The 54,170-nt window shown below is 67.7% G+C and carries 58 protein-coding genes and 1 riboswitch (1 of these 59 cut by a window edge); of the genes, 24 read left to right on the top strand and 34 right to left on the bottom strand.

Annotated features, from left to right (window positions below):
• Positions 1–406 precede the first annotated feature (406 nt).
• Entirely contained in the window at positions 407–1,870 is a 1,464-nt protein-coding gene (locus AB0M15_RS32215; RefSeq protein WP_363826534.1) for a trypsin-like peptidase domain-containing protein, read from the top strand.
• A gap of 125 nt (positions 1,871–1,995) precedes the next feature.
• Here the strand turns inward: AB0M15_RS32215 and AB0M15_RS32220 are convergent, their stop codons facing one another.
• The 4 genes from AB0M15_RS32220 to AB0M15_RS32235 form a co-directional block, all read right to left on the bottom strand.
• On the bottom strand, positions 1,996–2,460 hold the full coding sequence (locus tag AB0M15_RS32220; protein ID WP_363826537.1) for a hypothetical protein: 465 nt from the start codon (positions 2,458–2,460) through the stop codon (positions 1,996–1,998).
• Between the two features lie 200 nt (positions 2,461–2,660).
• Complete coding sequence (locus tag AB0M15_RS32225; protein WP_363826540.1) at positions 2,661–3,362, bottom strand: pirin family protein; 702 nt, start codon at positions 3,360–3,362, stop codon at positions 2,661–2,663.
• Between the two features lie 19 nt (positions 3,363–3,381).
• A complete protein-coding gene (locus tag AB0M15_RS32230; protein ID WP_363826547.1) occupies positions 3,382–4,275 on the bottom strand; it encodes a DUF2797 domain-containing protein in 894 nt (297 codons plus the stop codon).
• Positions 4,276–4,499: 224 nt separating this feature from the next.
• The gene (locus tag AB0M15_RS32235; protein WP_363826550.1) at positions 4,500–4,829 is read right to left on the bottom strand and encodes an L-rhamnose mutarotase; all 330 of its coding nucleotides are present in this window, start codon (positions 4,827–4,829) and stop codon (positions 4,500–4,502) included.
• A gap of 129 nt (positions 4,830–4,958) precedes the next feature.
• Here AB0M15_RS32235 and AB0M15_RS32240 point away from each other — a divergent pair, with 129 nt between their 5' ends.
• The 3 genes from AB0M15_RS32240 to AB0M15_RS32250 all read left to right on the top strand — a co-directional run bounded on the left by AB0M15_RS32240 (position 4,959) and on the right by AB0M15_RS32250 (position 8,234).
• Positions 4,959–5,720 carry a VOC family protein gene (locus tag AB0M15_RS32240; RefSeq protein WP_363826553.1) on the top strand — a complete coding sequence of 254 codons (762 nt, stop codon included), beginning with the start codon at positions 4,959–4,961 and terminating at the stop codon, positions 5,718–5,720.
• A 145-nt stretch (positions 5,721–5,865) separates the two neighbouring features.
• A complete protein-coding gene (locus AB0M15_RS32245; RefSeq protein WP_363826556.1) occupies positions 5,866–7,773 on the top strand; it encodes a penicillin-binding transpeptidase domain-containing protein in 1,908 nt (635 codons plus the stop codon).
• Between the two features lie 41 nt (positions 7,774–7,814).
• Positions 7,815–8,234, top strand: a complete 420-nt coding sequence (locus AB0M15_RS32250) for a nuclear transport factor 2 family protein (protein WP_363826559.1) — start codon at positions 7,815–7,817, stop codon at positions 8,232–8,234.
• Positions 8,235–8,334: 100 nt separating this feature from the next.
• On the opposite strand, the gene AB0M15_RS32255 is transcribed toward AB0M15_RS32250, so the two are convergent.
• Complete coding sequence (locus AB0M15_RS32255; RefSeq protein ID WP_363826562.1) at positions 8,335–8,646, bottom strand: WhiB family transcriptional regulator; 312 nt, start codon at positions 8,644–8,646, stop codon at positions 8,335–8,337.
• 113 nt (positions 8,647–8,759) lie between these two features.
• Entirely contained in the window at positions 8,760–11,144 is a 2,385-nt protein-coding gene (locus tag AB0M15_RS32260; protein WP_363826565.1) for an immune inhibitor A domain-containing protein, read from the bottom strand.
• Positions 11,145–11,329: 185 nt separating this feature from the next.
• Between AB0M15_RS32260 and AB0M15_RS32265 the strand changes: the two genes are divergently transcribed.
• Positions 11,330–11,794: a GNAT family N-acetyltransferase gene (locus AB0M15_RS32265; RefSeq protein WP_363826568.1), complete on the top strand. Its 465-nt coding sequence runs from the start codon at positions 11,330–11,332 to the stop codon at positions 11,792–11,794.
• 24 nt (positions 11,795–11,818) lie between these two features.
• On the opposite strand, the gene AB0M15_RS32270 is transcribed toward AB0M15_RS32265, so the two are convergent.
• On the bottom strand, positions 11,819–12,688 hold the full coding sequence (locus tag AB0M15_RS32270) for an NAD-dependent epimerase/dehydratase family protein (protein WP_363826571.1): 870 nt from the start codon (positions 12,686–12,688) through the stop codon (positions 11,819–11,821).
• A gap of 86 nt (positions 12,689–12,774) precedes the next feature.
• Here AB0M15_RS32270 and AB0M15_RS32275 point away from each other — a divergent pair, with 86 nt between their 5' ends.
• Together AB0M15_RS32275 and AB0M15_RS32280 are read left to right on the top strand one after the other, a co-directional pair.
• Positions 12,775–13,830 carry a DNA polymerase IV gene (locus AB0M15_RS32275; protein WP_363826574.1) on the top strand — a complete coding sequence of 352 codons (1,056 nt, stop codon included), beginning with the start codon at positions 12,775–12,777 and terminating at the stop codon, positions 13,828–13,830.
• A 31-nt stretch (positions 13,831–13,861) separates the two neighbouring features.
• On the top strand, positions 13,862–14,551 hold the full coding sequence (locus AB0M15_RS32280; RefSeq protein ID WP_363826576.1) for a hypothetical protein: 690 nt from the start codon (positions 13,862–13,864) through the stop codon (positions 14,549–14,551).
• 158 nt (positions 14,552–14,709) lie between these two features.
• Here the strand turns inward: AB0M15_RS32280 and AB0M15_RS32285 are convergent, their stop codons facing one another.
• Genes AB0M15_RS32285 through AB0M15_RS32310 form a run of 6 tightly spaced genes read right to left on the bottom strand, consistent with a single transcriptional unit; the run spans position 14,710 to position 21,364 of the window.
• On the bottom strand, positions 14,710–15,555 hold the full coding sequence (locus tag AB0M15_RS32285) for an amidohydrolase family protein (RefSeq protein ID WP_363826579.1): 846 nt from the start codon (positions 15,553–15,555) through the stop codon (positions 14,710–14,712).
• Complete coding sequence (locus tag AB0M15_RS32290; protein ID WP_363826584.1) at positions 15,552–17,084, bottom strand: sugar ABC transporter ATP-binding protein; 1,533 nt, start codon at positions 17,082–17,084, stop codon at positions 15,552–15,554. Before AB0M15_RS32290 ends, AB0M15_RS32285 begins: the two co-directional genes overlap by 4 nt.
• Positions 17,081–18,085: an ABC transporter permease gene (locus AB0M15_RS32295; protein WP_363826587.1), complete on the bottom strand. Its 1,005-nt coding sequence runs from the start codon at positions 18,083–18,085 to the stop codon at positions 17,081–17,083. The genes AB0M15_RS32290 and AB0M15_RS32295 overlap by 4 nt, the downstream gene beginning before the upstream one ends.
• Complete coding sequence (locus AB0M15_RS32300) at positions 18,082–19,167, bottom strand: ABC transporter permease (protein ID WP_363826590.1); 1,086 nt, start codon at positions 19,165–19,167, stop codon at positions 18,082–18,084. The genes AB0M15_RS32295 and AB0M15_RS32300 overlap by 4 nt, the downstream gene beginning before the upstream one ends.
• A complete protein-coding gene (locus tag AB0M15_RS32305) occupies positions 19,164–20,267 on the bottom strand; it encodes a mandelate racemase/muconate lactonizing enzyme family protein (protein ID WP_363827176.1) in 1,104 nt (367 codons plus the stop codon). Before AB0M15_RS32305 ends, AB0M15_RS32300 begins: the two co-directional genes overlap by 4 nt.
• Before the next feature lie 5 nt (positions 20,268–20,272).
• A complete protein-coding gene (locus tag AB0M15_RS32310; RefSeq protein ID WP_363826594.1) occupies positions 20,273–21,364 on the bottom strand; it encodes a substrate-binding domain-containing protein in 1,092 nt (363 codons plus the stop codon).
• 137 nt (positions 21,365–21,501) lie between these two features.
• On the opposite strand from AB0M15_RS32310, the gene AB0M15_RS32315 reads away from it, so the two are divergent.
• The 5 genes from AB0M15_RS32315 to AB0M15_RS32335 all read left to right on the top strand — a co-directional run bounded on the left by AB0M15_RS32315 (position 21,502) and on the right by AB0M15_RS32335 (position 25,285).
• Positions 21,502–22,197, top strand: coding sequence for a GntR family transcriptional regulator (locus tag AB0M15_RS32315; RefSeq protein ID WP_363826597.1), 696 nt, complete (start codon positions 21,502–21,504; stop codon positions 22,195–22,197).
• Positions 22,198–22,226: 29 nt separating this feature from the next.
• Positions 22,227–23,078 carry a fumarylacetoacetate hydrolase family protein gene (locus AB0M15_RS32320; RefSeq protein ID WP_363826600.1) on the top strand — a complete coding sequence of 284 codons (852 nt, stop codon included), beginning with the start codon at positions 22,227–22,229 and terminating at the stop codon, positions 23,076–23,078.
• 394 nt (positions 23,079–23,472) lie between these two features.
• A complete protein-coding gene (locus tag AB0M15_RS32325; RefSeq protein WP_363826603.1) occupies positions 23,473–23,940 on the top strand; it encodes an NUDIX domain-containing protein in 468 nt (155 codons plus the stop codon).
• Positions 23,941–23,991: 51 nt separating this feature from the next.
• Complete coding sequence (locus tag AB0M15_RS32330; RefSeq protein WP_363826606.1) at positions 23,992–24,780, top strand: SDR family oxidoreductase; 789 nt, start codon at positions 23,992–23,994, stop codon at positions 24,778–24,780.
• Between the two features lie 13 nt (positions 24,781–24,793).
• The gene (locus AB0M15_RS32335; RefSeq protein WP_363826609.1) at positions 24,794–25,285 is read left to right on the top strand and encodes a VOC family protein; all 492 of its coding nucleotides are present in this window, start codon (positions 24,794–24,796) and stop codon (positions 25,283–25,285) included.
• On the opposite strand, the gene rox is transcribed toward AB0M15_RS32335, so the two are convergent.
• On the bottom strand, positions 25,193–26,617 hold the full coding sequence (gene rox, locus AB0M15_RS32340; protein WP_363826612.1) for a rifampin monooxygenase: 1,425 nt from the start codon (positions 26,615–26,617) through the stop codon (positions 25,193–25,195). The genes AB0M15_RS32335 and rox overlap by 93 nt on opposite strands.
• A gap of 159 nt (positions 26,618–26,776) precedes the next feature.
• On the opposite strand from rox, the gene AB0M15_RS32345 reads away from it, so the two are divergent.
• Complete coding sequence (locus tag AB0M15_RS32345) at positions 26,777–27,154, top strand: VOC family protein (RefSeq protein WP_363826615.1); 378 nt, start codon at positions 26,777–26,779, stop codon at positions 27,152–27,154.
• 279 nt (positions 27,155–27,433) lie between these two features.
• Here AB0M15_RS32345 and AB0M15_RS32350 read toward each other — a convergent pair whose 3' ends face one another.
• From AB0M15_RS32350 to AB0M15_RS32375, 6 genes are all read right to left on the bottom strand, one after another.
• Positions 27,434–30,049: an RICIN domain-containing protein gene (locus AB0M15_RS32350; RefSeq protein WP_363826618.1), complete on the bottom strand. Its 2,616-nt coding sequence runs from the start codon at positions 30,047–30,049 to the stop codon at positions 27,434–27,436.
• A gap of 472 nt (positions 30,050–30,521) precedes the next feature.
• On the bottom strand, positions 30,522–30,893 hold the full coding sequence (locus AB0M15_RS32355; protein WP_363826621.1) for a hypothetical protein: 372 nt from the start codon (positions 30,891–30,893) through the stop codon (positions 30,522–30,524).
• Positions 30,890–31,993, bottom strand: coding sequence for an alpha/beta hydrolase (locus tag AB0M15_RS32360; RefSeq protein WP_363826626.1), 1,104 nt, complete (start codon positions 31,991–31,993; stop codon positions 30,890–30,892). Before AB0M15_RS32360 ends, AB0M15_RS32355 begins: the two co-directional genes overlap by 4 nt.
• 72 nt (positions 31,994–32,065) lie before the next feature.
• A complete protein-coding gene (locus AB0M15_RS32365; protein WP_363826629.1) occupies positions 32,066–32,716 on the bottom strand; it encodes a histidine phosphatase family protein in 651 nt (216 codons plus the stop codon).
• Positions 32,713–33,483, bottom strand: coding sequence for a CbtA family protein (locus AB0M15_RS32370; protein WP_363826632.1), 771 nt, complete (start codon positions 33,481–33,483; stop codon positions 32,713–32,715). Before AB0M15_RS32370 ends, AB0M15_RS32365 begins: the two co-directional genes overlap by 4 nt.
• Before the next feature lie 40 nt (positions 33,484–33,523).
• Positions 33,524–33,727: a CbtB domain-containing protein gene (locus AB0M15_RS32375; protein ID WP_328331054.1), complete on the bottom strand. Its 204-nt coding sequence runs from the start codon at positions 33,725–33,727 to the stop codon at positions 33,524–33,526.
• A 54-nt stretch (positions 33,728–33,781) separates the two neighbouring features.
• A riboswitch (cobalamin riboswitch) is annotated at positions 33,782–33,846 on the bottom strand.
• Positions 33,847–33,973: 127 nt separating this feature from the next.
• Between AB0M15_RS32375 and AB0M15_RS32380 the strand changes: the two genes are divergently transcribed.
• Entirely contained in the window at positions 33,974–34,615 is a 642-nt protein-coding gene (locus tag AB0M15_RS32380; RefSeq protein ID WP_363826637.1) for a LysE family translocator, read from the top strand.
• Here the strand turns inward: AB0M15_RS32380 and AB0M15_RS32385 are convergent.
• The 4 genes from AB0M15_RS32385 to AB0M15_RS32400 form a co-directional block, all read right to left on the bottom strand.
• Positions 34,596–35,990, bottom strand: a complete 1,395-nt coding sequence (locus tag AB0M15_RS32385; RefSeq protein WP_363826640.1) for an MFS transporter — start codon at positions 35,988–35,990, stop codon at positions 34,596–34,598. The two genes, AB0M15_RS32380 and AB0M15_RS32385, sit on opposite strands and share 20 nt — an antisense overlap.
• A gap of 68 nt (positions 35,991–36,058) precedes the next feature.
• Positions 36,059–36,427, bottom strand: a complete 369-nt coding sequence (locus AB0M15_RS32390) for a DUF1304 domain-containing protein (protein WP_363826643.1) — start codon at positions 36,425–36,427, stop codon at positions 36,059–36,061.
• Positions 36,424–37,341 carry a hypothetical protein gene (locus tag AB0M15_RS32395; protein WP_363826646.1) on the bottom strand — a complete coding sequence of 306 codons (918 nt, stop codon included), beginning with the start codon at positions 37,339–37,341 and terminating at the stop codon, positions 36,424–36,426. The genes AB0M15_RS32390 and AB0M15_RS32395 overlap by 4 nt, the downstream gene beginning before the upstream one ends.
• Positions 37,342–37,419: 78 nt before the next feature.
• The gene (locus AB0M15_RS32400) at positions 37,420–39,099 is read right to left on the bottom strand and encodes a DEAD/DEAH box helicase (protein ID WP_363826649.1); all 1,680 of its coding nucleotides are present in this window, start codon (positions 39,097–39,099) and stop codon (positions 37,420–37,422) included.
• A 349-nt stretch (positions 39,100–39,448) separates the two neighbouring features.
• Here AB0M15_RS32400 and AB0M15_RS32405 point away from each other — a divergent pair, with 349 nt between their 5' ends.
• Positions 39,449–39,967, top strand: coding sequence for a DinB family protein (locus AB0M15_RS32405; RefSeq protein ID WP_363826652.1), 519 nt, complete (start codon positions 39,449–39,451; stop codon positions 39,965–39,967).
• Positions 39,968–39,970: 3 nt separating this feature from the next.
• Here AB0M15_RS32405 and AB0M15_RS32410 read toward each other — a convergent pair whose 3' ends face one another.
• The 4 genes from AB0M15_RS32410 to AB0M15_RS32425 all read right to left on the bottom strand — a co-directional run bounded on the left by AB0M15_RS32410 (position 39,971) and on the right by AB0M15_RS32425 (position 42,624).
• The gene (locus AB0M15_RS32410; protein ID WP_363826655.1) at positions 39,971–40,642 is read right to left on the bottom strand and encodes a TetR family transcriptional regulator; all 672 of its coding nucleotides are present in this window, start codon (positions 40,640–40,642) and stop codon (positions 39,971–39,973) included.
• Complete coding sequence (locus AB0M15_RS32415) at positions 40,614–41,036, bottom strand: DCC1-like thiol-disulfide oxidoreductase family protein (protein ID WP_363826658.1); 423 nt, start codon at positions 41,034–41,036, stop codon at positions 40,614–40,616. Before AB0M15_RS32415 ends, AB0M15_RS32410 begins: the two co-directional genes overlap by 29 nt.
• 6 nt (positions 41,037–41,042) lie before the next feature.
• Positions 41,043–41,492 carry a hypothetical protein gene (locus AB0M15_RS32420; RefSeq protein ID WP_363826661.1) on the bottom strand — a complete coding sequence of 150 codons (450 nt, stop codon included), beginning with the start codon at positions 41,490–41,492 and terminating at the stop codon, positions 41,043–41,045.
• 97 nt (positions 41,493–41,589) lie between these two features.
• Positions 41,590–42,624, bottom strand: coding sequence for an amidohydrolase family protein (locus AB0M15_RS32425; RefSeq protein WP_363826664.1), 1,035 nt, complete (start codon positions 42,622–42,624; stop codon positions 41,590–41,592).
• 49 nt (positions 42,625–42,673) lie between these two features.
• Here AB0M15_RS32425 and AB0M15_RS32430 point away from each other — a divergent pair, with 49 nt between their 5' ends.
• Positions 42,674–43,039 carry a nuclear transport factor 2 family protein gene (locus AB0M15_RS32430; protein WP_363826667.1) on the top strand — a complete coding sequence of 122 codons (366 nt, stop codon included), beginning with the start codon at positions 42,674–42,676 and terminating at the stop codon, positions 43,037–43,039.
• Positions 43,040–43,184: 145 nt separating this feature from the next.
• Positions 43,185–44,594: an ankyrin repeat domain-containing protein gene (locus AB0M15_RS32435; protein WP_363826671.1), complete on the top strand. Its 1,410-nt coding sequence runs from the start codon at positions 43,185–43,187 to the stop codon at positions 44,592–44,594.
• Here the strand turns inward: AB0M15_RS32435 and AB0M15_RS32440 are convergent.
• Positions 44,584–45,687, bottom strand: coding sequence for an ionic transporter y4hA (locus AB0M15_RS32440; protein WP_363826672.1), 1,104 nt, complete (start codon positions 45,685–45,687; stop codon positions 44,584–44,586). The two genes, AB0M15_RS32435 and AB0M15_RS32440, sit on opposite strands and share 11 nt — an antisense overlap.
• Positions 45,688–45,708: 21 nt before the next feature.
• Here AB0M15_RS32440 and AB0M15_RS32445 point away from each other — a divergent pair, with 21 nt between their 5' ends.
• A complete protein-coding gene (locus AB0M15_RS32445) occupies positions 45,709–46,200 on the top strand; it encodes a GNAT family N-acetyltransferase (RefSeq protein ID WP_363826674.1) in 492 nt (163 codons plus the stop codon).
• Here AB0M15_RS32445 and AB0M15_RS32450 read toward each other — a convergent pair.
• A complete protein-coding gene (locus tag AB0M15_RS32450; protein ID WP_363826676.1) occupies positions 46,197–46,592 on the bottom strand; it encodes a VOC family protein in 396 nt (131 codons plus the stop codon). The two genes, AB0M15_RS32445 and AB0M15_RS32450, sit on opposite strands and share 4 nt — an antisense overlap.
• Positions 46,593–46,640: 48 nt before the next feature.
• Between AB0M15_RS32450 and AB0M15_RS32455 the strand changes: the two genes are divergently transcribed.
• On the top strand, positions 46,641–47,498 hold the full coding sequence (locus AB0M15_RS32455) for a hypothetical protein (RefSeq protein ID WP_363826679.1): 858 nt from the start codon (positions 46,641–46,643) through the stop codon (positions 47,496–47,498).
• Here the strand turns inward: AB0M15_RS32455 and AB0M15_RS32460 are convergent.
• Both AB0M15_RS32460 and AB0M15_RS32465 read right to left on the bottom strand, forming a co-directional pair.
• Complete coding sequence (locus AB0M15_RS32460) at positions 47,495–47,689, bottom strand: hypothetical protein (protein ID WP_363826683.1); 195 nt, start codon at positions 47,687–47,689, stop codon at positions 47,495–47,497. The two genes, AB0M15_RS32455 and AB0M15_RS32460, sit on opposite strands and share 4 nt — an antisense overlap.
• Before the next feature lies 1 nt (position 47,690).
• Positions 47,691–48,275 (bottom strand): TetR/AcrR family transcriptional regulator, encoded by a 585-nt coding sequence (locus AB0M15_RS32465; RefSeq protein WP_363826686.1) that lies wholly within the window; start codon positions 48,273–48,275, stop codon positions 47,691–47,693.
• A gap of 94 nt (positions 48,276–48,369) precedes the next feature.
• Between AB0M15_RS32465 and AB0M15_RS32470 the strand changes: the two genes are divergently transcribed.
• Positions 48,370–49,596, top strand: a complete 1,227-nt coding sequence (locus AB0M15_RS32470; RefSeq protein WP_363826691.1) for an FAD-dependent monooxygenase — start codon at positions 48,370–48,372, stop codon at positions 49,594–49,596.
• On the opposite strand, the gene AB0M15_RS32475 is transcribed toward AB0M15_RS32470, so the two are convergent.
• A complete protein-coding gene (locus AB0M15_RS32475; protein WP_363826694.1) occupies positions 49,547–50,434 on the bottom strand; it encodes a LysR family transcriptional regulator ArgP in 888 nt (295 codons plus the stop codon). The two genes, AB0M15_RS32470 and AB0M15_RS32475, sit on opposite strands and share 50 nt — an antisense overlap.
• 79 nt (positions 50,435–50,513) lie before the next feature.
• On the opposite strand from AB0M15_RS32475, the gene AB0M15_RS32480 reads away from it, so the two are divergent.
• Genes AB0M15_RS32480 through AB0M15_RS32490 form a run of 3 tightly spaced genes read left to right on the top strand, consistent with a single transcriptional unit; the run spans position 50,514 to position 52,746 of the window.
• On the top strand, positions 50,514–51,110 hold the full coding sequence (locus AB0M15_RS32480) for a LysE/ArgO family amino acid transporter (protein WP_363826699.1): 597 nt from the start codon (positions 50,514–50,516) through the stop codon (positions 51,108–51,110).
• A 51-nt stretch (positions 51,111–51,161) separates the two neighbouring features.
• Complete coding sequence (locus AB0M15_RS32485; RefSeq protein ID WP_363826702.1) at positions 51,162–51,929, top strand: class I SAM-dependent methyltransferase; 768 nt, start codon at positions 51,162–51,164, stop codon at positions 51,927–51,929.
• Between the two features lie 10 nt (positions 51,930–51,939).
• Positions 51,940–52,746 (top strand): MBL fold metallo-hydrolase, encoded by an 807-nt coding sequence (locus AB0M15_RS32490; protein ID WP_363826705.1) that lies wholly within the window; start codon positions 51,940–51,942, stop codon positions 52,744–52,746.
• A gap of 4 nt (positions 52,747–52,750) precedes the next feature.
• Here AB0M15_RS32490 and AB0M15_RS32495 read toward each other — a convergent pair whose 3' ends face one another.
• Entirely contained in the window at positions 52,751–53,668 is a 918-nt protein-coding gene (locus AB0M15_RS32495; protein WP_363826710.1) for an SDR family oxidoreductase, read from the bottom strand.
• A 52-nt stretch (positions 53,669–53,720) separates the two neighbouring features.
• On the opposite strand from AB0M15_RS32495, the gene AB0M15_RS32500 reads away from it, so the two are divergent.
• Positions 53,721–54,170 carry the 5' portion of a TetR/AcrR family transcriptional regulator gene (locus AB0M15_RS32500; protein WP_363826713.1) on the top strand. Its footprint extends 252 nt past the window's final position, so only the first 450 of its 702 coding nucleotides appear in the window; it begins with the start codon at positions 53,721–53,723; its stop codon lies beyond the right edge, outside the window.

Below are 54,170 nucleotides of genomic sequence, written 5' to 3' on the forward strand. Positions count from 1 at the left end.
CCCTGGGTTTGGACTATTCACCAACTACCAGCTCCTGAGCCGGCCTCTGCTACCGCTGTTTCGCCGTACCGGCCGATCCCAGCGGGGATCGCTGACTGCGTAACCGAGAACCACCTCCGTACGACGATGGGACTGCGGTACCCGCCCGGCGAACTTCAGCCCCGGCGGGCGATCCTGGTGATGTCGTCCTCTCCTTCTCCTCGGTGATCTTCTGTCTTGCGACACGGGAAACACTAGCCATCTCGCCGCCGAAAGCCTACTTCCGTCACGTTAGATTTTCGTTCAGGTCGGGTGGAGCTTCACTGAGGCCGCGATGAAGGTTTCTTCAGCGGATCTTCATGGAGTTCTTCGGTAGCTCTGACGGGATCTTCAGCGGGTTCTCAGGTGCAGCCGCGAAGGTTGACCCATGACCGAGAACCAGCCGCCCCAGCCGCAGAACCAGCCCGGTGACGACACTCCGGCGCAGGGTTCGACGTTCGGAAACCAGCCTGCACAGCAAGCACAGCAGCCTGCGATGCCGGCGTACGGCTCGGGCTCACCTGAGCGCACACAGCAGCTGCCGATGGGTGGCTACGGCCAGCACCAGCAGCAGCAGTACGCGCCGCAAGGTGGGCAACAGTGGCCAGGGCAGCACCCCACGGGCGGTGGCGGTGCTGCTCACCAACAGGGCGGGCAGTTCGGGATGTCCGGGACGCATCAGGGGGCGTCACCGGGCCCGAACTGGCCGTTCGGCCCGCAACCGGCCCAGTCCGAGCCCCCGAAGCCGCCGAAGCGGCGAGGTCTGGCTCTGGTGGCAGCCACCGCGTTGCTGGTCGGTGCCGCCGGCGGTGTCGGCGCCGCGGCCGTCTACTCGGCTACCAACGACTCCAATACTTCGTCCCCGTCGGTGACGGCGCCGCTCAACGGCAGCCAGGCAGCGCCGGTCTCCGCGCCCGATGGCTCGGTGCAGAACGCGGCCTCCAAGGTGCTGCCGAGCGTGGTGAAGATCGGCGTCGCTACCTCCCAGGGCGCGGCCACCGGTTCCGGGATCGTGATCAGCAAGGACGGCCTGATCGTCACCAACAACCACGTGGTGGCGGGCGCCGGCAACGGCGGCAAGATCCAGGTGATGCTGAACGACGGCCGGACGCTGGACGCGACGATCGTGGGTACCGACCCACTGACCGACCTCGCGGTGATCCGGGCGAACGCCAACGACCTCACGCCGGCCGTGCTCGGCAAGAGCGGCACCCTCGGCGTCGGCCAGGGCGTCGTCGCGATCGGTTCGCCGTTCGGGCTGGAGGCGACCGTGACGAGTGGCATCGTCTCCGCGCTCAACCGGCCGGTCACCTCGGGCGACGAGCAGCAGGACAGTACGACGGTCTTCCCAGCAATCCAGACAGACGCCGCCATCAACCCGGGAAACTCGGGCGGCGCACTGATCGACCTCGCCGGCCAAGTGGTCGGAATCAACAGCGCGATCAAGACCGCCGGAGGATCGGGACAATCCGAAGGCGGCAACATCGGCCTGGGCTTCGCAATCCCGATCGACCAGGCCAAGCCGATCATCGACGAGCTGGTGGCCAAGGGCAAGGCCACACATGCACGGCTCGGAGTGGGCGTCGGCGACGCGCAGTCTTCCGCGGCGTTCCAGCAAGGGGCGACGATCGGCGAGGTGACGTCCGGCGGTGCGGCGGACAAGGCCGGCCTGAAGACCGGTGACGTAGTCACCGCGATCGACGGCAAGGTGATCGCGTCAGGGGACGCGTTGGTCGCCGCGGTCCGTTCGCACCGCCCGGGCGATGAGGTGACCATCACCCTCACCCGCGGCGGCAAGTCGCAACAGGTCAAAGCCACCCTCGGCTCCGACAACGGAAACCCGACCGGCTGACCCCCCGATCTCCGTCGTCCCTATCCCCCCCGGGGACGGCGGAGCACCTCCCTGATAGGGACTCCGACCGCCCACCGAGCGGCCGGAGTCCCGTTTTTTCCTGGGCTTCCGAGACCGTCCATCGCTCAGATGTACTGGTTGCGGAAGGAGGCGAGGTCGCAGTTGATGACGTCGTTGCGCTGGACGTCGCGCAGGCACAACTGGACCTCCATCCGCAGGATGTTCCTGTCCGGGTTCGAGAACCCGGAGTCGAGGAAGCCCTCGGTGTGGTCCGCGCACCCGGACGAGTCCCCTTGCCACGGCGACCACTCCGAGTACGCGCCGTTCCCCCAGATCACCCTCGACCGGACGTACACGCCGTACCCGTCACCGGAACCGTCACCGGCACAGTGGTCCTGAGCGTAGCCCTGTTGAAACGCCTTGTGTTTGCCGGTGAAAACGACTGACCCCTCGGCGCTACCCCAACCGCTCGGGTATGGCGAGATCGCCGACACCAGGTAGTAGGTGCTGTTGGCAGCGGCCGGCGTAGCACCGGCGACCAACCCAGCGGCCAGCAAGCCCAACGCGGCCAGAATCCTGACGGTCCTCACAGCAGATCACCCCTGCCTATTCTCGCCACCCCGACGGTGGCGTGGGCGGAACAAGTTGGCCGGACTGTAGCCGCCCGATCCACGAGCGGGAAGGCTCGGCGCCGTGCTTTCGATGTCTAATTGCGATGCGGAGGAAGCCACCCACTCCCTCGACGACACCGGCAAACCCGAGAACTACTCGACGGCAACAAGGGCTACTACTAGTCGGTCATCTCCCAGAGGAGGAGTTCGGTGCCCTCTGGGCCGGCGGTCAGGCGTTGGCCGTCGGCTTCCTGGATCCGGGCGGCGTCGGCCGGGCCCAGGTCCGCGTCCGCCAGGATGACGTTGCCTGCGGCAACGAAGAGATGGGCTTGCGGCGACTGCGGCAACCGGAGTGTGTCGCCGGGCGCGAGTCTGGCGACCGAGAGACCAGCTCGCGGCTGGTTGATGGTGACGGCTGTGGTGGCTTTGTGTTTCGGTAGGCCGGAGGCGATCGGCATGAACTCGGCTGTCGGGCTGACTTCTGCCTGCTGGTACGACGGGGTGAGGTCGTACTCGCCTGGCCGAACCCACATCTGCACGTAGTGGACGGGTTCTTCGGTGTCGTTGCGTTCGGAGTGCTGGATGCCGGTGCCGGCGCTCATGCGCTGGATCAGGCCGGGGTAGATGATGCCGTCGTGGCCCTCGGAGTCCTGGTGGAGCAGGGCTCCCCGTAGTACCCAGGTGACGATCTCGACATCCTGATGCGGGTGCGTGTCGAAGCCGGTGCCGGGGGCAACTACTTCGTCGTTGTGGACCATCAGCAGGCCGAAGCCGATGTTCGCGGGATCGTAGTACGGGCCGAAGGAGAACGAGTGCCGCGAGTCCAACCAGTCGCTCTGCGTCCGGAACCGGTCGTCGGCACGATGGATCTCGACACTCATACGCCCAGTCTCGCACTGCTCAGAACAACGCCTCCTGGTCGTCTCGCCGCGGCGCCGGTTCGAGTTTCTCCAGCGGGACGGTGGGTTCGGCACCGGCGGGGGCACGGCCGAGCGTCCACCCGGCCAGCAGGTGCGTGTCGAGCAAGAGCAGGCCGACGGGCGTTTCCACGTACAGGTCGCTCCCGATCGCGCAGACGATCCGTCCCGCGATCACCCCACCCCCCACCGGCTCGGTCATCGCCACCTCGGCCCGCAGCCCGTCATCGGGCAATCCGTACGTCGCAACGTGATCGCTGACGAGCGCCTCACAGCGAACCTGCCCCTCGGGCCAATCCATTGCGCCAATCTGCTCAACCACACCCAAGAGCCCGGTACTACGCTCCGCCGCACTCCCCGGCTGCACCCGCGCAGCCCGCTTCCGGCTCACGCCGACCCGATCCGGCAACCCCAGCGCCGCCCCCAGCGTCATCTCCACCCGTCTGGCGCCCACCAAACTCCCCGCCGAAATCATCACGGACGCCAACGCCCCCTGCTCCAGCAACCGAGCCTCACCCCGCTCGACCGCGGTGATCCCGACCTTGATCACGCTCCCGTGATGAGCCAGATAAACGTTGTACGGCCGAGGATCATCCAACCGGGTATCAGCCGCCACCGAGTTGGCCCGCTCCATCCCCTGACAGTCAATGCATTGCCCACTACGCCCGCCCGCCGCCAACACCGTCCTGGTCGAGCACCCCAGCCGCCGCCCGGCCCGCCAGAACCCCACGCACCGCCGCTCCCCCTCAAACCCAAACGCCAACTCGGCCCCGACCTGCAATGGGCTCCGCCGAACGACATTCCGCCCATCCCCAACCCACTCAAGCTGCGCAACCCCATCCCGCCACCCAACCCCGGTCACCCGCCACGCAGCCATCCAGCATTCCTACCACCCCCCACAGACAGCCCGCGGTCCGCCGACAGCTGGCTCTCACGAAGCGACCGATGAAGGCACACGCCAACTCGCCAGGCGGACAACGCCGGAGCCGGCACCCAAGTCAGCGCCGGAGTACAGGCCAGGGGTGGGTGGGAGCGGCCGGAGCGGGGAGCGACGAAGGAGCGAGCTGCGTAGGTCGCGTGGGCGGGTAGCTACCCGGCGTACTAGCTGGTTTGTTCGCTCATCGTCCAGACGTGGCGGAGGGATTGGCCGGCCAGGCCGTCCGGGTTCTGGGCGAAGCTTTCGACGAACTGGCTCATGTGGTCTTGCCAGCGACGGTCGATCGGGTCGTTGGAGAGTTGGGCGACGGCGGCTTCGTAGTCGTCGCATTCGACCAGGTGGAACAGGTCGCGGCCGCTGCGCCAGATGCTCCAGTCGTGGATGCCGGCCTGGTTCATGACGGTGATCAGTTCGGGCCAGACGCGGGCGTGCTCGAGCTCGTAGGCCTCTTCGGTACCGGGGATCAGCCGGCTGTGCAGTGCTAGGCGGGTCACAATCGTGCAGGATACGCCGGGGCTTGATCGAACCGTTATCCGAACACCCGGTGATCGCCTCGACGTGGCCGGTAGTCCCTGGCAGGTTAAGGGGCTGTTCTGGACACCGCATTCCCGGCAGGAGGACCCATGGTCGAGCGGAGCGTTCCGTGGCCGCCCGGTACCCCGAACTGGGTGGATCTCGCCGCCGACGACGCGTGCGCCGCCGCCCGCTTCTACGCCGGTCTCTTCGGCTGGAACTGCGAGCAGCAGAGCACCCGCGACTACCGGGTCTGCAAGCTGGACGGCTCGGACGTCGGCGGCATCGGCCCCAAGCAGCCTGGCACCGAGCACCTCCCGAGTCGCTGGACCACCTACCTGGCGACCGATCACCTCGACCGTACCCTCGACGCGGTGACGGCCCACGAGGGTACCGAGCTGCTCACCCGCGAGGTCGAGACGCACGGCCGGATGGCGATCGCCGCCGACCCGAACGGCGCGATCTTCGGGCTGTGGCAGGCCGCCGAACACATCGGGACCGAGCGCAGTACCGATCCCGGCATGCTCGTCTGGAGCGAGGCGCTCAGCGAGGACTTCGAGACGGCCAGGGCGTTCTACACTGCCGTCTTCGGCTACCGGGCGGAGGAGATCGGCGGTTACAACCGGTACGCCGCCTTGTACGCGGCCGACAAGCCCGTCGCGGGCACCGGCGAGCTCCACCCCGACTTCCCGGCCGGTACGCCGCCGCACTGGCTCCCCTACTTCGCTGCGGCCAGTACCGACCAGACGGTCGACCAGGCCGTCACAGCAGGCGGGGAAATCCTCGGCGAGCCGCTCGAAACCGACTTCGGCCGGATGGCCGTCCTGGCCGACCCGGAAGGCGCCCGCTTCGCCGTGATCCAACTCGGCTGACCCGATAGCCAACTAGCGACGGCCGCAAGGCGTCGTACGAAGGTATGGCCGGTGCCCGCGTGAGTATTTTCCCTCTCGTGGCAGGCTGGCCACACGCCGAAGACTGTTCCAGGTGTGTACCCGTCGCCGTGCGAGAGTTGAGAACGTGAAGCGAACTGCTGCCATCGTCTGTCTGAGTGCCGTCCTCGTCACCGCTGGTTGTACCGACAGCAAGTCGGACAGCGGGGGCAAGCCAGACCCCAACAACGAAAAGCAGGCCTCCGCGGAGGTGGTGAAGAACTTCGCCGCCGCCTGGGTCAAGGCGTGGGCGCCGGATGGCAAGCCCGACGAGGCGGCCGCGCTCACCGACACACCGGCCACCTTCGGCAAGCGCCTCGACGAGGTCGACTCCGCGCTCGTGGCGCAGTCCGTCACCGTGACGCCACAGGGCGACCCGAAATGCGAGGACGACAACAACTGCACCCAGGACCTCGCCGTCGAGGCCGTCCTGCGCGGCATCGGCACGATGAAGTGGACGAGCACGGCGGCCGCCGTGAAGACCGGTGACAGCTGGAAGATCAAGGCCTCCGGCGACACCATCTACCCGGGGCTGGGCGAGTCGAACTACCTGAAGCGGGTCCGCGCGCTGCCGGCCCGCGCGTCCATCCTCGACCGCAACGGCCAACCGCTGACCGCGAACCGCCAGGTCGTCATCGTCGGAGTTGCCTCCGGCAACGTGGCGACCGCGGCGACGTACGCGGCCTTCACCGCCAAGCTCGATGTCGACGGCGCCAAGCTGAAGGCCCGCGCGATCGCGGCCCCGGCCGGTCAGTTCGTGGACGCGATCACGATCCGGATGAACGAGTGGCAGGCGCTCGCGCCGACCTTCGGCAAGCTGCCCGGCGTGCTCACGATGGGCGGCACCCAGTCGCTCGCGGAGAGCCCGACCTTCGCCCGCTCGCTGCTCGGCACGATGAAGACGGCGACCGCCGAGACGCTGAAGAACGCCGGCCCGACCGCGTCGGCCGTCGACCAGGTCGGTACGACGGGCCTGCAGTACTCGTACCAGCAGCAACTCGCCGGTACGCCGGGTGGCACGGTCACGTTGCGCGACGGCAAGACCAAGCTGACCATCAAGACCGTCTTCTCCCAGCAGGGCAAGCCCGGTACGCCGGTGAAGACCACCATCGACCCGAAGCTGCAACGCTTCGCCGAGGCCGCGCTGGCGACGAGCAGGCTGCCCGCCTCGCTGGTCGCGATCCAGCCGTCGACCGGGCAGATCCTGGCCGCGGCGAACGGTCCGCAACCGACGAACTACAACCGCGCCTTCCTCGGCCGGTACGCGCCGGGCTCGACGTTCAAGATCGTCACCTCGGCCGCGCTGCTCGGCAGCGGGCTGACCGTCAACACGCCGCTGCCCTGCACCAACACGATCAACGTCTTCGGCAAGACCTTCAAGAACTACGACGGGCTCGCGGCGTACGGCAACGGCCCGATGCAGAAGGCGTTCAACCAGTCCTGCAACACCGCCTTCATCTCCCAGCACGCCCGGCTCAAGTCGGACGGGATGACGAAGGCCGCGGCGATGTTCGGCATCGGGCAGGAGCTGAAGCTCTCGGTTCCGGCGTACGGCGGCGAGGTACCGGCGCCCAAGGACGACGTCGCCGAGGCCGCCTCGATGATCGGCCAGGGCACCGTCACCGCCAGCCCGCTGGCGATGGCAGTCGTCGCGGGCGCGGTCCAGCACGGTACTGCGCTGAAGCCGGTGCTCGTCCCCGGCAAAGACCCGGCCGGCGCCGCCGCAAGCCCGTTGCCCGCAGCAACCGTCGCCGCCCTCCGCACCTTCATGCGCACCACCGTCACCGGCGGCACCGCGCACGCCCTGGCCCCCTACGGCAGCGCCGCCGCCAAGACCGGTACCGCCGAGGTCGTCGCCAACGGCAAGGTCATCACCAACGGCTGGATGGTCGGCTACCGAGGCGACGTAGCCTTCGCCGTCATCGTCGAAGGCGGCGTCTCCGGCGGCAAGGCAGCCGGCCCCATCCTCGCCAACTTCATCAGCAAGTTCAGCTAGTCCGTCGAGAACTGTCGGCGGCGGTCGCTACCGTCGCCGACATGACCGACACCGAGCAGAGCCGGGAGACAGCCCGGCGGTACTTCGACACGATGGCCGCACGTGACTGGGACGGCTTCGGCGAGGTGCTGGCCGAGGACGTCGTCTACGAGATGCCGCAAACCGCCGAGCGGATCGTCGGACGGGACCGGCTGGTCCGCTTCAACCGCGAGTACCCAGGCGACTGGCAGCTCACGCTGAGCCGGCTGATCGTCGACGGCGAGAGTGCCGCCGGGTCGATGAACTTCACCGTCGGTGAGGAGGAGATGGTCGGGCTCGTGTACCTCGAGCTGGCCGGTGGGCTCATCGTCCGGGTGACCGACTTCTGGCCGGAGGCCTACGAAGCGCCTGCGGGGCGGGAACATCTGACCGAGCAAGGAGTTGGCGGGGTCGATCGGCTCAGCCGTCCGGGTGGTTCCTAAGAAGTCCCTTAACAGGCGGTACGAGGACAAGCGGTATCAGCAGTATCGGCAGCGTAAGAAGAAGAGGTCGTTCTTCGATGAGCTGTTCGACTGAGTTGAGCTAGTGGCGGCGGCCGTGGAAGGCGGGTTCGCGTTCTTCTTCGGTGATGCCGCCCCAGACGCCGTACATCTCGCCGACGACGGCGGCGTGGTCGGCGCATTCGCGGCGGACCGGGCAGGTGCCGCACAGTGACTTGGCGACGAGTTCGCGGGCGCGTTTTCGCAGGCCGCGTTCGGACTCGGCGGCGAAGAACAGCTCGGGGTTCACGCCCTGACAGGCGGCGTGGTCCTGCCATTCCCAGTTCTCGATCATCGCGGAGGGCAAGCCCTCTGGCGCTTTGGTGACCGCCCCCGCGGGCGGTTTGCGCCTCATCGGCCTACCTGAAGATGCAACTCAGCCATCACAGACACCTCGTACCTGGTCGGGTTCCGACGGCTGTCTGCATAGCCGCCGGCCCCGACCAGGTACCCGCCCCCAAACGTGGACTACTTCGAGACCACGATCCGCATCGACGTGCCGAGCTGGCTCATCACCCGGATCTTCACCCCGGCATGCGGCACCTTCACGCCGTACGACGGGATCTTCGACGTCCAGAAACTCAACCGGTCATCGAAGGTCGGTACCGCGTCCTGGCCGCGCACGTAGTTCTTCTTACGGGCCACGGTGAGGTTGAACGAGTCCGACTTCTGCAACCCGAAGGTCGAGTCGTAGCTCTGCACCGTGCTCCGCCAGTACGCGCCGTCGAGCCGTACCCGCGGTTCCGGATTCGCATCGATCGGCAGCCACTGCCCCTCGCCGGGGTGTACGGCCGTCTCGTTGTTGTTCTGCGAGGTGTCCCAGTACGACACCAGCAGCCCGTCCTGGTACGGGTAGTGCTCGACCCAGTTCGGCCGCGGCGCCCCGACGAAGTTGTACGGGCCGTACTGCAGGTACCGGTTGAACGAGTTGTACGTGTAGTTCGACGCCAGGTAGTAGTTGTCGTAGTCGCGCGTCACCGACTCCCCGGACGGCTCGAAGCCGACCGCGGTCCACCCGTTCACGCCACTTTCGGCGCCGTCGGAGAGCAGCGTCTTGCCACCCGCCGTCAGCTTGATGTCGTCGGCGAAGAAACCCAGCTCATGCGTCGCCGCGTCCGTCGCATACCGGAATCGCAGGTCGATCGTCTTCCCCGCAAAGGCCGACAGATCGAATGACGCCGGCTGCCACCCCTTGCTGTCTCCGTCGATCCCGTTCGCCTCGGCCGCCTTGGTGATGCTGCCCGGGATCGCCTTCCAGCCCGACCCGTCGTTCACCTCGACGTACGCGTAGTCGCAGGCGTCCGCGCCACAGTCCTCGATCTTCCAGTTCGCCTGGAACGCCAGCGACGCCTTGCCTGCCGGGAGAGTGACCTTGCGGGTCAGCGTGTTCGACAGCTTGTCGCCCGTCCCGCTCCACCACGACTTGGTACCCGTGACAGGCTTGACCAGCTGCGTCGTCACCTTCTTCTTCGGCAGTACGACGACAACCCCCTGCGCCCGCTTCGAGTTGTACTCGTGCGGCCCGAGGTCGACCGTCTTGGTCTGCCCGGCCTTCACCGTCTCGTAGTCGAGCCAGCCGAGCTGCAGCTTGTCCCAGGTGCCGAGGTCCTGCGGCTTCAGCCCGATGCCGACGTCGCCCTTGGAGCCCGAGCGGGACTGCGACATCACGCTCCACCAGTTCACCGGGTTCTGACTCGGCTTGCCGGAGGTGTCGTAGTGGTCGGGCAGCCCCAGGTCGTGACCGTACTCGTGCGCGAAGACGCTGAGCCCGCCGTTCTCCGGCTGGATCGTGTAGTCGCCGATCCACAGGCCGGTGCTGCCGATCTGGGTACCGCCGAGCTTGTTCGCCGACGGCCCGCTGGTGTGGTTGCTGAAGGCGTACCAGCGGTGCGACCAGATCGCGTCCTCGCCCTGATGCGGGTCACCGTCGGCCTGGTCGCCACCGGCGTGCACGATCTGGAAGTGGTCGATGTACCCGTCCGGCTCGTTGAAGTTGCCGTCACCGTCGTAGTCGTAGCGGTCCCACTGGTCGTACGAGGCCAACGTGGACTTGATCTGCGCGTCGGTCTTGCCGGCCGCCTCCTGGCCCTTGACCCATTGGCCGACGGCGTCGCTGATCAGGTTCCAGGTGTTGCCGCAGATGTTGTCGTCGCAGGGGACGCCGTTGCTCCGCCCGTACCGCGCCTCGTTGTAGGGCACCTTCACCCAGTCCGAGACCGTCCCGTCGACGCTGTACCGGCCCGACGACTGCTTCTCGTAGTACGTCTTCACCGAGTCGCCCTTGCCGAAGTACAGCTGGCGATAGTGATCAGGCGAGTAGTCGGCCTGCCAGACGGTGGAGTTGTCGGTACTCCGGTCCGGCGCGGGGATCGCGTTGTGCAGCGGCCCGTCGTAGGTCAGCGGCCCGTCCGTGTTCGGGTCGGTGTCCTTGTCCGGGAAGTCCGGGTGCCGTTTGTTGCCGAACTCGGCCAGGATCACGAAGATCTTGTCCGTCTTCTCGCGCGCCAGCTCGACGTACTGGTCCTTGCGCTTGGCCGCGAGCTTGTCCTGGCCGCTGGTCGCCGGTACGTCGATCTGCCGGCCGACCCGGACCACCTTGCTGGCGCCGCGCTGCTCGACCTTCGCCGAACCGTTCAGCACATTGGTCAGAGCACGTTCGCGCAGGTCCCGGCGCTTGTCCTCGAGTGCGGTGGGTAGTTCGTCAGGTCCGGCCTTGACCGCGGCCGGTCCGCTGGGGGCATCACCGTCGGCCGGAGCCGGGCCGGCGACGGACTGCGGCAGCTGGCCGAGCCCGGTCAGCACCGCGAGACTCAAGACCCCGATGGCCGTCGTCCGTGCGGGTTCGAAGCGCACACATCCTCCTGGGGGTTCGCCGGCGCCGGCAGGCGCAGCGGCGGCCCCGCGCCGGACAGGAGCCGGTGGCAACTATCGAGCGCGAGGCTACCGCACCCAGGGTCACGGCCCGGTGACCTTGAGCGATGACACCAGCGGATGTCCGCTCTCCGTGCGGCGACCTGCCGCGGCGGTATCTTCACCGGATGAGCGCACCGTCCATCTCTCTCCGGCCGCCGACCGCCGACGAGTACGCCGTCTGGATGAAGCGCGGCTGCGAGGGCTACGCGGCTGATATCGGCCCGGCCCGCGACCTCGATCCCGCGACCGCGCTGGAGAGCGCGTACCAGGAGTTCGGCTCCCTGCTCACCGATGGCCTGGCGACTGAGAACCAGCTGGTTTGGCTGGCCTGCCATGACGGCGAGCCGGTCGGCAGCCTGTGGATCGGCACCCAGAAGGCGACCCCGTTCATCTACCTGGTCGAGGTGCTCGCGGACCAACGCGGCAAGGGGTGCGGCCGGGCGATCATGCTGGCCGGCGAGGAGGAGTGCCGCCGCCGCGGCTACACCCACCTCGCCTTGAACGTCTTTGGCGACAACAGCACCGCGATCGGCCTGTACGACTCGCTCGGCTACACCGTCGTCACCCAGGAGATGCGCAAAGCGCTCTAGCGCCGCCAGGCCAGCGATCGCGTCCTAGCGGCCGTTCGCCAGGTCGGCTACCGCGTCGAGGTGCTTCGGGGTCCAGCCGAGTTCGCGTTTGGCGCGGTCGCCGGTCATCCGCTGGTCGAGGGTGTAGGCCTCCGCGATCGGCCCCATCCGCTCGGCCGCCTCCGCCGCGGTCAGCTGCTCGAAGCTTCCCGGCCGACCGGCCGCTTCGGCCAGCGCCGGAGCCAGCTCCTTGAAGGGCACGCTCTGCGCCACCCCCAGATACAGCGCGCCGGCTGGCGCATCCAGCGCAAGCACGTACAGCTCGGCGATGTCCTCGACATGGACGAGCGTCGTGTGGTTCACCCCGTCATCGATCACCGGTACGGCGCCAGTGGCACGCGCCGGCTCGACGAAGAACGCCTCGATCAACCCGGCCGACCGTCCGTAGACGAGCCCGGGCATCACCAGCACCGGCCGCGATCTGCTGGTCGCCGTCGCCAGCACGCGAGCCTCGTTGTCCAGCCGCCAGGCCGTGATCGCCGGCGGCTTCATCTCCGCCGTCTCGTCGATCACGCCATCGGTGTCGCCGTACACCCAGACCCCGCCTGTATGGACGTACGCTCCACGTCCGTCGAGCCCGTCGAGCATCGCCTCGGCGGCGGCCAGGTCGATGGTGGCTGCCTCTGGACTGTTGACGGCGCCGAGGTGAATGACCCCATCCGCAGCCGCTGCGGCAGTACGGAGTACGTCGAGATCTGTCAGGTCGCCCACGACCGCCTTGGCGCCGAGCGCGGTGACCGTGTCGACGGCCTGCTCGCTGCGGGCCAGCGAGGTCACCTCGTGCCCGTGCCGGAGCAGCGCTTCGATCGTCGCGCGGCCGATGTAGCCGGAACCGCCGGTCAGAAATACCTTCATGTGTGTTCCTTTCTGTCCTCTCCAGCCTCCGTTCGTCGCGCTCCGTAGTCCAAGACCTGTTCTGCCGTCTGTGATACCTCTGGGGTATGAGCACCGCACCGGGCTGGTGGTTGCTGCACGTCGACATGGACCAGTTCATCGCCGCCGTCGAGATCCGGCGCCGGCCTGAGCTGCGCGGGCTGCCGGTCGTGGTCGGCGGATCGGGTGATCCCACCCAGGCACGCCAGGTGGTCGCCACCGCGTCGTACGAGGCGCGCGAGTTCGGCGTGCACTCGGGGATGCCGTTGCGGGCCGCCTTCAAGAAGTGTCCGGACGCGGTGTTCCTGCCGACCGATCCGGTCGCGTACGACGCTGCGTCGGCCGAGGTGATGGACACGCTGCGGTCGTTCCCCGTGATCGTGGAGGTGTGGGGCTGGGACGAGTGCTTCGTCGGCGCCTCGACCGATGATCCGGAGGCGCTGGCTCGGGAGCTGCGGGCCGCGGTACTGGAACGGACCGGGTTGGCGTGTTCGATCGGGATCGGCGACAACAAGGTGCGGGCCAAGCTGGCGACCGGCTTCGGTAAGCGGGACAGCGGGAGCGGTGCGGGGGTCTATCGGCTGACGGCGGACAACTGGGTCGAGGTGATGGCTCATCGACCGGTCCGTGAGCTGTGGGGTATCGGCAGCCGGATGTCGCAGAACCTCAACGAATTGGCGCTTTTCACCGTCGCCGACCTCGCGGCGGCCGACCTCGACGTGCTGACGAAACGGTTCGGTCCGCGGATGGGTGCGTGGTATCTGTCGCTCGGGCGTGGGCTCGGAGACACCGAGGTGACCGACGTACCGCGCGAACCGGTGTCGCGGAGTCATGAGGAGACGTTCGCGACTGATCTGGTCACGGCGGAGGAGGTCGCGCGGGAGTTGCGGCGGATCGCCGTGACCGTCACTCGTGAGGTGGTGGCGGAGGGGCGGAGCGTTCAGCGGATCGCGGTGAAGGTGCGGTTCACATCGTTCTTCACCCCGATCAAGAGCCGGAAGCTGCCCGAGATCACCCAGGATCCGGAGGTGGTCGCGGCGGCGGCTCTGGTCTTGCTGGAGAAGTTCGAACTACGCCGGCCGGTACGGCTGCTCGGCGTCCGCGTCGAGTTCCCGCGGGCCTGAACTTCTGCCGCTGCATCGGCGTCCAATGGGCATGTTCACCCGCGCAACCGTGATCGGCGCAATCCTCGCCGTGCTTGCCACCACCGGCATCGCCACAGCCGCCGTGGCTCACTCGCATTCTGCGTCGGACGGCGCTTGGACTCCGGTCGACGGGAACGCCACCCAGCCGGCGGTGAAGAAGCCGGCGACCGGGCAGTCGAAGCCTGCCGACAAGGTGCCCGCGCTGAAGGCAGCGCAGCTGCAGTACGAGCATCAGAGCTGGGGCGACCCGACGACCGAGGTCAACATGACCATCTGGGCTCCGAAGGGCTGGAAGAAGGTGAAGCTGACGCCGTTGGAGGCGAAGTTCACCAGCCCCAACGGCCTCTGGAACCTGCGGGTGAACGCCACCCAGACGGACCAGCTGCTCAAGGCCGCGACCGACAACAGGTACGCCCTGATCAAGGCGTCCGTCGAGGACTTCCACCTGATCTCCCGCACCACCGGCAGCATCCGGGCCACCAACGTGAACTACCAGAGCATGGTCTTCCACCACCAGACCCTCACCTACACCTACACGGACCCCACCCGCGGTCCTCGACTAGTCATCGACCGCTTCGTCTCACTGGGCACCAACCCGCACCCGCTCTTCGAAACCACCACCGGCGGCCGCCCCCAAGACGCCGCCGCCCTGGCGGCAGTAACCACCAAGGCAACCGAGGACTTCATCCGGCTGCCCTAGTCGAGGCGCTGACAAGACCGGCACAGGTGACAGACACCACCAACGCCCGACGCACGGACCAGCACGCACGCATAACCCCGCGAACCGGGTCCGCCACGCCGGGGATATCGCTTGCCTGGCAGGTTGTGCGTGCATGCATGGACGGGGAGGAGGCTGCCTTAGGTGAGGTTGTAGGTACGGCGGGCGGTGGCGCCGAAGATGGCGTTGCGTTCGGTGGTGGTGAGGGTGGAGGTCAGGTCTTCTGCTGCTTGGACTACTTCGGCGTAGGACGCGGCCAGGATGCAGACGGGCCAGTCTGAGCCGAACATGACGCGGTCGGGCCCGAAGGCGTCAAGTACTACATCCACGTAGGGCTGGAGGTCGGAGACCTTCCAGTCGGTCCAGGACGCCTCGGTGACCATGCCGGAGAGTTTGCAGGTGACGTTGGGTTCGGCTGCCAGGGCCCGGATGCCGCAGGCCCAGGGCTCCAGGTCGCCTCCGATGACCGGCTTGGAGATGTGGTCGACGACGAACGACAGTTGCGGAAGCGCCCGGACAGTTTTCAGAGCAGCTGGAAGGTGCGGAGTCTTCGTCAGCAAGTCGTAGACCAGACCGGCATCGGCGACCGCCGTGAGACCAGCTCGTACGTCGTCACGGCACAGCCAGCGTTCGTCGGGCTCGTCATGCACCTGGTGCCGGATGCCCTTCAGCCACTCGCCGTCCGGCCGTTGCTTCAACTCCGCCAGCGCATCGGCGACATCGGCCGCAGTCAGGTCCACCCAGCCGACCACACCGGCCACCAAGTCGTTGCTAGCAGCAACTTTCAGGAACTCCGGCGTCTCGGCTGCCACGCCGACGGTCTGCACCAGCACAGTCGACGTCACACCGGCCTCTGCGGCCAGCGGCGCAAGGTCGTCGATCGAGTAGTTGCGCCGGACCGGATCCAGCTCCGGCCCGACCATCCAGGTCTGCTCCCGGACACTCAGATCCCAGATGTGATGATGCGCATCGACCCTGCCGCTCATGCTGCTGTGGTTCCTTCCGCGTGGATGAGGCGGATGACCTGCTGGCTCATCGTGTCGTAGTCGTGGTCGTTGGCGACCTCGCCGCGGACCCGATGGTCGCGCATCACCACGACCCGGTCGGCCAGCGTGATCATCTCCGGCAGGTCCGAGGTGATCAAGAGGATCGCCAGCCCGTTGGCTGCTAGATCCCAGATCAGGGTGTGGAAGGCGTCCTTGGTCCGGACGTCGATACCGACGGTCGGCTCGTCGATGATCAGGATCTCGGTCTTCGCCGCAAGCCACTTGGCCAGCGACACCTTCTGCTGATTGCCACCCGACAGCGTGCCGGCCAGTTGCTCCGCCGAAGCGATCCGGATCCCGAGCTGCTCGACGTAGTCGGCGACCAGCGCCGATTCCGCCTTCTTCGGGACGTACGACAGCCCGGGGATCCGGCCGAGCCGCTTCAGCAGCCGATCCCAGACGGTGACCGCGATGTTGCGGCTGACCGACTGCTCGAGGAAGACGCCCTCCTCCTTGCGGTTCTCGGTGACATACCCGATCTTGTGGTTCTTCAGCGCGTCCCGCACGTTCTGGATCCGCACCAGCTCACCACGCACCCGTACTTCGCCCGCCGTGATCCGGTCCAGCCCGAGCAGCGCCTTGGCCAGCTCGCTCCGGCCGGCTCCGACGAGTCCGTAGAGCCCGACGATCTCACCCGGCCGGACGGACAGATCCACACCCACGTGGCCGGTCGCAGTACCGACTCCCGAGAGCTCCAGCAACGGCGCCGCCTCGGGGACAGTGCGCGGCGGCAGCGTGAGTGCCTCATGCACGCGACCGACCATCAGGTCGACGACCTGATCGCGCGTGAGGTCCGACAGAGCGCCCGACTCGAGCACCGACGAACCGTCCCGCAGCACGGTCACCGTGTCACAGATCTGGAAGACCTCTTCGAGCTTGTGGCTGACGAACAGCACCGATCGGCCGTCGTTCTTCAGCTTCTCGACCACCCGGAACAGCCGCTCGGCCTCGTTCGGCGTGATCGAGGCGGTCGGCTCGTCGAGCAGCAGCACCCGGCTCTCCACCGAGAGCGCCTTCGCGATCTCGACCAACTGCGCCTGCGCGACGGACAGCTCCGTCACGGGCAGGTCCGGGTCGAGGTCGAGGTCCAGCTCGGCCAGCCATCGCTTGGCCTCCGACCGGATCCGGCCGCGGTCCACCAGCCCGCGGGAGGTCGGCAGCTTCTGGAGCAGGATGTTCTCCCCGACCGTGAAGCCCGGGATCAGGTTGCGCTCCTGGTGCACCACACCGATGCCGGCCGACGCCGACTCGTGCGGCGACCCGAACGCGACCGGTTGGCCATCGAGCAGCAACCGCCCGCCGTCCGGCTTGTAGAGCCCGGTGATCACCTTGATCAGCGTCGACTTGCCCGCGCCGTTCTCACCCAGCAACGCATGCACCGAGCCCGCTTCGAGCTTCAGCGTCACGCCGTCGAGCGCCCGGACACCCGGGAACAGCTTGTCCACCTCGGAGGCTTCGAAGAGCGTCATGAGACACCTCCGGCCACGGCCGCGTCCGGCGCCTTGACGACTGTTCGTCGCTCTTGTCGACGGGTCCGCACCTGACCGAGCACGACCGAGCCGAGCACCACAGTGCCGACGACGAAGTTCACCCAGCTCGGTTCGAGTGAGAACTCGGCTCGGGCGGTGTCGACGAACCGCACGATGAAGGCGGCGAGCACCGTGCCGAGCACGACGGCCGAACCACCGGTCAGCAGGGCGCCACCGATGATCGGCGCCGCGAAGCTCGGCAGCAGCCAGTCGCCGCCGATGCTCTTGTTGACGCCGGGCGAGGACGCGATGGTCAGGATCGCCGCGACGCCGAGGATGGCGCCCGACAGGGTGTGCGCGATGATCACGGAGCGGTCGTTGGAGATCCCGGAAAGCCTTGCGGCGATGGGGTTCCCGCCCGAGGCTAGCAGTTGTCGCCCAGGCACGGTCCGGCGCAGCATCAGCGCCAGCAGCCCGGCCACCACCAACGCGACCAGGAAGATCAACGGGAGCACCCCGAACACGGCGTACGAGCCGAAGCTCTTCAGTCCTTGGGGATACGCGTCGACGGTCCGGGTGCCGACCAGTCTGTACTGGACGCCGAGCAGGACGGTCATCGTGGCCAGCGTGACGATGAAGCCGTTGATCCGGGTGAGCACGACGAGCAGCCCGTTGGCCAGGCCGGCCAGCGAGGCGAGCAGGAAGCCGATCAGCAATGCGAGCGGGACAGGCACACCGTGGTCGGCCATCAGCACGCCCATCGCGCACGCGGCGAAGCCGCCGACGGCACCGACGGCGAGGTTGAGTTGACCCACGGCTAGGACCACCATCTGAGCCAATCCGATCAGAACCGGCACCGCAAGGAACTGAAGCAGCACTCGCAGTGAATTCGCCTCGAGCAGATCGCCGTGCGAAGCGATCACCAGGAAGACGAAGAACACCACGCCGATCACCAGCAAGGTCATCTCAGTAGTCCGCGCGAATCTCAGCAGGGACTTCATCGTTCCTTCACCCCCTGCCGGTCGGACAGCACGGTTCGGAAGCGGTCGGTCGAGAGCGCGACCAGCAGGATCAGGCCGAGGTAGATGTTCAGGCTTTCGAGCCCGACGCCCAACAGATCAAGGCCCTTCCGGATCACCGTGGTGAGCGCGGTACCGAGCAACGTCCCCCAGACGGAGATGAACCCGCCGGCCAGCAAGGTCCCACCGAGGATCGGCCCGAGGAACGACGGCAGCATGAACTCCTCGCCGATCGTCGCCTTGATCGACCCGGTGCTCACCGCGAGCATGAAGCCTGCCAGGGCCGCCAGGCAGCCCGACATCGCGTGCGCGGTGATCACCCGGCGGGCGGTCGGGATGCCCGACAACTCGGCCGCCTTCACCGACGTACCGGTCATCAGCAGCTCACGGCCGAGCTTGGTCCGGCTGTAGATCCAGCCGACCACGACCATCGCGATGACGGCGAACATCGCCAGTTGCGGCACCGCGGGCGATCCGCAGACGTTGCCGATGCAGACGTCCGCCAGCGAGTAGTTGCGCAGCTCGCGCATCCCCGGCGGCTTGGTGACGAAGGCGGCGTTGTCGGTCAGCCCGGTGTAGACGAGTGGGATCAGGCCGAGCAGCAGGAAGTCGAGCGCCAGCGTGACGACGAAGGAGTTGACGCCGGTCCGGGCGATCACCCAGCCCGCGAGCGCGCCGATCGCAGTACCGGCGATCAGGCCGACCAGCAGGCCGGCGTACAGGCTGAAGTGCCACAGGTCGTACGAGATGCCGGTGATCATCATCGAGAACGCCGCCATCCGGCCGACCGCGAGGTTCATGTGGCCGATCGACAGCACGCACATCTGGGCCAGGCCGACCACGGTGAACATCGCGATGTCGCGCAGCAGCGGGAAGACGACGAGCTGCTGGTTGAAGAACGCCGGACGCAGGATCCCGAACAGCGCTGACAGCGCGACGACGAGGATCAGCAGCCCGATCCGCTGGTTCGCCCACCACGGAGTACGACCGCCGCGCGGCTGCTCGACCGGGGCATCCGGTTCCTGCAGGGCCGCGGTGGCCGTCTCCGAGACGGGTGCACTCACGAGACTCGCCGGTCGTCGATGGCGTCGCGGTCCCAGTCGATCCCGAGTCCGGGTTCGTCCGGCGCGACGGCGTGCCCGTCGGCGATCTCCATCTCGGACTTCGTGATCGCGCGCAGCTGCGGGATGTGTTCGACGTACCGGCCGTTCGGTACCGCCGCCGTCAGGCTGACGTGGAGCTCCATCAGGAAGTGCGGGCAGACCTCGAGGTTGAAGGTCTCGGCCAGGTGCGCCACCTTCAGCCACGGAGTGATGCCGCCGACCCGGGCGACGTCGACCTGGACGATGCCGGCCGCGCCCGAAGCGACGTACTCGCGGAACTGCGAGATGGAGTACACCGACTCGCCGACCGCGATCGGGATCGAGGTCGATTCGGCCAGCCGAACGTGTCCGGTCAGGTCGTCGGCGGGCAACGGCTCCTCGAACCAGCTCAGATCGAGCGGCTCGAACGCCCGGGCCCGGCGCTTCGCCTCGGCGTACGTCATCGACTGGTTGGCGTCGACCATGATGTCGAGCGCGGGCCCGACGGCATCCCGTACCGCCGACAGCCGCTCGAGGTCCTCGTGGACGCGTGGCTTGCCCACCTTGAGCTTGACCCCGGGCCAGCCGGCCTTCTGCGACTCGAGCGCGCCGGCGACGAGCTGGTCCGTTGTCAGGTGCAACCAACCGCCCTCGGTGTCGTAGAGCGGTACGCGCTGGCGGAACCCGCCCGCGAGGCGCCAGAGCGGCTCGTCGGCCCGGCGGCAGCGGAGATCCCACAGAGCGGTGTCGACGGAGGCCAGCGCGAGCGAGGTGATCGCGCCGACCGTGGTCGCCCGGGTGGAGGCGAACAGGTCGTACCAGATCGCCTCTACGTTGCGGGCGTCGGCGCCGATCAGCCGGGGCAGCAGGTGATCGCGCAGCATCGCGAGGATCGACGTACCGCCGTTGCCGATCGTGTAGGAGTAGCCGAGCCCGACGTACCCGTCAGTGGTCTCCAGCTCGACGAAGACGGTCTCCTGCTTGAGGAACGCCTGCACCGCGTCGGTCCGGACGGTCTCCACCTCGAGATCGACCAGGAACGCCTCGGCGCGACTGATGGTTGTCTTGGGCAAGGTGTGCACTCCGGTCACTTGCAGCTCAGCTGGGCTGCGAAGTCCTTCTGCAGCTCGGTCGTCTTGGCCTTGCGCTCGGCGTCGTAGGTGTCAACGTTGGCCTTGGTGACGACGAACGAACCGGAGTCGACGATCACGCCGGGGGTCTTCATCGTGCACTGCTTGGAGCCGAGCAGGGCGAGCAGCCAGCCACCGACGTACGCCTGGCCGACCGGGTTCTGGGTGACCGTCGCGGCCACGCCGCCGGACTTGATCCCGGACAGGATCTTGGCGTCGTCGTCGATCGCCACCACCTTGATCGGCAGCTTGCTGCTGGCCACCCCGTCGGCCGCGGCGACGGCCGGGTTGTAGGCGGTGGTGACGATGCCCTTGATCTCCTTGCCCTTCGAGGCAAGCAGGTCGGCGACCGCCTTCTGCGCGGTCTGCAGGTCCTTGTCGATGTCGGTGATCACCGGGAGCTCGGTCACCTTGCCGTTCGTCTCCGCGATCGCCTTCTTCACGCCGGCGATCCGGCGCTGGGTGTTCGAGTCGACGTTGTTGCCGGTCAGGTGCACGATCGTGCCGGAGCCGCCGATCGCCTCGATCGTCGCCTTGGTCGCCTTGTACGCCGCTGCCTCGACGTCCGTGGACAGGCAGAAGTCGGCCGAGTTGGTGTCACCGGCGGGGCAGGACGCCAGCGAGCCGACCGCGAAGCCCTTCGACTTCAGGTCCTCGAAGGTCGAGTTGATGTCGGTCGGCGACACCCCGAAGATGCCGAACGCGTTGTAGCCCTGGGCGGCCAGCGAGTTGATCACGTTGTTCTGCTTGCCCTGGTCCCACTCGCCGGTTTCGTTGAACGTCACACCACCGAGCTTGAAGTCGGTCTTGTCCAGGTCGGCGGTGGTCTTCCAGGGCTGGAAATAGGGGTGCGCGCCGCCGGGGATGAGGGCAAGCTTGACGCTCGAACCGTCTTTCAGTTCGACCGGGCCGCTCGAAGTACCGGTGGAAGCGTCGTCCCCGGAGGTGCCGGTGGCGTCATTCGAGCTCTTGGTGCTGCAGCCGGTTGCGGCCAGCGCAACGACGGCCAGCCCGACGGCGGTTTTCCGGTAGATCGAGTGGACGGTCATGGGGCTGACTCCTCAAAGATCCTATAGGATATTGCGTAGCTGATGCTGCCGCTTCACACTGGTGGCGTCAAGACTTGTCGTCATAACGACTGTGCACACCGCCGGTCGGGCATGATGGGGCTTCGGGAGGAGCGACTGTGACAGATGCGCATGTGGGTCTGGCGGGGCAGCTCGCCCGGCTGCCTCAACGGCAGGTGCTGAGCGACGACGTCTACGAGACCGTCAAGGGCCTGATCATGGACAGCGTGGTCGAGCCGGGCACCCGGCTGAACATCGACGCGCTGACCCGGGAGCTCGGCATCTCCCAGACCCCGATCCGCGAGTCGCTGGCCCGGCTGGAGTCCGACGGGCTGGTCATCAAGGAGCCGCTTCGGGGGTACAGGGTGTCCTCCCGGTTGACCCGGGAGGAGTTCGAGGACCTGTTCGAGTACCGGCTGCACATCGAGCCCTGGGCGGCCGGGCGAGCCGCTGAGCGGACCGGAGCGGATGACATGGCCCGGCTCAAGGACGAGATGTTGAGCTATACCGACGTACCGGATCGTCCTGACTACGACAGTTACAAGGCGATGGCCGCGCACGACCAGCGGTTCCACGACCTGGTGCTGGAGCTGTCCGGCAACGAGACGGCTCGGCAGTCCTTCGCGCGCACGCACTGTCACCTGCACCTCTTCCGGCTGTACTACGGCGGCGGGATCGCGACCAAGGCGTTGCGCGAGCACAAGACCGTCGTGGCGGCTGTTCGCAAGGGTGACCCGGTTGAGGCCGCGGCGGCGATGAAGGCACATATCGAAGCGTCCCGGGCCCGGTTGCGGCCTGTGTTCGACCAACTCTGACCCCTTTCGTCTTTCGTTTGGAGAGTTCTGTGGAACTGCTGCGCCTCGGCGCGGTCGGCTCGGAGCGCCCGTACGTGCGCGCCACCGACGGCACCGTCTACGACCTGAGCTCCGTCACCGCCGACATCGACGGCGCCTTCCTCGGCTCCGACGGGATCGCCCGGGTGCGGTCTGCTCTGTCTGATGGCTCCCTGCCGGTCGCTTCGGCTGACGGCCTCCGCGTCGGCGCTCCGATCGCCAAGCCGGGAGCGGTCGTCTGCATCGGCCTGAACTACGCGGCCCATGCGGCCGAGTCCGGCGCCGAGCCGCCGAAGAACCCGGTCGTCTTCTACAAACACCCGAACACCGTCGTCGGCCCCAACGACGACATCCTGGTCCCCCGCGGCTCGACGAAGACGGACTGGGAGGTCGAGCTCGCCGTCGTCATCGGCAAGACCGCCCGCTACCTGACCACCGACGAGGAAGCCCTCGCCTGTATCGCCGGCTACACCGTCTCCAACGACGTCTCCGAGCGGGCCCTGCAGCTCGAGGTCTCCGGCGGCCAATGGTCCAAGGGCAAGTCCTGCGAAACCTTCAACCCCCTCGGCCCTTCTCTGGTCCCGGCGGACGAAATCTCCGACCCGCAGGACCTGGGCCTGAAATCCTGGGTCAACGGCGAGATCCGCCAGGACTCCAACACCCGAGACATGATCTTCTCGGTGGCCGCTCTCATCCGAGACCTCTCCCAGTACATGACCCTCGACCCAGGCGACCTCGTCAACACCGGCACCCCAGAAGGCGTAGCCCTCTCCGGCCGCTTCCCGTACCTCTCCGCCGGCGACACCGTCGAATGCGAAATCGAAGGCCTAGGCAAACAATCCCAAACCCTCACCCAAGCCTGACCCCGGAGCTGCGTAGGGGTAATCCCCACGCAGCCTCCGCCGCTCGCTCCAACGTCGCTCCCCGCGTCGACAGCTCCCACCCACCCTGGTACGCGGGCTCCTCCGTCGCCCGCTAGGTGACTACCGATCGCGCCCCTGAAGCCTGACCGCGGGAACCGTCCATCTGCCGCCCGGCCGCGCCATCCGCGCCGACGTCACGCGAAGCTGCCCGGCCGAACCCAGGTCGACGTCGCGCTACGAATCCCCAGACATCTCCTAGACTGGCTCGATCAACACCGACCCCGCTGCTGGCCTCGTGCCACCAAGGGTCGGTTTTCGTTTCTAGGGAACGCATGGCGGCGGCCAAGTACCTGACCGGTCAGCCTTGTCGGAGGGTACTGGCATTGTCGTCTGCATGTTGATTCCGCGGGCGGTTGCTGTAGTCATCGATGGGCGTCGGGCGTTGGTGATCAAGCGGTATCTGCGGCTCGAGGTGGTTGGGGATTGCGTGATGTGTGGAGCCGCCGGGTGGGGTGGTTCGGAGTGTCCGGGGCATCACTACGCGGTGCTGCCCGGTGGGCATGTGGAGAAAGGCGAGAGCGCTGAGGCGGCCGCCTTGCGGGAGTTGGCTGAGGAGACGACGCTTACCGGGCGGATTGATCGGCTGCTGTGGACCGGCGAGCACAACGGGCGGCCGGCGTCTTACTTCTTGGTGGGCGACGTCGTCGGCGTACCGGTGCTGTCAGGCGATGAGGCAGAGGCACACGGGCCGGAGAACAGCTATGAGTTGAGGTGGGCGGGGGCTGACGAGTTCGACCTGCTTGGGCTCTACCCGGTTGATGTCAGGGTGCCGCTGGGTGAGTTGCTGAAGGTGGGCGGGTAGGAGCCTGGGTGTGGGGCACCCAGGAAGACTCGGCCTTCCGCGGTGGGTGGGGTGGGCGTTGACTCGGTGGAAACAGACCGGGGAAGGCTTACTTACTTGAAGATCGTGATTGTTACTGGGGGCAGCCGAGGGATTGGGGCTGCTACTGCTGTTGCTTGTGCGGAGCGGGGTATGGGGGTGGTGCTTACCTACAACAGGAATCCGGAGTCAGCCGAGCGAGTGGTGAAGGAGATTGTTGCGGGCGGCGGTACCGCGGTGGCGTTGAAGTTGGACGTGGCGGTGAGTTCGTCGTTTGGTGGGTTTGTCGACGACGTTCGGGTGGTTTTGCGGGAGACGTGGGGGCGGGACGGCTTCGACTGTCTGGTGAACAACGCCGGGTACGGGCTTTACAACCCGATCGCGACCGTTACGGAGGATGAGTTCGACGGGCTGTTCAATGTGCATCTCAAGGGGCCGTTCTTTCTGACGCAGGCCTTGTTGCCGTTGATGATTGATGGTGGGCAGATCGTCAACATGGTCAGCGCGACCAGCCGGACGGCGATCGTTGGAGTCGCGCCGTACGCAAGTTTCAAGGGTGGGCTGGAAGTGCTCACCCGGTATATGGCCAAGGAGTTCGGCGCGCGTGGGATCAGGGCCAACTCGATTGCGCCCGGGCCGATTCGCACGGAGCTCGGTGGTGGGCTGACTGATGAGTTCGAGGCGTTGCTCGCCTCGCAGACGGCGTTGGGGCGGGTTGGTGAGCCGGAGGAAGTCGGGCGCGTAGTCGCGAGCCTGCTTTCCGAGGAGAACCGTTGGGTCAATGCTCAGTCCATCGAGGTCTCCGGCGGCTTCCTTATCTGAGGAGTAGCAACCAATGCTCGACCACGTTTTCATCTCGGTCAGTGATCTTGATCGCTCGATCGCCTTTTATACAAAGACTTTGGCGCCGCTCGGCATCACGACTCGGGTCGACTACGACGGGGCCGACGGGCCGCCCGGGCATCCGGATCTGAAGGGCTTCGGAGCCAATGGACGGATCTTCTTCTGGCTTCGGTCCGGCGACGTGGACAGTCGTGCTGCGCATATCGGGTTTGTCGCGAACAGTGAGGCGGAGGTGGATGCGGCCTATGCGGCGGCAATCGAAGCGGGGGCCGCAGACAACGGCGTACCGGCTGCACGCGTTTACTACGACCCCCCGCTATTACGCGGCCAATGTGTTAGATCCGGACGGTTACAGTCTCGAGTTCGTCTACAAGAGCTGGCAGCACTGAGGTCAGACGGCCGCGCCGAACCACTTCGACAGTTGGGTTTCCAGGGATTGCTGGTCCTCGCCGATCCAGACGACGTGCCCGTCAGGGCGCAATAGGGCGGCGGGGAAGTCCAGTTCGTCGCTGCTGTCGATCACATGGTCGATCCGGTCGGCCCAGCCGCCGATCGAGAGTTTGCCGGCCTGGTCCAGGAGCAGGCCCCGGCCCTGGTGCATCAGGGCGTACAGGCGGTCGTGTTTGAGGGTCACATCCTTCAAACGGCGGCCGAGGAGATGCGGGCCGTCGCCGAAGTCGTAGCGGATGTCGACCGACATGATCATCTGGGTCAGGTACCGGTTGACCTCGTCGAAGTCCATCAGGTCGGACACCAGGCGGCGTACGGCCTGGCCGGCCGGGTCGTTGGACATCATCACGCCCTGGGCCACGACGTTGTCCAAGACGCTGGCAGCCACCGGGTGCCGCTCGACGTGGTAGCTGTCGAGCAGGCCCTCCGGTGCCCAGCCGTTGACCTCGGCGGCGAGCTTCCAGCCGAGGTTGAACGCGTCCTGGATGCCCAGGTTGAGGCCCTGTCCACCGATCGGCGGGTGGACGTGCGCCGCGTCGCCGGCGAGCAGGACTCGGCCGGTCCGGTACTGCTCCGCGAGCCGCGTGGCATCGGTGAACCGGGACGTCCAGCTCGGCGAGTGCACCCCGAAGTCGGTGCCTGCGGTGGCGATCATCTGCTTGCTGATCTCGTCGATGGTCGGTGGGATCCGCGGATTCTCCGACACCCCCGCGGCCGGTACTACGACGCGGTACATGCCGTCCCCGACCGGCCCCGCGCCGAACCACAGCTCGGTCTTGCGGACCTCGGTCATCACCTCGGTGACGGTCTCCTGCGGTGCAGTCAGCTGTACTTCGGCCAGCAACGCCTCCCGGGTGGCCGGCTGGCCGGGGAACGCGACGCCGAGCAGCTTCCGGACCGTACTGCGGCCGCCATCGCAACCCACGAGGTAGCGCGAGCGGAGTTCGGTACCGTCGGCCAGCTCGACTGTCACGCCGTCGTCGTCCTGGCTCAACCCGGCCAGCTCGGTGCCGCGCCGGACGTCGGCGCCGACCTCACCGGCGTACTCGGTCAGTACCCGATCTGTCACCGGCTGCAGAATGCCGAGCGTGTAGGGGTGGTTGGTGTCGAGCCGCTCGGGCGTCGGCTTGCGGATGCCGGCGAAGAAACCGCCCACCGGGTACTTCGTGCCGAGCGCGAGGAACCGCTCCAGCAAACCGCGCTGGTCCATCACCTCGACCGTGCGCGCGTGCATACCGAGCGAACGGACGACCGGCGACGGCTCCAGCAGCCGCTCCAGGACGACCACCTCCACGCCGTGCAGTCGCAGCTCGGCGGCCAGCATCATGCCGGTCGGTCCGCCACCGGCGATGATCACGTCAATCATTCAAGATCCCCCAAGGTCGCTTTTGCCCTGATTTTGTTCAGGATTCTGGCTACGGCGAGTGATTCTCCAGCACACCCCGGGCCTTGCGGCAAGCCCACCCCTGCGCTATAAATTAGTTGTGGCAAGGAGATGCACTTCTCCTTGCCTATTGTTTTGCCTATGACCTCAGTTGTGCGCACAGTCACCTTCGACGCCCGCGACCCCTACGAACTGGCCGGCTTCTGGCTGAAGGTGCTCCGCGCCGAGCGCCCCGACGACGACCTGCCCGGCGAGCAGTACGCCGCGGTGAACACGCCCGAGGTGAAGCTCCTGTTCGAACAGAACAACGACGAGAAGGCAGCCAAGAACCGCCTCCACCTCGACCTCGTCCCCGACGGCCCCCGCGACGCCGAAGTCGAATGGCTCCTCACCCTCGGCGCCACCATCGCGGCAGACTTCCGAGAGCCCGACGGTACCGGCTGGGTCGTCATGCACGACCCAGAACTCAACGAATTCTGCGTACTCCGAAGCGCTGCCGAACGCGAAGCCACCAGCTGACCGCGGACAAGCCCCCCACGCAGCCTCCGCCCGCTCGCTCCTGCGTCGCTCCCAGCGCCGACCGCTCCCACCCACCCTGGTACGCGGGCTCCTGATGGGGTTGATGCCGGTTGTCGACATACACCCGGTACTCACCTGCAGGGCGTGCTCCTGCCGGGCGGCACGGCCCTGACGGTGGTGCGCAAGCGGCGCGGGTTCCGTGCGGGCGCCTGACCCACAGCAGTCGAGCCACCGGGTCAGCCTGCTGGAGGCTGGCCCGGGGCTCGATGGGTTGTGGGGTCAGGACGGGTCGCCGTACTGCAGACCGCGTCCGTTGGTGCCGATGTAGACGCGGCCGTAAGTGTCGGGGTCACCGGTGACGACGCCGACTCCGCCGATGCTGCCCCACTGGTGGGCGTCGTCGTTGATGCGGACCCAGGTGCCGCCCGTGTCGGTGGAGCGGAAGACTCCGGTGACGTTCTTGACGGTGCCGATCAGGTACAGAGCCTGGTAGTCGGCGCCCGGCGCGGCCTTGCCGAAGCCGAGGGCGGAGGCGGACTGCACCGAGGTGAGCGCGGTGAAGCTGCGGCCCCCGTCGGTGGAGTGCAGCAGACCCTTGCCTCCGCCGGAGATCCACAGGTCTCCTGCGATGCCGGGGACGGCCGTGAGCCGGCCGGCAGGCTGGTTGCCTGCCCGGGCGGTGAAGGTCGCGCCGTCCGTGCTTGCGTAGAGCGTGCCGCCGGACAGCGAGTAGAAAGTCCTGGCCGACGAGCGGTCGGCGACGACCTCGGCGTCGGTGCCCAGGCCGCCGACCTTCGACCAGGTGGACCCCAGGTCGGTCGAGCGGTACGGGGCCTGGCCGGCCTCCGTCCAGACGATGGTGGAGCCGTCAGCCGAGAGCGCGACATGGCAGCTCTCGGAGCTGCCCACCGGCTCTGCCTTGATGCCGTTCCAGCTGCTGCCGCCGTCAGTGGAGTAGGCGCCGTCCTGCGCGCCGCCACGGCCGACACGGACCATCACCGAGGGCTTGGCCTGGGCGAAGTCGATGTCGGTACTGCTGCTCATTAGCGGGTTCGTCAGCCGCCCGGACGGGATTGTGGTCAAGGAGGGGTCGTACCGGAAGCCGCCCTGGTCGCCCATGGAGGTGATGAGGGTGGCGCCGCCGGGCGGGGCGATCGCGTCCGCCAGCGCGGTCTCCTCGAGACCGCGGGCCCCCGAGGCCCAGTGGCTGGTGCTGCCGCTGTCGTTGGCGGTGACGTCCTTGCTGCGCCAGATGCCGTTGCCGGTGCCGTACAGCACATGCCCGGAGTTGAAGGGATCGATGGCCAGGGCGGTCATCCAGTGCCCGATGCCGGTACCGACGTAAGGGGCGCCGGAGGCGTCGCGCACCGACTTGTCGGCCAGTGCCTTCCACGTCGAGCCGCCGTCGGTGGTCCGGTAGACCTCGTCCTCGGGCCACCAGCGGTCGAGGGTGGTGACCATCACCGTGGACGGCTTCTGCGGGTCGACGGCCAGACCGGAGAACCCGTAACTGCCCTGGGACGGTGAAACGTTCTTCCACGCGCCATCGGCCGGCGTGTACTTCCACACCGAGCCTCCCGTCACGCCATTGGGCCCAAGGGCATTGGTGTACGTCAGGTACAGCGAGCCGTCGCCGGAGATGACGCCGTGCTGCGGCAGCTGGCCGGTCGGCTGCCCGGAGACGGCGTACCAGGTGCTGCCGCCGTCGCTGGAGCGGTACAGGGAGGTGGCCTTGTCACCGACGCCGACGTAGACGGTGTTGCTGCCGGCCGGGCCGTACGTTACGAAAGAGATGCCGCCGCCGCTGCTCGCCCCGTCCTTGACGGGGAACGACGAGACCTGGCTCCAGGTGACGCCGTAGTCGGTGCTGCGCCACAGGCCGTTCTTACGAGTGCCGAGGAGCAGGGAGCTGGGGTGCGCAGGGTCGATCACGAGCCGCTCGCCCGCGCCGCGGCCGTCCTCGTTGCTTCCCAACTTGAAGGGCAGGCTGGTGCGCTGGAAGGTGCGGCCGCGGTCGGTGGAGCGCAGGATCTCGCCGTTGCCCGCCCAGTCGTTGGTGTACGTACCCGCCCCCAGGTAGAGCCGGTTGGGGTCTACGGGGTCGGTGGCCAGCGAATCGATGCCCAGCAGGTTCCAGTCCTTCTCGCCGACCCAGTCGGTCAGCGGGATCCACTGCTCGGCCGCGGTGTCCCAGCGGTAGGCGCCGCCCATGTCGGTGCGCGCGTACAGCAGGCCGTTCTCGCGCGGGTTGAACACCAGACCGGTGACGTAACCGCCGCCCACCACCTGGGCGTTCTTCCACACGTACGGTCCGGAACCGGGCGTCTGGGGCTGGTCCGACTTCACCAGCTTCCATTGCTGATTGGTGCCGCCCGTACCGGGAAACTGGATGACTGCCGCGCCCTGGGCGGTGGAGCTTCCGGAGACGTCCAGGAGCTGGCCGCTCTTGCGAGAGGTGAACGTGACGGCGTCGGAACCGCTCACCTCGCCGATCTTCCACTCCTGGGCCGTGGAGGAGCTGTCGGTCTGCTGCTCGGCGGCGGCCGCCTTGACGGTCGAGCTGCCCGCTATGCCAAGCACCTTGCCGCTGTTGCGGTTCACCAGCTCGTAGTAGCCGTCCCCGGTGGACCTCAGCTTCCACTGCTGGTTGGCGGTGTGCTGGTCGGTCCACTGCTGGATACGGGTGCCGTCGGCGGTGGAGAAGCCGTTGACGTCGAGCACCTTGCCACTGCGCACGGAAACCAGCTGGTAGTAGGCGCTGCCGTCGATCGTCGCGGCCTGCGAGTCGTCCTGCGCGAATAGGAGGCACGGCACGACGATGGCGGGCACGCCGACCAGCAGACCGGCGGCGGTCCAGCGGCGGCCGCGACGCCCGCGGTGCGTGGGGTTGTCCATTGAGGGGTGTACTCCTTGCAGGTCATTCACCGGAGGAAGGCGGATCCAGGCACGGAGGGGCCTGATCCGCCTCCTAGTTGTCACAGGCACCGCAAAAGGTTGCCGCGGGCCGGGATCTCTTTCAGGTCCACCAAAATCCGACACGAGCCGCGAACGTAGAGCCACCGCCACGGCCACGAAGGCGCGACGCCCGTACTGTTCCTCGATGGCGAGGAGGAGCCGCGGCAGGCGGAGCTGACGAAACTGCGCATTCAGTCGCTCAGCGGAACAGTCGTATCCGCCGAAGAGTCCGACGCCCATCGGTGGCTTCAGGCAATCACCTGCGGCCCGGCCGCTCAGTACCCCGACGAGCGAGTCCGCCTGCCGAGACCGCCTTTGCGCTGGCGACGCAGGAGCCTGCGAAGCCTGGGGTGGGCGGGAGCGCCCGCGGAGAGAGCGACGCAGGAGCGAGTGGGCGGGCGCGTGGGGATAGCTAAACCGTCGACGGGGTTTGGCCGGTGAAGGTTATTCGCCAGTCGGTGGTCCAGGCGTGGACCGTTAGGTCGAAGCCGTTGTGGTGGGCGGCTAGGCGGTGGTGGCCGTCTTCTGGTGGGGCGATTTCGGTTTGCCAGCCTCGGGCTTGGAGGGCGGCGGAGGCGGCGGCTACTGCCCAGGCTGGGTCGATTGAGGTTGGGTTGCCGGTTTCTACCGTCACGCTGGAGACGGTGGCGGGGGCGCGGCCGTCGAAGAGGGCGCCGGGGTTTACCGGCCCTGGGTCGTGGGTGATGACCGGCTGCTGGGTCGGTACGACGATTGCTGCGACCGCCAGTAGTTCTTCGCGGAGGAATTCTCGGGCATCCGTCATCGCTGCGGCCCCTCGGGTCGTCGGGACTGCACAGAGCCAGTCGGGACACGCGCGCCGTCGGCGGCCTGGCCGGAGGTAGCCCTGCGGGCAGTTTCGCGGGAGGGTTTGGTGACTGCCACGACACCGTCATACACCTTCGCGGCTGCTCCGGAGAGGCCCCGGAGACCCGGGCCCCAGGCGAGTCGCGTCTCCTGCATCGGGGTGGTGTCGGTGCGCGAGATGTGCGCCAGATCCCCGCGTACCACCCGCCCGACGTTCCGCAGCGATTCGCTGTTCGTGCGGTAGTACTCGTTGTGCCAGTGCACGGAGACCGCCTCATCAGAAGCAACAGGATCGGCTGTCGCCATCCGGATCGAGTCCGGGAAGTCGGCCGGATCAGGGCCGTGCCATTGGGTGTAGGCGACGTAGTCGCCGGGCGCGCGTTCGACGTACAGGCGCGTGGGCGGTGCGACCAGGTCCGTTGCCTGGTCGACGTGTTTGTCGATTCCGGGGCTGCCGGTCATGACGACCCGGTCCGGGTGCGCGCCGTTCAGCAGGGCCTGCCCGACGACCTCCGTACCGTAGCTGTGACCGACCATCGTGACCTTTGCCGAAGGCAACTTCACCGCATCCAGCTCGTCGACGAAGGAAGCCAGGCGAGGCGCGGCCTCCAGCGCGGGCGCTTTGCTCATCGCGGCGGGGATCCCCTGCGGCGAGTCGTAGTCGAGCCACACGATCACCGCCGTACCAGGGCCGGCCTCATGCCGGATCGCCTCACCACGATCCGCCTGCCCGCCGAAGGTCTCCAGCGAGTTGCCCATCCCAGGCACCAGCAAGGCGACGTTGCGCGCCGACTCGAGATCGCCCAGCACTTCGACAGCGCGACCCTGCCCCGATGGGTCGACCGACCAGAACCGGCGGTACCGCTGCACCGGTACGACGTTGCCCGAGGCATCGACCTCGGCGGTCAGTACCGGCCTGAGCAGATCGTTGACCGTATCTAGCCGGGTACGGTCCTGCTTGCTCGCGGTATCCGCGTCGACCGCCGCCTGCAGCCGGTCACGCGCAGCGACCAGCAGCGAATGGTTCGCCTCGAACCGTGCCTCGAGCTCGTTCGCCATCCAGCAACTCCCCGTCAGTCACCAAAGTCCCACGCAGTGTGGCACCCGCAAACCCTGACGGGAAGAGCTGACCTAACCGAAGGTAAGTGACCAGCTACCGGCGTGAGCCGACAAACGCACGACCGACAGCGGCCGTACGTCGACATGCCGCAGCGACTCAGCAGGCGCGTCGAGCACGTACAGCACGATCGCCCGCACCACCGCCGGATGCACCACCGCAGCCACCGTACGCCGATCCGCCGCACCCCGTCGGCCGTTGTCCACAGCCCCGTTCGGCCCGTCGGCGGAGCCGTCGCCAGGCGAGCGCCCGTCAACGGAGCCGTCCCAGGAGCCCTCGGCGGATCCGCCGGCCAGATCGCCGAGCCAGTCGGCCACTCGGGTGATCACGTCGTTCTCCGACTCGCCGCCGGGCGGAGCAGTGTGCGGGCGTTCAAGCCAGGTCGCCACCGCACCCGGCGAAGCCTCGAGCAACTCCTCCAGCTCGCGCCCGGTCCAGTCGCCGTACTCCCGGTCCCGCAGCGCCTGTACCACCACTGGCGACAGCCCAAGCGCCGACGCCGTAGCCAACGCGGCAATCTCCGGTCCGGCGTACACCTCATCTGCGACGATCTTCAGCTCGCGCGCCGCCTCGACCCCGGCAGGATCGGGTGCGGCGTCACCGCCGAGGACCAGGCCCCGGAGGGCGGGAGTCAGCGCGTGCGCGACCAGCGTCAGAGACGTCAAGCGGCAACCACCTCAGAGTCGACCTTCGCCGTACGACGGTCGATCGCCGCCGCGTAGCCGAGCCCGAGGAGCAGCCAGAGCGTGGTCTGGGTGCCCAGCGAGGCCAGCCGGAACTTCCAGAGCAGCGTAGCGGGGAACGTCTCCGGAACCTCGTTGATCGACGGCAGCAGCAAGTACGCGGCGACCACAGTGGCCAGGAAGGCGGCTCCGCCGACAGCCAGCCGGATCCACGGCGCCGTACCGAAGCGGGCCGACCAGCGCGACGCGGCGACGCCGGCCCAGACGGCGAGCAGGCCGATCACCAGGGTCAACAGGTAGGTGATCGTCCGCTTGGTGATCGTGTCGGGGTCACCGACCGCGGGCGGGTTCGGCGGGTACTTGAAGAACGGGATCAGCACGATCCCGACGTACCCGGCGGCGGCCAGCCCCAGGGCGGCGTACGAGTCGCTGGTGGTCCGCAGGCGGCGGCGCAGCAGCGTGAAGCCGACGGCGAAGATGCCGCCCAGCGCCACGCCGTACAGCGAGGTGGCGAGGAACAGCCCGGCTCGCTGGCCGTCGCGGCTGACGAGGGGCTTCTCCTCGGCCTCGTGGCTGTGCTCGGCGGTGGAGCCGTCGTCGTGGCTGTGCGCGGCCGCGTTGGCCTCTTCGATCGCGATCGCGGCGTCGACATGGGGCTCGCCCATCACGTACGCGAAGGTTCCGGCCAGCAGGCCGGCGAAGAGTCCGACGATCAGTCCGCGCACCAGGAGGGATCCGAAGGTGCGCATGGCAGTCCTGTCGTTCAGAAGGGTGGTACTACGGCAGGACTCAGTGGCACGGGACGCCGAGCAGGTGCCGGCCGTCGTGCATCAGCTCGTGCAGGTACATGCCGGAGCGCGACAGCGCACCCTGGTCGAAGCCGACGAGGTAGGCGAGCATCAGCGCCAGTACGACGGTGACGAGAGCGATCGCGAGCAGCCGGGGCGAGATCGCCGGGACTGCGACTGAGCGAGCAGGCGTGGTTGCCGACATCGGAGACCTCCTAGGGAAGTGCGCGTCCCTAATCGAAAGGCTGCTGGTGCCTGAGCGTCCTGACTCACGAGCAAGCTCGTTCACAGTGGCGCGGCCGTACCGGTCTCTCACCGGTTTCCCTCATGGCACCGCAGGTTGTCCCTCGAAAGGTAGTCGCCCGCTTCCACCGCGGTCAACGCACTGACCACGCCCAGGTGGGAAAGATCACCCGTACGCCGGACCCGCCCGCTCACCTACTCTCGATCCATGCCATCCGCTCATCACCTGGTCGCCTTCGCGATCACCGCGTTCATCATCATCGTCGTGCCCGGGCCGAGTGTGCTGTTCATCGTCGGCCGTGCGCTCACCGTCGGCCGGCGGGAAGCGGTGCTGACCATGCTCGGGAACACCGTCGGCGCCGCGGTGATGCTGGTTGCCGTCTCGCTCGGGCTCGGGGCGCTGATCGCCGCCAGCGCGATCGCGCTCACGATCGTGAAGCTGGCGGGAGCGGCGTACCTGGTCTATCTCGGCGTGCATGCCTTCCGCACCCGCAAGTCGCTGGCCGAGGCGCTGGCCAGCGGCGTCAAGCCGGGGAGCGCTCGCCGGGCGCTGCGCCAGGGGTTCCTGGTCGGCGTGACGAACGCCAAGACGGCGGTGTTCTTCGCGGCCGTACTACCGCAGTTCGTCGACAAGAACGCGGGCAGCCCGGCGTCGTTGCAGATCCTGCTCCTCGGCCTGATCTTCATCCTGATCGCGCTCTGCTCGGACAGCCTCTGGGCACTGGTCGCCGGCACGGCCCGCGAGTGGTTCGCCCGCTCACCCCGCCGGCTCGAACTGGTCGGCGGCACCGGCGGCCTGATGATCATCGGCCTCGGCGCCAGCATCGCAGTTACGGGAGCAAAGGATTAGCTGTACGCCGGCCAGCCACGACCCCGAGCAGAGCTAGGAGGGCGGGGAGGCCGAAGGCGGTTAGGTAGGCGGTGGTGGGTGAGTGGGGGTAGATGGCGGCGAAGAGGGTGCCGCCGATGGCGAGGACGGTGGCGGTGGCCAGGGCGTCGCTGAGTTGGAGGGCTGAGCTGTTCGAGCCTTGTTCCTCGCGGGTGGAGTACTCGAGGATCAGGACCGAGACGGTCGGGAAGACGGTGCCCATGCCGAGGCCGGTCAGGCCCCAGCCGAGGATGCCGACGATGACCGGGACGTGTGGGTTGAGTGTGAGGGTTGCGGTCACGATGCCGAGGACGATCGAGACCATGCCGGCCTGCAGGAACACCGAGTGCGAGAACGGCTGCACCGGGCGGCCCCGGTACCACGACGCCGCCGTCCAGGAGAGCGCGCTGACCGTCAGTACCAGCCCGGCGAACGCGGGCGACAACCCCCGCTCGCGGGTCAACATCAGCGGCAGGAACACCTCAGCCCCGAACCCAGCAGCCGCCACGAGACCGCGCAACGCGATGACCGCGGGCAGCCCGGACGAGATCCGGAACGTTCCCTTGGGCAACAACTTCGGCGCGAAGACCGCGACACCGGCCAGCCCCAGCGCAACCAGCACCGGCTGAAGCAGCCCACTCTGCTGACCGCCGTAGCTCAAAACCCCGACTCCGACAGCGGCCGCGACCGCCCACAGCGCCCGCCGATCCCACAGCGAGCCCGCCTTCGCGATCGACCCCGAGTTGGCGCCGGCCAGCCCAGGCCGCATCACGAGCACCGCCGGAACAGCCAGCGCCGGTACTGCGAGGAACACGATCCGCCAGCTCGCATGCTCGACAATCAGCCCGGCGATCGCCGGCCCGACCAGCGACGGTACGACCCAGCCGGTGGCGAAGGCGGCGAAGATCCGGGCCCGGAGCTCCGGCGGGTACAGGTGTCCGACGACGACGTACAGGGCGACCGTGACCAGACCGCCGCCGAAACCCTGGATGATGCGGCCGGCAACCAGTACCTCCATCGTCGGCGCGGCGCCGGCGATGATCAGCCCGAGCAGGAACCAGCCGGTGCCGTACCAGAGCGGCCGGATCGGCCCTTTCAGATCACTCCAGGTGCCCGACACGACCATCGCGACCACGCTCGACGCGAGCGGTCCGCCGAACGCGAGCGCGTACAGCGCCAGCCCGTCGAGCGCCTGCGCGACGGTCGGCATCGCGGTGGTGACGGCGAGGTTCTCGAACGCGATCAGGGTGATCAGCGCGACCATCCCGATCGTCAGCGCCCGGTACTGCGGCGCCAGCACGCCGGCGGCTCGGGGCTTGATCGCGGTGTCGGCCGGCTGGTCGGCGGTTGTCGTCATGCCGAGCAGCCTCTGATATCAAGTGCACTTGAAGTCAACGCGCCGACTTCAAGTGCACTTGACGGGGTTCAGAGAACGGCGGCGAGGACGAGCGCGATGATCGGCGGACCGGCCTGCAGCGCGGCCGAGCGAGCCATCCGGCGGTCCGAGGCGATCAGCACGATGCCGGCGCCGGCCATGCAGGCGCAGGCGAACAGCGCGATCGCGTGCCCCTTGTCGCCACCGGCGATGAGTCCGCCGATCGCGCCGAGGGCGAGGAACAGGTTGTAGAAGCCCTGGTTGAAGGCCCACGGCCTGGCGATCGTTGCCTCGGCCTCGTTCGGGATCAGGAACCGCTTGTACGTGCTCGGCTTCATGAAGAGCAGGCTCTCCATCGCGAAGACGGCAAGGTGGAAGGCACCGGCGAGGGCGACGAAGATCTGCGCGATCGTGTTCACTCGCGAACGGTACCGCGAGTCACGAAGGCGCGAGCGGGATTGTCGACGAACAATTGAGTAGCGATTTCTTCGCCGAAGGTGCGGATCAGGCGGGGGCGGAGGCCGGTCAGCAGGTAGGGGATGCCGGGGCCTTCGCCGGTGGCGGCCCGGGCTCGGGCGGTGGTCGTGTCGCCGCCGAGTAGCAGCCGGTCGGCGTATCCGGCGTCGATCAGCGCGGCGAGGCAGTCGAAGAGGCGTGGATCGGTCGCGTTGTTGGCTCGCGACGGGCCGTCGAAGGCGAGGAACGGTCCGCGGGCGGCCAGTTCGAGGTGGAAGCGGTGGTCAGGGAAGCGGTTCAGATGCCCGAGGATCACGCTCTCCGGCGCGACGCCGGACTTGTCGACGAGCAGATCCAGTACTACGTCCGCCGCGCTCCCCAACTCATGATGGATCGCGATCGGCGCCCCCGTCGCATGCTGCGCCTCGGCGGCGGCGATCATCACCACCCGCGCGTGCTCGTCGAGAACGTGGAATCCACTCGCGACCTTGATCAGCCCAGCCCTGACTCCGCTGTCGCCGATCCCCTCGGTCAACTCCCGGACGAAGATCTCCGCCAGCCGCGGCCGCACCTCGTCCACCAGCCCGGCGGGGTAGTGCTCAGCCCGGTGCAGCCCGGTCGCCGCAATGAGGTGAATCCCTGTATCAGCAGAGATCTTGGCCAGATCAGCCGCTCGGCGATTGAGCCCGTACGGCGTCCACTGCACGATCGCCTGGCCACCCGCAGCCTTGAAGTCCCTGACCTCAGCAGCCGCCCCGTCGGCATCATCCAACTCCTGCCCCGCCAGCAACGCACTCCGGAAGAACAGATGATCGTGCGAGTCGGTAACCCCAAGCTCCCCAGCCGGCAGCTCCCCCAACACCGTCCTGACCTTCACACCCGTCCTCCCCACAAACAAGCTGAGCCCGACCAGGCTATGCCTGACCGGGCTCAACTCTTCATCTAGTTCTGTTGGTCAGCGCCCACGGCGCGTGCCACCTGCGCGGGTGCCGGCCGAGAAAGCTGCTGCTCCTGCCGGACGGCTGCTCGCACCGGGAGTGGTGGTGCTGTAGCTCTTGGGAGCAGATGCGCCACCACGGCCCTGTGAGCGGGTCTTGGTCGACTGTCCACCGGAGCCATTGCCCCGACCACCACCGTTCGCGGAGCCGGAGCGCTCGGAGCGAGTGCCTCCTCCGCCCTTCGCAGAGGTGGAGCCCGCACCACGCGCTGAGCTGGAGGCCGTGCCTCGACCGGAGCCGGCGCCGCGTGCGGAGCCGGTACCTCGCGCCGAGCCGGAGCCACCTGCGCCGCGACTGCGACCGCGGCCGCTGCTGCCTGCTCGGCGGACCTCGTCGTCGGCGATCACCTTGATGGTCGGGGTGACGAAGGTGCGCTCGCCGGGGGCGAGCTCAGCGAGCAGTGGGTCGCCGACGCGGAGCTTGGTGACCGTGGCGGCGATACCGGCCTTGCGGGTGAGGTCGCGGACGTCGCGGACCTGGTCGTCCGTCATCAGCGTGACGACGGTGCCCTCGGCGCCGGCGCGGGCAGTACGGCCGGACCTGTGCAGGTACGCCTTGTGCTCGATCGGCGGGTCGGCGTGGATGACCAGCGTGACGTCGTCGACGTGGATGCCGCGCGCGGCGATGTCGGTCGCGACCAGCGTCTTGGCGGAACCGTCGGAGAAGGCCTCCAGGTTGCGCGTCCGAGCGCCCTGCGACAGGTTGCCGTGCAGCTCGACGGCCGGGACACCCTGCGCGATGAGCTTCTTGGTGAGCGACTTCGCGCCGTACTTCGTGCGCGTGAAGACCAGCGTCCGACCCGGTGCGGCGGTCAGGTCGACGAGCACGGGCAACCGGCTGTCGGACTGAACATGCAGCACATGGTGGGTCATCTTGGCCACCGGCGACTGAGCCGAGTCGACGCTGTGCGTGACCGGCGACTTCATGAACCGCTTGACCAGGACGTCGACACCGGCGTCCAGGGTGGCCGAGAAGAGCAGCCGCTGGGCGTTCGCCGGAGTCGCCTCCAGGATCCGCCGGACGGCGGGCAGGAAGCCGAGGTCGGCCATGTGGTCGGCCTCGTCCAGCACGGTGATCTCGACCTGGTCGAGCTTGGCGTGACCGGTCTTGACGTGGTCCTCGAGCCGGCCCGGGCAGGCGATCACGATGTCGACGCCACGCTTCAGCTGGGTGATCTGCGGGCCCGCGCCGACGCCACCGAAGATGGTCATCGTGCGCAGGTCGAGCGCGTCGGTCAGCGGCGTGATGGAGGCCTGGATCTGGGTCGCCAGCTCCCGCGTCGGCGCCAGGATCAGCGCGCGCGGGTGGTTCGGCCGGCGCTTGCTGCTGCTCGTGGTGAGCCGGGCCAGCACGGGCAGTACGAACGCGTAGGTCTTGCCGGAACCGGTCCGGCCGCGGCCGAGCACATCCTTGCCCGCCAGCGAGTCCGGCAGCGTGGCTGCCTGGATCGGGAACGGCTTGAGGATGCCGGCGGCCGCCAGCGCCTTGACCAGCCCGGCGGGTACGCCGAGGTCGTCGAAGGTCAGGTTCTCGTCGACGACGGTCGGCGCGACCTCGGCGTACGCGGCCTGCTTGCTCTCGGCAACCCCGCGACCGCTGTCGGCGGAACCACGGCGACCGGCCTCGGAGGCGGTCACCGGCCGGCCGGACTCGGCAGCGGGATTGTTGCCTCCCGCACCGGTACGGCGCCGGCGGCGGGGACGCGCCGGGGCCTCACCCTGGGCGCGCGGGGGTCGTGCTGAGTTGTTGGAAGGGGTGGAATTGGGCGTGGTGCTACTGGGGCGGCGTGCCGCCATGAAGTACTCCAAAAGATCGGGGGTCGTCCTGCCCGGCGCAGCTTTTGAGCCGCGGCGCGTGGTGGTCGACTGCTAGCGCAGCGTATGCACTGAGATCGGCCCGAGGCAGAACTGGGCGGGCCGTCACATTCAGTGTACGGCACCGGCCGACCTCTGGCAGAGGGTTACCTGAACTGGGTATCTTTCCGCCGTGACCGCCGCTGAGGAGTACCGAGTAGACCCGCCGACCGTTGGCACCGAGCGCGAACTGCTGCAGGCGTACCTCGACTTCCATCGGGGCACGTTGCTGTGGAAGACCTCCGGGCTGACCGGGGAGCAGCTCACCGAGAAGGCGATCGAGCCGTCCACGATGAGCCTGATCGGGCTGGTCCGGCACGCGACCGAGGTCGAGCGGTACTGGATCCAGATCTGCCTGGACGGCCGCTCCTTCGACCTGCTCAAGACCTGGAGCCAGGAGTACCCCGACGGCGACTTCGACCTGGTCGACCCGGCCCACGTCGAGGAGGACTTCACCGACTTCCGCGAGACGACCAAGCTGAACGACGAGATCCTGGCCGGCTACGACCTCGACCACACCTTCATCCGGCCGCGGGTCGGCACCGAGCACACCGTGCGCTCCCTCTACCTCCACCTGATCGAGGAAGCCGCCCGCCACAACGGCCACGCCGACCTCTTCCGCCAACGCCTCGACGGCCTCACCGGCGAGTAGTGCTCAGACGCCCTTGAGCTGGCGGATCACGCCGACCAGGTCGTTCACGACGCCCTTCACACCAGGGATGCGGGTCAGCCGGAGCAGTCTGTCCACCAGCGGCACAGTGCTGGTGATCAGCAGCCGTGTGCGGCGCAGCCCTGTGCTGTCGTCGTGCACCCAGAAGAGGACGATCCCCATCTGCATCAGCCAGAGCAGCTCCGGCAGCTCTGCTCGCAGGTCGGCGGGGAGCTTGAGGTCCGAGCCCTCCACGACCTGACGGAAGATCTCGATACTCGCCTCCCGGGCTGGCCGGGACTCCTCACTGAAAGGCGACAGTGGGCTCTTCGGCTCGGCCGCCGTCTTGAAGAAGGTGCCGGCGAACTCGTGATAGGGCTCGGACACGTCGAGCCAGGTCCGCAGTACGCCGATGAGCCGCTTGGCGAACGACTTGTCGCCGGCCAGGATCTCCTGCACTGCTTCGCGATGCAGCACCTGCAGGTGGTCGTAGTACGCCTGCATCAGGTGCTCTTTGGAGCTGTAGTAGTAGTACGCGTTCCCGACCGAGACCCCCGCCTCGGTGGCGATGGCGCGCATGGTCGTCTTGCCGTACCCCTGCTCCCGGAACAACCGCAGAGCCGTCGACAGAATCAACTCACGCGTCTGCTCACCCTTGGCGGTCGCACCGTCCGTCACATCCGTCAGCGTAGTCACCTCCGATCAACTCCGAGTTCCTGCTCCGCAACCCCGCCGCCACCTGCACCATCGCCCGCGCCACCGGCCGCATCGCCGGACTGGCCAGCCGTACTGCGGTAGCCCGGTACTCCCAGGTCGCCCACAGGCACACGATCCACGCCCGGTCGCCGACATACACGGCTCCGTCGTCGGCGACCACCGTCACGTCGCGCAGTGTCGCCAGGTGGTCCAGCTCCGGGTACCGCGCCCTAGCCTCCGTCGACCCCGCCGCGACGAATCCGAGCCGTACCACCCCACCCAGGCCGTTCGGCCCTGGCTTCTGCCCCGCCAGCCACTCCTTGAAGCGGCGGCAGAGGCCGCACTGCGCGTCGTACAGGACTACTAGCTCTTGCATGGTCCGTCAGTAGCCCGAGGGCATCGGCTGCTGGGTGCCGGTCAGCGGAGGCTGGAAGGCGCCGGTAGCGACGAAGTTGTTCGGCGGAACCGGGGGTGTGGTCATGTCCTCCAGGCGGCTGCGGCGGCGGATCGTGTTGAAGGTCCAGACGTTCAGGAGGTGCAGGACGCCCAGGACGACCATCACGATGCCCAGCTTCACGCTGAGCTGCTCGAGCACCCCGCGGGCGTCGACCACAGTGCGGCCGGTGCGCAGGAACAGCGTCACGAAGCCCAGGTTGACCAGGTAGAAGCCGACCACGAGCAGCTTGTTCACCGCGTCGGCGAAGTCCTCGTTGCCGTGGAACACGTCGACCAGGAAGACCCGTCCGTTCCGGCTCAGCGTCCGTGCCACCCAGATCGTCAGCGACACCGCGATCAACAGGTAGATCAGATAGGTGACCACCGTCATTCTCATCACGTCCTCACATTTTGAACACGTTCAATTCTCTGACACGACGAGAGTAGGCCAGCCTTTTGAACATGTTCAAGAAGCGGACGTGGTGAGCTGGGTCTCAGCGGATGCGATGGCCCCGCAGGACGACGGCCGCAGGGCTGGCCAGTACTTCGGGATGCTCCCGCGGGTCCTCTTCGTACGTGACGAGGTCGCCCTCGCTGTCGAGGCCGAGGAACTCCCGGGCCGAAGTGCTCGCCGCCTCCAGCGCCTGGGTGACCGAGAGCCCATGGCGTACGAGCTGGTCGACCTCGCCTGCGACCGTACCGACGACGTCTGAGCCGGCCAGGACGCGTACGCCGTACTGGTGGGCCAGCCGCAGCATCGCCGCCGCCTTCTCCGACCGAGCTTGCCTGCGGGCGCTTCGCTCGGGGGTGTCGTTCTCGGCGCCGTACATGGCGGCCGAGAGAGTCGGAGTCCACGCTCCGCCCCGCGCACCCAGCACCTCGAGGTCCTCGGCGGTGATGTCGTCGCCGTGCTCGACGGAGTCGATCCCCGCCCGCACCAGGTCGCTGACCAATGGAGTCTGGGTGTGTGCGGCGACTCGGGCACCGCGGGCGTGGACGGCGGCGACCATCTCGGCGACGGCGTCGAGCTCGTAATTCGGGGTGACCGCGCTGCCGCGGATCGGGCCGTCGGGGCCGACCGCGGGGAAGTCGCCGACCAGCTTGACCCAGGTGGCGCCGGCGTCGAGCTCGGCCTCGACCGCCGCGACCAGTCCTGAGGCCGGTACCGATTCGTACATCCCTGGGAAGTAGCTGTCCGCCGGAGCGAGGAACCGCCCGGCGGCGAGTACGACGGGCCGGCCGTCCTCGGGGCTCGCGGCAAGCTTCAAGGTGACGGACCTGTTGCCGCCGACGTCCCGGAGCGCGCCGACGCCGGCCTGCGCGAGGCCGTCGAGCATGGTCCGAGCCTCGGTCTCGCCGAGTAGTACCGGTCCGTGGTCGCCGACGCCGAAGGTCAGGTGGCAGTGCGAGTCGACCAGCCCGGGCAGCGCGTACCGGCCGGGCAATGCCTCCCGGTCGCCCGTACCTGCTTCGAGATGGACTTGATCGCCGGCCGGCAGGCCGATTCCGTCGAACACCCAGGTCGCCATGGCTCGATCCTCCCCGGAGATCAGCTCATGGCGCGGCAGAATGCTCGCCATGGCGCTCAAGGAGAAGCACCTGGATCGCTGGGTGCAGGCCTACCGGCGAGCCTGGGAGTCGAACGATCCCGAGCACATCGCCGCCCTGTGGACCGAGGACGCCGCCTTCTACCGCCGCCCCGACGAGGAGCCGGTGCTCGGCCGCGACGCGATCGTGAACGCCTGGCTGGAGGTCGCCGACGCGCCGGGCGAGACGCTCTTCGAGTACCAGGTGCTGGGATTCGGCGACGGCGTCGGCTTCGTCCGCGGCTGGACGACGTACCAGACCGACCCGCTCGGCGAGTACAGCAACCTGTGGGTGATCCGCCTCGACAAGGACGGCCGGGCGCACGAATTCACCGAGTGGTGGATGGAAAAGCACTGAGGTCGTACGATCGGTGGCAGGCACTCAGGGTGCCACCGGTCCGCGGGAAGGGCTCAGCCCACCTGATCTCGAGGTTGAGTTTGTGGTATCCACCTCCTTTCTCGCCTGACGACGCGGACAGCAGGCACGCAGAGAGGAGGTCGCCATGCCGACCCGTAATCTTCCGAACTCGCCGCGCCTGGATCACCTGAGGAACCAGGCCAAGACCCTGCTCAAGCAGGTCCGCGCCGAGGATCCCGCGGCCGTCGCACTGGCCGCCGAGTTCTATCCGGTGAGCACGCTCGCTGACGCGCAGGTGGCGATCGCCCGCAGCTACGGCTTCGCCAGCTGGCCGCGGCTCGTCCACCATCTCGAACTGATCGACCGCTACAGCCGCTCACCGCACGTGGTGCCGAGCAGTTCGAATCCCGTCGAGGAGTTCCTCAAGCTGGCCACGCTGCACTACGGCCAGGACGATCCGGCCCGGCAGGTCAGCGCCCGCGACCTCCTCGATGAAGTTGCTCTGAGCAACATCTACACCCAGGTCGTGGCCGGAGAGCTGGACGCCGTCCGGGCGACGCTGGCCGCAGATCCGTCGCTGGCCAGGCGAGAAGGCGGACCGTTCCGTTGGGAACCCCTTCTTTACCTGACTTATTCGCGACTGGAAGCGCCTGCACAGCTGGAGATCGCGCAGCTGTTACTGGCCAACGGAGCTGATCCCAACGCGGGTTACCTCTGGGACGGCCTGCCATCACCCTTCACTGCTCTCACCGGCGCCTTCGGACGCGGCGAGGGCGACCAGCCGCCACATCGGAACCGGCTGGAGCTGGCCCGCCTGCTGCTCGAAGCCGGCGCCGATCCGAACGACAGCCAGACGATGTACAACTGCGGCCCCGGCTGCCCACCGCCGTACGACGACGACCACCTGGAGCTACTGCTCGAATTCGGTCTGGGCAAAGGCGAGGGCGGCCCCTGGCACGAGCGGATGACGACAGCGCACCCGACGCCACGCCAGCTACTGGAGGACGAGCTGGTCTTCGCCTCCTCGCGAGGACTGCTGCACCGCGTCGAACTGATGCTTGCCCAAGGCATCGACCCCGACGCGCGCGGCACCGAGCATCCGGGCTTCTGCGGCCATCGGGCCTACGAGTTGGCATCGGTGGCCGGCTACGCCGAGGTCGCCGACCTGCTGCGGGTCGCGGGCGCGGCGCCGCTGGATGAGGTACATGAGTTGTACGCGGCCGCGCTACGGGGCGAGTCGGTCGGCGCCGATCCGGAGTTGGCTGCGCGGGCAGTACGGCGGAATCCGTTCGTACCGATCCGGGCCGCGGAGCTGGGACGGACTGAGGCGATGGCGCCGCTGCAGGAACTCGGATTCGATCTGAACGTGCAGGCGATGAACACCCCTCTGCACCAGGCGGCGTTCTCGGGTCATCTCGACACCGTCAAGAAGCTGATCGAGCTCGGTGCCGACCCATCGATCGAGGATTCCTCGTACCACAGCACGCCCCGTGGCTGGGCCGAGCACAACCACCAGCAAGAGGTCGTCGACTACCTGGACAGCCTCAAGGGCTGACGGTCAGGAACAGAAACGAGCCGAAGATCATCAGGTGGACCGCGCCCTGCAACAGGGTGGCCCGGCCGGTCGCCAGGGTGAGCATGCTGATCACCACGGTCAGCGCGAACAGCACCATCTCCTTGCCACCGAGCCCGAGGACGAGCGGCCCGTCGAGCCAGATCGACGCGATGGCGATCGCCGGGATCGTCAGTCCGATGCTGGCCAGGGCTGAACCGAGCGCGAGGTTGAGGCTGGTCTGAAGGCGGTTCCGCAGTGCGGCTCGTACTGCGGCAACCGTCTCCGGCAGCAACACCAGCAGCGCGATCACGACGCCCACCACCGCGAGCGGCGCACCGGCCGACTCGACCGCGGACTCCAGCTTCGGCGAAACCGTCTTGGCCAGGCCGACGACGGCGATCAGGCAACCGAACAACAACCCCAGACTCAGCAGCGCGGTCTTGGTGCTGGGCGCCTCTGCGTGGACTTCTTCAGAGTCTTCGTCGGTTGGCTCGGTGACAGGAAGGAAGTAGTCGCGGTGGCGGATGGTCTGGACGAAGACGAAGACTCCGTACATCACCAGCGAAGCGACACCCGCGAAGGCAAGCTGAGCCGCGCTGAACGTCGCGCCCGGAGTACTGGTCGTGAAGGTCGGCAGCACCAGGCTGAGCGTGACGAGCGCGGTCATCACGGCGAGCGCGCTGCCGGACGCGTGCACCCGGAACTCCTGCGTCTTGTGCCGCAACGAGCCGACCACGAGCGCGAGCCCCAGGATGCCGTTGCAGGTGATCATCACCGCGGCGAAGACCGTGTCGCGCGCAAGCGAAGCGGCCTTGTCACCACCCGATGCCATCAGTGTCACGATCAGTGCGACCTCGATCACCGTCACCGCGAGCGCCAGGATCAGCGTGCCGAACGGTTCGCCGACCCGGTGCGCCACGACCTCGGCGTGATGGACGGCCGCGATCACCGCCGCGCCGAGGCCGGCGCAGATGAGGATCAGCAGGATCACCCCTGGCTTGCTGCCCCAGGACACGGCAAGGACGATGAGCGCGAGTGGGGGCACGGCCAGACTCCAGCGCGGCAGCCCAGAAAGCACATGAGTCTTCGTCATCCCCTGTGATTCTATCGGCTGATGGAGATCCGAGAGGCTGTCGCAGCGGACTGGGACGCGATCTGGCCGTTCTTCCGCGAGATCGTCACCGCCAGCGAGACGTTCACCTACGACCCCGAGCTGACCTTCGAGCAGGCACGATCCCTGTGGATGTCGGCGTCGCCACTGGCCCGGACAACCGTCGCGATCGATGCCGAAGGCAAGGTTCTGGGCAGCGCGAACATGTACCCGAATCGCCCCGGCCCAGGAGCGCACGTCGCCAGCGCGAGCTTCATGGTCGACGCCGCCGCCCGCGGCCAGGGGGTCGGCCGGGCGCTCTGCCAGGACATGATCGACTGGGCCGGCCGGAGCGGGTTCCGGTCGATCCAGTTCAACGCGGTGGTCGAGTCCAACACCACCGCGGTCAAGCTCTGGCAGGCACTCGGCTTCGAGATCATCGGCACCGTGCCCGAGGCGTTCCTCAGCCCCTCACACGGTTATGTCGGCCTTCATGTGATGCACCGCCCGCTCTAGAGGGAGGCGAGCTCTTCCGGGGTGAAGGCGCGGAGGATGCAGAACTCGTTGCCCTCGGGATCCGTCATCACGACCCAGGAGACGGACTCGTCCTGGCCGACCGACGCGCGCTGGGCGCCGAGCTTCTCGACCCGGGCGATCTCGGCCTCCTGGTCGTCCGGACGCAGATCCATGTGCACCCGGTTCTTCAGCGACTTCTTCTCGTCCTCCGGTACCCGGACGAACAAGATATCGGGCACGATGCCGTCCTCCGGGCTTCCCTCCGGCGGCTCGAGCACGGACTCCTTCTCGACCTCGTGCGTGATCCGCCAGCCCAGCACCTCGGCCCAGAACCTCGCCTGCGCGGCCGGATCGATCGCGTCGTAGATCACACACTGCACCCGAATACTCATGGCGCACACCCTCTCATCGCCGGGGTTCCATCTGCTTTGATCGGGTGCATGACCGACTCGCGCGCCCGCCGGCTGTGGAAAGTCCTCGAGCCGTTTCACGCGATCACGTACTTCGCGCCGGACACCCGCAAGGCCACTGACGCGCTGGGACTGCGCGGCGGCTGGATGAGCTACTTCGCCTGCCGGGCCGCTCCACTGGGCGCCGTCAGCCCCGAACTGGTGACCGCGATCTTCTACAACTTCCACCCGTCGATGGTCGCCCGAGCCATCCCCGACGCGTGGACCTTCGCCACGCCCGACCAGCTCCTGGCGACACGCCTGCAGGCGGTCGACAGCGCAGTACGCGGCTTCCCCAACGCCGACACAGCCGGTACGCCGGTACGCCGCGCCGCCGAATTGGCCCGACACGCAGCCGAGCTGGCCCCGACGGCCGGGCGTCCTCTTGCAGCGGCCAACGCAGCACTCCCCTGGCCCGACGAGCCCCACCTCGTGTTGTGGCAAGCCACGACGATCCTGCGGGAGTCTCGCGGCGACGGACACGTCTCCGCGCTGGTCGGAGCCGGGCTGTCTCCGTGCCAGGCACTCGTCACCCTCTCCGCTGCAGGCGGCCCGTCCAAGGAGGTCTTCCAGCTCAATCGGCGCTGGAGCGACGACGAGTGGGCCGCGGCCGAGGAGGATCTCCGGGCACGCGGGTTGCTCACGGCGGACGGCGTACTGACCGATGCCGGGCACACGCTGCGGCAGTCGGTAGAGGACACGACCGATCGACTCGCCGAGCAGGGCTGGACCGCCTTCGGCGACGCCAACGCGGAGGAGCTGGACCGGCTCATCCGCCCGATCAGCGGCGCCATCATGGCGGCCGGCCTGGTACCGGACGACAACCCGATGGCGATGCGCTGGGACTAACGCTTTTGGGGGCCTCGGAAGGTGACGTAGAGCAAAGAGATCCCGAAGGCTGCGACCACCGGGCCGATGATCGCCCAGATCTGCTTGCCCGACATCGAGCTGCCGCCGATGTAGCCGAGGCCCTGCAACGCCCACACCACACCGAGAACCGTCAGCAGCAGGCCGAAGGCTGCCGGTAGCGCTTTCTTCATTTCACGACCCTAGCTGGGTTGAGATGAGTTGGATCGCCTTGGCCAGGTCTTCGCCCTTGGGTGCCTTCTCGGGGTCGAAGAGCCACAGAGCGATCACGCCGAGCATCAGTGCCTGGTAGAACGTGCCGACCTGCTGGACCGTCTCCGGATCGGTGTTCTGATCGGCCGACCCGAACAGCATCGCCAACCCCTCGCGCGCCTCGCCCTGCATCTTGGACAGCGCCTCGAGTAGCTCAGGCAGATGTGCGCCAAGGCTCAGTACCTCGTACTGCGTGACCCACAGCGCGCGCGTCTCCGGCGACTCCAGCGTCTTCACGGCCTGCCCCCAGGTGGCAGCGAACCGCTCCCGGACGTCGGCCTCACCCGGCAACTCAGCGCTCATCGCCTTGCCGACGTCGGCGCCCCACTCGTCCAGCGCCTGGCGCATCGCCTCGTTCATCAGCGCTTCCTTGGACCCGAAGTGGTAGCCGATCGCGGCCAGGCTCACCCCGGCCGCGGTCGCGATGTCGCGCGCGGTGGTCCGGCTGTAGCCCTTCTCCATCAGGCAGGTCTTCGCGCCCTCGATCAGCGCCTCGCGATTTCCCATGAAGCGATGGTAACCGATGTCTGACACAAACGTCTTGCACAATTGTCTAAGACCATCGTACAGTCGTCTCATCACCCCACCTCCAGGAGCTGAATTGACGAACAAGACCGTGCTGATCTCAGGAGCGAGCGTCGCCGGACCCGCGCTGGCGTTCTGGCTGGAGCGCTTCGGCTACACCCCGACCGTGGTGGAGCGGGCGCCGGAGCCCCGGCCGGGCGGCTACGCGGTGGACTTCCGCGGCGCCTCACTGAAGGTGCTCGAGCGGATGGGCCTGCTGGAGCAGGTCCAGGCGAAGGCGACCGACCTTGGCGAGATGACGTACGTGAACGAGGCCGGCAAGCCGGTCGCGGTGATGAAGTCGACAGTGCTCAGCGGCGAACTCGAGGTACTCCGCGGCGACCTGGTCGAGATCCTGTACGACGCCACGCGAGCCAAGGTCGAGTACCTGTTCGACGACGCGATCACGACGCTGCGGCAGGACGAGACCGGCGTCGACGTCACCTTCGAGCGCGGCGGGTCACGGCGCTTCGACCTGGTGATCGGCGCGGACGGGCTGCATTCGAACGTACGCCGGATCGCCTTCGGGCCGGAGTCGCAGTACATCCACGACCTCGGGTACTACAACGCCGTCTTCACCGTCCCGAATCACCTCGGTCTCGACCACACCGCCCGGTTCGTGAACGTGCCGGGCAAGACGGCCGGCACCTACAGCGCGCGGGACAACACCGAGGCGAAGGCGCTGTTCTACTTCGCGTCGGAGCCGTTGAAGTACGACCGGCACGACGTGGCCGCACAGCAGCGGATCCTCACCGACGCGTTCTCGGGGGTCGGCTGGGAGGTACCTCGACTGCTGTCCGGCATCGCGGAGTCACCGGACTGGTACTTCGATTCCGTCAGCCAGATCAAGATGCCGAGCTACTCGATCGGGCGGATCTCACTGGTGGGCGACGCGGGGTACTGCGCTTCGCCGTTGTCGGGGATGGGGACGAGTCTCGCGATCGTCGGGGCGTATGTGCTGGCGGGCGAGTTGGCGGCTACTGGTGGCGATCACGTGCTGGGCTTCGCGGCGTACGAGGAGCGGATGCGGGGTTTCGTCAAGGCTTGCCAGAAGCAGGGAAAGGATGGGGGCCAGTGGTTTGTTCCTGGTAGCAAGGCGTTTCTGAAGCTCCGCAACCTGAACTTCAAGCTGCTGCCGTACCTGCCGTGGCGCAAGCTGATCGACGAGCTGCCGCTGAAGGTGGGCAACTCGATCGACCTGCCCGACTACGCGCCTAACGCGTCCGCAGGCCTGCCTCAGCAGCCTGGAGCACGGCAGCGGTGAGCGCGTCCAGGACGGCAGAGTCGAGCTTCCAGTGCTGCCAGTACAGCGGTACGTCGACGTACTTGCCCTGGGCAACTTCCACCAGGCGTCCGTCGGCGAGCTCTTCCTCGACCATCTCCTCCTCGATCATCCCCCAGCCGAGACCGAGCCGGATCGCCCGCACGAACGGCCCCGGCGCGGGGATCGAGTGGGTCGGCGGGTCGAGCCGGCGCCGGGTGACCTTGCGGAGCAGCCGGTGCTGAAGCATGTCCTTGGCGTTGAAGACGATCATCGGCGCCGTCTCGAGTGCCTCAAGCAACGGTTTGCCGGCCAGCCAGCGGTCCGCGAACTCGGGGGTGGCGACGGACAGGTATCGCATCTTGCCGAGCGGCTGGACCCGGCAGCCCTGGACCGGGCGGGGATCGCCGGTCACTGCGGCCAGTACGGTGCCGTTGCGCAGCAGCTCGGCTGAGTGGTCCTGGTCCTCTTGATGCAGGTCGAATGCGGTCACCAGCTCGGGTGGCACGGCGAAGAGTACGGGCAGGAACCAGTTGTTGAGCGAGTCGGCGTTGACCGCGATGGGGAGGCGAAGGCCTTCGAGCCTGCCCTTGACGGCGGCGATCGTCTCGACTTCCAGCAAGGAGACCTGGCGGGCGTGGCGTAGTACGGCCTCGCCTGCCTCGGTGGCGCCGGCGGGTTTGGTTCGCCGGACCAGGACGTGGCCGAGGCGGCTCTCCATCGCCTTGATCCGCTGACTGACCGCCGACGGCGTGATCCGCAGCTTCCGCGCGGCCGCGTCGAAGCTGCCCTCGTCGATGACCGCTGCGAAGGTGTCCAGCTGAGCTGAGTCGAGCGGCATATTCGCCTCTTAAGAGCTGCTAATGGTGGTGCAGGAAGTTTAGCTGGTTTGTTCCCCCGGTGGCTTCTACGGTCGAGGTATGCCCTTGCTTGCCGGCTTTGCCACCACGCTGTCGCTGATCGTCGCGATCGGCGCGCAGAACGCCTTCGTACTCCGCCAGGGCCTGCGCCGCGAACACGTGCTGCCGGTGGTACTGATCTGCGCGCTCTCCGACGCCCTGCTCATCTCGAGCGGCATCGCCGGCCTCGGCGCGCTGATCACCGGCAGCCAGGCTGCCCTGCACATCGCGCGCTACGGAGGTGCTCTCTTCCTTCTCACGTACGCCGTGATCGCAGCGCGACGAGCCCTGAACCCGTCGGCGCTCAGCCCTGCCGATCACGCCCCGAGCGCGTTGCGCAGCGTCGTACTGACCTGCCTCGGGTTCACCTACCTCAACCCGCACGTCTACCTGGACACCGTCGTCCTGCTCGGCTCGCTGGCCAACCAGCGCGGTACCGACGGCCGTTGGATCTACGGCCTCGGCTCGGTCTCCGCCAGCTTCGCCTGGTTCTTCACCCTCGGCTTCTTCGCCCGGAAACTCGGCCCGATCTTCGCCCGGCCCCGCGCCTGGCAATACCTGGACGGCACCATCGCCGTCCTGATGGCCACGCTGGCGGCCTGGATGCTGGTGGGCTAGCGGTGGAAAATGGCAGGCGCCCGGGGCGTGGAAGGTGCCAGGATGCCGGGCATGGTTGAGCGCGCTTTGAGCTTCGGGTCGGTGGCAGAGGCGTACGACCGGTTTCGGCCTGGGTATCCGGTCGAGCTCCTCGAGTTGGTGATGGAGTACGCCGGTGAGTCGCCGATCCGGACCGCGCTCGAGATCGGCACCGGGACGGGCAAGGCGACCCGTCTGTTCGCGGAGGGAGGTATCGCGGTCACTGCGACCGAGCCTGACGCGGCGATGCTCGCGGAGTTGCGCAAACGGCTGCCGGCAAACGTCACCACCGTGCAAGCCGCTTTCGAGGACTTGCCACTGGTTACGTCGTACGGGCTGGTGTATTCGGCTGCCGCACTGCACTGGACCAACCCTGAAGGGCGGTGGGAGCGGATGGCCGCACTCGTCCGGCCGGGTGGGGTGTTCGCCAACTTCGGGGTGCCGATCCAGCTGGCCGACCCGGCTCTTCAGAAGGCCGCGCGGGCGGCCCGCTTGCCGTACTTGGACGATGACGGCGTGCCATCGCCCGACGGCACAGCTGCGGATCGCCCGATGCAATGGCCGGGCACGGAGCTCGAGCAGTCCGAGTGGTTCACCGATGTGCGGCAGGTGGTGATCGAACGCCGGCTGCCGATGAGCGCTGTCGACTACGTCGGGCAGCTCTCGACGGTTTCGGCGTATGTGCTCCTCTCGCCCGCCGACCGGGACGAGGTCTTCCGCCGAACTCTCGAGGCCCTTCCCGAAACTGTGGAACTCGACGCCCAGGTCCATGTCCACCTCGCCCGTCGCTTGGGAGACTAGGTTCTGCCGCGTGGACGTGACGGTCTTGTGTGATGCGGTGGCGGTGTTTCCGGAGCGGGTGGAGGCGGCGTTGCCCGGGTGGTCTGCTTCGGAGGCCGAGTGGACGGTTGGCTTTGCGCCCGGGAACGTGGCCGCTGGGGGCGGGTGGTGGCTGCACTTTCATAGCTACCTGGTGACTTCGGCGGCCGGTGTTCTGCTGGTTGATACGGGGATCGGGCCGGCCGGCGGTGAGGCGGCTGAGTGGTTGGGGACGGTTGGGCGGTTGCCTGGCTTACTGGAGGCCGCAGGGGTGGCGGCTGGGGAGGTCGACACTGTGGTGTTGACGCATATCCATCTGGATCACGCGGGCTGGAATCTGGCCGAGGCGGTGCCGCGGTTCGGGAACGCGACGTACGTGGTGCAGCGGGCTGAGGTGGAGCATGCGCGGGGGTCGGCGACGTACGAGCGGTTGGTCAGGCCGCTTGCCGATGCAGGGCAGTTGCGGGCTGTGGATGGAGAGGTGTCGCTCGACGGTGGGGTGCGGTTGTTGCCGACGCCGGGGCATACGCCTGGGCATCAGTGCGTGGTGACTTCGCGGGCTGTGCTCGGGGGCGATGTGCTGGTGCATCCGGCGCAGGGGCGGTGGCCGGAGTTGACCTACGTCTACGAGACGGAGCCGGCGATCGCGGTGACGTCGCGGCGGGAGGTACTGGCATTGGCGGCGGCTACCGGAGTACCGATTGCTGCTGCGCATCCGCATACTGCGCTGGACAGCTCCGGGATGCCATTGCCTGCTAGGGATTCCGGCGAAGGCTTCTGCTCGCCGTACAAGCTCTAGGCGGTCAGCGGTAGCCAGTGGTGTCGGCGGGTTTGCCCTGCGATTCGACCTCGACGATGTAGCGCCAGGCGTCGGGCTGGCTGCCGTCGAGGTCGGTGAAGCCGTAGACCTTGGCCAGTTCGCCGCTGGACAGTGACTTGCCGTGGTACCGGGATACGTCGGGGTCGGCGGCCAACGCGGCCACTGCGCGTCCGACGTACGAGGGGCTCTCCGAGATCGCGAAGTGCGGGATGCGTTCGGTCGCGTCGCGCCAGTTGTCCTCGGTGACCCCGAAGCCGTCGAGCATCGCCTCCGAACGCAGCCAACCGGGAGTGAGCAGGAGCGAGGTCGTGTTGTGTGGTTTGAGCTCGTGGGCGAGCGCGAACGCCATCCGGCTGACCGCGCCCTTCGCGACGTCGTAGAAGAACGAGACGCGGTAGTTGGTCGCGTTGTACTCGTCCGTGCCGTCGGTCATCTCGACAACCAGGCCGCCGGGCGACTTGATCAGCAACGGCAACGCGAAGTGGCTGGTGATCGCGTGCGTCTCGACCCCGAGCCGCAACAGCTTGAGCCCGTCGTCGAGCGGCGACTCCCAGACGGTCTTGTCCCAGCTCGGTTCGCCGGTCTGGCCCCAGATGTCGTTCACCAGAATGTGCAACGCGCCCTGCTCGGCCTCGATCCGCTCGACGAGCGCCTTCACCTGCTCTGGATCGGTGTGATCGACCCGTACTGCGATCCCGCGACCGCCCGCCGCGTCGACGAGCTCGGCCGTCTCCTCGATCGTCTCGGGACGATCCATCTCCGAGCGCTGTGCTCTGGTGGACCGGCCCGTCACGTAGACGGTCGCGCCGGCCGCGCCGAGCTGGACCGCGATCCCGCGCCCGGCCGCGCGCGTCCCGCCGGCCACCAACGCCACCTTGCCCGCCAGGGTCTTCTCGCTCATCTGCCGCCTCCCGCCGTAGCCATACGCTGTATGATTTCGTACCATACGATGTATGGTTAATGCTGGCAAGCCACTTCCGGGCCGCTCGGGACGGCCACGGGCAGGGGAAGAGCGACTCAGCCGGCACGCCATCCTCGAAGCGGCCCTGCGAATCGTCGACACCGAGGGCCTGGACGCGATGACGATGCGCCGGCTCGCGTCGACGCTCGGCGTGAACCCGATGTCGATCTACCACCACCTACCGAACAAGGCCGCCGTCTTCGCCGGCCTCGCCGAACTAGTCTTCGCCCAACTGGAATCCACCCCGCCAGGCGACACCGTGCCCTGGCAGGACGAACTGAAGGCCGCGGCCGCGGCTTACCGCGACGCCCTACGCGCCCATCCGAACCTCGCCCTGCAGGTCCTCTCAGACACCTCAGCCGTCTCGGATGTCGTCGTGGTCACGGTCGAACCGTTCTACCGAGCCCTGGACCGAGCAGGCGCCGAACCCCGCCACATCTTC

Origin of the sequence: Kribbella sp. NPDC051718, from assembly GCF_040681515.1 — a bacterium.
Classification (GTDB): Bacteria; Actinomycetota; Actinomycetes; order Propionibacteriales; family Kribbellaceae; genus Kribbella.

Excerpts from the sequence above, each read along its gene's own strand:
- AB0M15_RS32265 (WP_363826568.1), top strand. The coding sequence starts at position 11,330 with ATGAGCGCACCGTCCATCTCTCTCCGGCCGCCGACCGCCGACGAGTAC.
- AB0M15_RS32270 (WP_363826571.1), bottom strand. The coding sequence starts at position 12,688 with ATGAAGGTATTTCTGACCGGCGGTTCCGGCTACATCGGCCGCGCGACG.
- AB0M15_RS32350 (WP_363826618.1), bottom strand. The coding sequence starts at position 30,049 with ATGGACAACCCCACGCACCGCGGGCGTCGCGGCCGCCGCTGGACCGCC.
- AB0M15_RS32335 (WP_363826609.1), top strand. The coding sequence starts at position 24,794 with ATGCTCGACCACGTTTTCATCTCGGTCAGTGATCTTGATCGCTCGATC.
- AB0M15_RS32225 (WP_363826540.1), bottom strand. The coding sequence starts at position 3,362 with ATGAGTGTCGAGATCCATCGTGCCGACGACCGGTTCCGGACGCAGAGC.
- AB0M15_RS32310 (WP_363826594.1), bottom strand. The coding sequence starts at position 21,364 with ATGACCGTCCACTCGATCTACCGGAAAACCGCCGTCGGGCTGGCCGTC.
- AB0M15_RS32440 (WP_363826672.1), bottom strand. The coding sequence starts at position 45,687 with ATGACGAAGACTCATGTGCTTTCTGGGCTGCCGCGCTGGAGTCTGGCC.
- AB0M15_RS32485 (WP_363826702.1), top strand. The coding sequence starts at position 51,162 with ATGGTTGAGCGCGCTTTGAGCTTCGGGTCGGTGGCAGAGGCGTACGAC.
- AB0M15_RS32465 (WP_363826686.1), bottom strand. The coding sequence starts at position 48,275 with ATGGGAAATCGCGAGGCGCTGATCGAGGGCGCGAAGACCTGCCTGATG.
- AB0M15_RS32240 (WP_363826553.1), top strand. The coding sequence starts at position 4,959 with ATGGTCGAGCGGAGCGTTCCGTGGCCGCCCGGTACCCCGAACTGGGTG.
- AB0M15_RS32420 (WP_363826661.1), bottom strand. The coding sequence starts at position 41,492 with ATGAGAATGACGGTGGTCACCTATCTGATCTACCTGTTGATCGCGGTG.
- AB0M15_RS32290 (WP_363826584.1), bottom strand. The coding sequence starts at position 17,084 with ATGACGCTCTTCGAAGCCTCCGAGGTGGACAAGCTGTTCCCGGGTGTC.
- AB0M15_RS32445 (WP_363826674.1), top strand. The coding sequence starts at position 45,709 with ATGGAGATCCGAGAGGCTGTCGCAGCGGACTGGGACGCGATCTGGCCG.
- AB0M15_RS32375 (WP_328331054.1), bottom strand. The coding sequence starts at position 33,727 with ATGTCGGCAACCACGCCTGCTCGCTCAGTCGCAGTCCCGGCGATCTCG.
- AB0M15_RS32275 (WP_363826574.1), top strand. The coding sequence starts at position 12,775 with ATGAGCACCGCACCGGGCTGGTGGTTGCTGCACGTCGACATGGACCAG.
- AB0M15_RS32385 (WP_363826640.1), bottom strand. The coding sequence starts at position 35,990 with ATGACGACAACCGCCGACCAGCCGGCCGACACCGCGATCAAGCCCCGA.
- AB0M15_RS32455 (WP_363826679.1), top strand. The coding sequence starts at position 46,641 with ATGACCGACTCGCGCGCCCGCCGGCTGTGGAAAGTCCTCGAGCCGTTT.
- AB0M15_RS32295 (WP_363826587.1), bottom strand. The coding sequence starts at position 18,085 with ATGAAGTCCCTGCTGAGATTCGCGCGGACTACTGAGATGACCTTGCTG.
- AB0M15_RS32230 (WP_363826547.1), bottom strand. The coding sequence starts at position 4,275 with ATGGCTGCGTGGCGGGTGACCGGGGTTGGGTGGCGGGATGGGGTTGCG.
- AB0M15_RS32280 (WP_363826576.1), top strand. The coding sequence starts at position 13,862 with ATGTTCACCCGCGCAACCGTGATCGGCGCAATCCTCGCCGTGCTTGCC.
- AB0M15_RS32435 (WP_363826671.1), top strand. The coding sequence starts at position 43,185 with ATGCCGACCCGTAATCTTCCGAACTCGCCGCGCCTGGATCACCTGAGG.
- rox (WP_363826612.1), bottom strand. The coding sequence starts at position 26,617 with ATGATTGACGTGATCATCGCCGGTGGCGGACCGACCGGCATGATGCTG.
- AB0M15_RS32460 (WP_363826683.1), bottom strand. The coding sequence starts at position 47,689 with ATGAAGAAAGCGCTACCGGCAGCCTTCGGCCTGCTGCTGACGGTTCTC.
- AB0M15_RS32325 (WP_363826603.1), top strand. The coding sequence starts at position 23,473 with ATGTTGATTCCGCGGGCGGTTGCTGTAGTCATCGATGGGCGTCGGGCG.
- AB0M15_RS32250 (WP_363826559.1), top strand. The coding sequence starts at position 7,815 with ATGACCGACACCGAGCAGAGCCGGGAGACAGCCCGGCGGTACTTCGAC.
- AB0M15_RS32345 (WP_363826615.1), top strand. The coding sequence starts at position 26,777 with ATGACCTCAGTTGTGCGCACAGTCACCTTCGACGCCCGCGACCCCTAC.
- AB0M15_RS32430 (WP_363826667.1), top strand. The coding sequence starts at position 42,674 with ATGGCGCTCAAGGAGAAGCACCTGGATCGCTGGGTGCAGGCCTACCGG.
- AB0M15_RS32425 (WP_363826664.1), bottom strand. The coding sequence starts at position 42,624 with ATGGCGACCTGGGTGTTCGACGGAATCGGCCTGCCGGCCGGCGATCAA.
- AB0M15_RS32450 (WP_363826676.1), bottom strand. The coding sequence starts at position 46,592 with ATGAGTATTCGGGTGCAGTGTGTGATCTACGACGCGATCGATCCGGCC.
- AB0M15_RS32480 (WP_363826699.1), top strand. The coding sequence starts at position 50,514 with ATGCCCTTGCTTGCCGGCTTTGCCACCACGCTGTCGCTGATCGTCGCG.
- AB0M15_RS32415 (WP_363826658.1), bottom strand. The coding sequence starts at position 41,036 with ATGCAAGAGCTAGTAGTCCTGTACGACGCGCAGTGCGGCCTCTGCCGC.
- AB0M15_RS32285 (WP_363826579.1), bottom strand. The coding sequence starts at position 15,555 with ATGAGCGGCAGGGTCGATGCGCATCATCACATCTGGGATCTGAGTGTC.
- AB0M15_RS32255 (WP_363826562.1), bottom strand. The coding sequence starts at position 8,646 with ATGAGGCGCAAACCGCCCGCGGGGGCGGTCACCAAAGCGCCAGAGGGC.
- AB0M15_RS32355 (WP_363826621.1), bottom strand. The coding sequence starts at position 30,893 with ATGACGGATGCCCGAGAATTCCTCCGCGAAGAACTACTGGCGGTCGCA.
- AB0M15_RS32475 (WP_363826694.1), bottom strand. The coding sequence starts at position 50,434 with ATGCCGCTCGACTCAGCTCAGCTGGACACCTTCGCAGCGGTCATCGAC.
- AB0M15_RS32380 (WP_363826637.1), top strand. The coding sequence starts at position 33,974 with ATGCCATCCGCTCATCACCTGGTCGCCTTCGCGATCACCGCGTTCATC.
- AB0M15_RS32360 (WP_363826626.1), bottom strand. The coding sequence starts at position 31,993 with ATGGCGAACGAGCTCGAGGCACGGTTCGAGGCGAACCATTCGCTGCTG.
- AB0M15_RS32215 (WP_363826534.1), top strand. The coding sequence starts at position 407 with ATGACCGAGAACCAGCCGCCCCAGCCGCAGAACCAGCCCGGTGACGAC.
- AB0M15_RS32495 (WP_363826710.1), bottom strand. The coding sequence starts at position 53,668 with ATGAGCGAGAAGACCCTGGCGGGCAAGGTGGCGTTGGTGGCCGGCGGG.
- AB0M15_RS32370 (WP_363826632.1), bottom strand. The coding sequence starts at position 33,483 with ATGCGCACCTTCGGATCCCTCCTGGTGCGCGGACTGATCGTCGGACTC.